This is a genomic window from Azospirillum sp. TSO5 (genome assembly GCF_003116065.1).
Classification (GTDB): Bacteria; Pseudomonadota; Alphaproteobacteria; order Azospirillales; family Azospirillaceae; genus Azospirillum.
The window spans coordinates 1-57671 of sequence record NZ_LGQY01000084.1 but is presented as its reverse complement, the minus strand read 5'-3'; the positions used below and the strand labels follow the sequence as shown (position 1 = coordinate 57671).

49 protein-coding genes (1 of these 49 running past the window's edge) are annotated in these 57671 nt (G+C 68.2%); 33 read left to right on the top strand and 16 right to left on the bottom strand.

Going from position 1 to position 57671, the window contains the following annotated elements; translation table 11 throughout:
- The 3 genes from TSO5_RS21265 to TSO5_RS21255 form a co-directional block, all read left to right on the top strand.
- A protein-coding gene (locus TSO5_RS21265) for an acyltransferase (RefSeq protein ID WP_109153429.1) crosses the window boundary here: on the top strand, positions 1-859 show its 3' portion. The gene continues 296 nt to the left of window position 1, outside the view; the window shows 859 of its 1155 coding nt (coding positions 297-1155); its start codon lies off the left edge, out of view; it ends in the stop codon at positions 857-859.
- 245 nt (positions 860-1104) lie between these two features.
- Positions 1105-1407, top strand: a complete 303-nt coding sequence (locus tag TSO5_RS21260; RefSeq protein ID WP_109153428.1) for a type II toxin-antitoxin system HigB family toxin — start codon at positions 1105-1107, stop codon at positions 1405-1407.
- An 11-nt stretch (positions 1408-1418) separates the two neighbouring features.
- Positions 1419-1805, top strand: a complete 387-nt coding sequence (locus TSO5_RS21255) for a helix-turn-helix domain-containing protein (RefSeq protein ID WP_109153427.1) — start codon at positions 1419-1421, stop codon at positions 1803-1805.
- Positions 1806-1826: 21 nt separating this feature from the next.
- Here the strand turns inward: TSO5_RS21255 and TSO5_RS21250 are convergent, their stop codons facing one another.
- Both TSO5_RS21250 and TSO5_RS21245 read right to left on the bottom strand, forming a co-directional pair.
- A complete protein-coding gene (locus tag TSO5_RS21250) occupies positions 1827-4949 on the bottom strand; it encodes an efflux RND transporter permease subunit (RefSeq protein WP_109153426.1) in 3123 nt (1040 codons plus the stop codon).
- Entirely contained in the window at positions 4946-6064 is a 1119-nt protein-coding gene (locus TSO5_RS21245; RefSeq protein ID WP_109153425.1) for an efflux RND transporter periplasmic adaptor subunit, read from the bottom strand. The genes TSO5_RS21250 and TSO5_RS21245 overlap by 4 nt, the downstream gene beginning before the upstream one ends.
- Positions 6065-6190: 126 nt before the next feature.
- Here TSO5_RS21245 and TSO5_RS21240 point away from each other — a divergent pair, with 126 nt between their 5' ends.
- The gene (locus TSO5_RS21240) at positions 6191-6787 is read left to right on the top strand and encodes a TetR/AcrR family transcriptional regulator (protein WP_247870863.1); all 597 of its coding nucleotides are present in this window, start codon (positions 6191-6193) and stop codon (positions 6785-6787) included.
- 6 nt (positions 6788-6793) lie between these two features.
- Here TSO5_RS21240 and TSO5_RS21235 read toward each other — a convergent pair whose 3' ends face one another.
- Positions 6794-8200, bottom strand: coding sequence for an HD domain-containing phosphohydrolase (locus TSO5_RS21235; protein WP_247870862.1), 1407 nt, complete (start codon positions 8198-8200; stop codon positions 6794-6796).
- 186 nt (positions 8201-8386) lie between these two features.
- Between TSO5_RS21235 and TSO5_RS21230 the strand changes: the two genes are divergently transcribed.
- Positions 8387-8860: a YchJ family metal-binding protein gene (locus TSO5_RS21230; RefSeq protein WP_109153423.1), complete on the top strand. Its 474-nt coding sequence runs from the start codon at positions 8387-8389 to the stop codon at positions 8858-8860.
- A gap of 167 nt (positions 8861-9027) precedes the next feature.
- On the opposite strand, the gene TSO5_RS21225 is transcribed toward TSO5_RS21230, so the two are convergent.
- Complete coding sequence (locus TSO5_RS21225; protein ID WP_109153422.1) at positions 9028-9657, bottom strand: YitT family protein; 630 nt, start codon at positions 9655-9657, stop codon at positions 9028-9030.
- 17 nt (positions 9658-9674) lie between these two features.
- A complete protein-coding gene (locus tag TSO5_RS21220; RefSeq protein ID WP_109153421.1) occupies positions 9675-10847 on the bottom strand; it encodes an amino acid aminotransferase in 1173 nt (390 codons plus the stop codon).
- A gap of 183 nt (positions 10848-11030) precedes the next feature.
- Here TSO5_RS21220 and kynU point away from each other — a divergent pair, with 183 nt between their 5' ends.
- From kynU to TSO5_RS21205, 3 genes are read left to right on the top strand one after another with little or no spacing between them, the layout of a single operon-like run.
- Positions 11031-12224 carry a kynureninase gene (kynU, locus tag TSO5_RS21215; RefSeq protein WP_109153420.1) on the top strand — a complete coding sequence of 398 codons (1194 nt, stop codon included), beginning with the start codon at positions 11031-11033 and terminating at the stop codon, positions 12222-12224.
- Entirely contained in the window at positions 12221-13072 is an 852-nt protein-coding gene (kynA, locus tag TSO5_RS21210) for a tryptophan 2,3-dioxygenase (RefSeq protein ID WP_109153419.1), read from the top strand. The genes kynU and kynA overlap by 4 nt, the downstream gene beginning before the upstream one ends.
- A 5-nt stretch (positions 13073-13077) precedes the next feature.
- A complete protein-coding gene (locus TSO5_RS21205; protein WP_348981061.1) occupies positions 13078-13902 on the top strand; it encodes an alpha/beta hydrolase in 825 nt (274 codons plus the stop codon).
- Positions 13903-13908: 6 nt separating this feature from the next.
- Here TSO5_RS21205 and TSO5_RS32990 read toward each other — a convergent pair whose 3' ends face one another.
- Genes TSO5_RS32990 through TSO5_RS21195 form a run of 3 tightly spaced genes read right to left on the bottom strand, consistent with a single transcriptional unit; the run spans position 13909 to position 15004 of the window.
- Positions 13909-14064, bottom strand: coding sequence for a hypothetical protein (locus tag TSO5_RS32990; protein ID WP_199230969.1), 156 nt, complete (start codon positions 14062-14064; stop codon positions 13909-13911).
- Positions 14065-14090: 26 nt separating this feature from the next.
- Positions 14091-14393, bottom strand: a complete 303-nt coding sequence (locus TSO5_RS21200) for a cytochrome C oxidase subunit IV family protein (protein ID WP_247870861.1) — start codon at positions 14391-14393, stop codon at positions 14091-14093.
- A gap of 11 nt (positions 14394-14404) precedes the next feature.
- Positions 14405-15004 carry a cytochrome c oxidase subunit 3 family protein gene (locus TSO5_RS21195; RefSeq protein WP_109153417.1) on the bottom strand — a complete coding sequence of 200 codons (600 nt, stop codon included), beginning with the start codon at positions 15002-15004 and terminating at the stop codon, positions 14405-14407.
- 247 nt (positions 15005-15251) lie between these two features.
- Here TSO5_RS21195 and TSO5_RS21190 point away from each other — a divergent pair, with 247 nt between their 5' ends.
- From TSO5_RS21190 to TSO5_RS21085, 21 genes are all read left to right on the top strand, one after another.
- The gene (locus TSO5_RS21190) at positions 15252-15704 is read left to right on the top strand and encodes a cytochrome c (protein ID WP_109153416.1); all 453 of its coding nucleotides are present in this window, start codon (positions 15252-15254) and stop codon (positions 15702-15704) included.
- A gap of 13 nt (positions 15705-15717) precedes the next feature.
- A complete protein-coding gene (locus TSO5_RS21185) occupies positions 15718-17067 on the top strand; it encodes a cbb3-type cytochrome c oxidase subunit I (RefSeq protein ID WP_109153415.1) in 1350 nt (449 codons plus the stop codon).
- 66 nt (positions 17068-17133) lie between these two features.
- A complete protein-coding gene (locus TSO5_RS21180; protein WP_199230968.1) occupies positions 17134-17970 on the top strand; it encodes a CbbQ/NirQ/NorQ/GpvN family protein in 837 nt (278 codons plus the stop codon).
- Positions 17971-18153: 183 nt separating this feature from the next.
- A complete protein-coding gene (locus TSO5_RS21175) occupies positions 18154-20070 on the top strand; it encodes a VWA domain-containing protein (protein WP_109153414.1) in 1917 nt (638 codons plus the stop codon).
- Between the two features lie 20 nt (positions 20071-20090).
- Positions 20091-20639, top strand: coding sequence for a molybdopterin adenylyltransferase (gene mog, locus TSO5_RS21170; RefSeq protein WP_109153413.1), 549 nt, complete (start codon positions 20091-20093; stop codon positions 20637-20639).
- A 146-nt stretch (positions 20640-20785) separates the two neighbouring features.
- Positions 20786-21853, top strand: a complete 1068-nt coding sequence (nirK, locus tag TSO5_RS21165) for a copper-containing nitrite reductase (protein WP_109153412.1) — start codon at positions 20786-20788, stop codon at positions 21851-21853.
- Between the two features lie 358 nt (positions 21854-22211).
- Complete coding sequence (locus TSO5_RS21160; RefSeq protein WP_109153411.1) at positions 22212-22598, top strand: response regulator; 387 nt, start codon at positions 22212-22214, stop codon at positions 22596-22598.
- 75 nt (positions 22599-22673) lie between these two features.
- Entirely contained in the window at positions 22674-23600 is a 927-nt protein-coding gene (locus TSO5_RS21155) for an NAD-dependent epimerase/dehydratase family protein (protein WP_109153410.1), read from the top strand.
- A 33-nt stretch (positions 23601-23633) separates the two neighbouring features.
- Complete coding sequence (locus TSO5_RS21150; RefSeq protein ID WP_109153409.1) at positions 23634-24518, top strand: endo alpha-1,4 polygalactosaminidase; 885 nt, start codon at positions 23634-23636, stop codon at positions 24516-24518.
- Positions 24519-24607: 89 nt separating this feature from the next.
- Positions 24608-26944, top strand: coding sequence for a hypothetical protein (locus TSO5_RS21145; protein WP_247870860.1), 2337 nt, complete (start codon positions 24608-24610; stop codon positions 26942-26944).
- A gap of 7 nt (positions 26945-26951) precedes the next feature.
- Positions 26952-29930: a tetratricopeptide repeat protein gene (locus tag TSO5_RS21140; protein ID WP_109153408.1), complete on the top strand. Its 2979-nt coding sequence runs from the start codon at positions 26952-26954 to the stop codon at positions 29928-29930.
- Positions 29931-30195: 265 nt separating this feature from the next.
- Positions 30196-31653, top strand: a complete 1458-nt coding sequence (locus TSO5_RS21130) for a tetratricopeptide repeat protein (RefSeq protein WP_247870859.1) — start codon at positions 30196-30198, stop codon at positions 31651-31653.
- A 62-nt stretch (positions 31654-31715) separates the two neighbouring features.
- Positions 31716-32399, top strand: a complete 684-nt coding sequence (locus tag TSO5_RS21125) for a hypothetical protein (RefSeq protein ID WP_199230967.1) — start codon at positions 31716-31718, stop codon at positions 32397-32399.
- 10 nt (positions 32400-32409) lie between these two features.
- Complete coding sequence (locus TSO5_RS21120; RefSeq protein WP_109153406.1) at positions 32410-33825, top strand: GAF domain-containing protein; 1416 nt, start codon at positions 32410-32412, stop codon at positions 33823-33825.
- Positions 33822-34949: a hypothetical protein gene (locus TSO5_RS21115; RefSeq protein ID WP_109153405.1), complete on the top strand. Its 1128-nt coding sequence runs from the start codon at positions 33822-33824 to the stop codon at positions 34947-34949. Before TSO5_RS21120 ends, TSO5_RS21115 begins: the two co-directional genes overlap by 4 nt.
- Positions 34946-36514, top strand: coding sequence for a GT4 family glycosyltransferase PelF (gene pelF, locus TSO5_RS21110; protein WP_109153404.1), 1569 nt, complete (start codon positions 34946-34948; stop codon positions 36512-36514). The genes TSO5_RS21115 and pelF overlap by 4 nt, the downstream gene beginning before the upstream one ends.
- 1 nt (position 36515) lies before the next feature.
- The gene (gene pelG / locus TSO5_RS21105) at positions 36516-37895 is read left to right on the top strand and encodes an exopolysaccharide Pel transporter PelG (RefSeq protein ID WP_109153403.1); all 1380 of its coding nucleotides are present in this window, start codon (positions 36516-36518) and stop codon (positions 37893-37895) included.
- Positions 37892-38353 carry a hypothetical protein gene (locus tag TSO5_RS21100; RefSeq protein ID WP_109153402.1) on the top strand — a complete coding sequence of 154 codons (462 nt, stop codon included), beginning with the start codon at positions 37892-37894 and terminating at the stop codon, positions 38351-38353. Before pelG ends, TSO5_RS21100 begins: the two co-directional genes overlap by 4 nt.
- Positions 38354-38497: 144 nt before the next feature.
- Positions 38498-38758, top strand: a complete 261-nt coding sequence (locus tag TSO5_RS21095; RefSeq protein ID WP_158282467.1) for a type II toxin-antitoxin system VapB family antitoxin — start codon at positions 38498-38500, stop codon at positions 38756-38758.
- A 224-nt stretch (positions 38759-38982) separates the two neighbouring features.
- A complete protein-coding gene (locus TSO5_RS21090) occupies positions 38983-40365 on the top strand; it encodes a YcjX family protein (RefSeq protein ID WP_109153400.1) in 1383 nt (460 codons plus the stop codon).
- Positions 40362-41378, top strand: a complete 1017-nt coding sequence (locus tag TSO5_RS21085) for a TIGR01620 family protein (RefSeq protein WP_109153399.1) — start codon at positions 40362-40364, stop codon at positions 41376-41378. Before TSO5_RS21090 ends, TSO5_RS21085 begins: the two co-directional genes overlap by 4 nt.
- A 7-nt stretch (positions 41379-41385) precedes the next feature.
- Here TSO5_RS21085 and TSO5_RS21080 read toward each other — a convergent pair whose 3' ends face one another.
- The 6 genes from TSO5_RS21080 to TSO5_RS21055 all read right to left on the bottom strand — a co-directional run bounded on the left by TSO5_RS21080 (position 41386) and on the right by TSO5_RS21055 (position 50739).
- Entirely contained in the window at positions 41386-42084 is a 699-nt protein-coding gene (locus tag TSO5_RS21080; RefSeq protein ID WP_085086452.1) for a pirin family protein, read from the bottom strand.
- A 120-nt stretch (positions 42085-42204) separates the two neighbouring features.
- Positions 42205-43653, bottom strand: coding sequence for an ATP-binding protein (locus TSO5_RS21075; RefSeq protein WP_109153398.1), 1449 nt, complete (start codon positions 43651-43653; stop codon positions 42205-42207).
- A gap of 93 nt (positions 43654-43746) precedes the next feature.
- Complete coding sequence (locus TSO5_RS21070; RefSeq protein ID WP_109153397.1) at positions 43747-44427, bottom strand: RNA pseudouridine synthase; 681 nt, start codon at positions 44425-44427, stop codon at positions 43747-43749.
- A gap of 36 nt (positions 44428-44463) precedes the next feature.
- The gene (locus TSO5_RS21065) at positions 44464-44634 is read right to left on the bottom strand and encodes a type II toxin-antitoxin system CcdA family antitoxin (protein ID WP_109153437.1); all 171 of its coding nucleotides are present in this window, start codon (positions 44632-44634) and stop codon (positions 44464-44466) included.
- Between the two features lie 129 nt (positions 44635-44763).
- Entirely contained in the window at positions 44764-46389 is a 1626-nt protein-coding gene (locus tag TSO5_RS21060; RefSeq protein ID WP_109153396.1) for a fumarate hydratase, read from the bottom strand.
- Between the two features lie 243 nt (positions 46390-46632).
- A complete protein-coding gene (locus tag TSO5_RS21055; RefSeq protein ID WP_109153395.1) occupies positions 46633-50739 on the bottom strand; it encodes a Pls/PosA family non-ribosomal peptide synthetase in 4107 nt (1368 codons plus the stop codon).
- Positions 50740-51447: 708 nt separating this feature from the next.
- Here TSO5_RS21055 and TSO5_RS21050 point away from each other — a divergent pair.
- Positions 51448-52227, top strand: coding sequence for an SDR family oxidoreductase (locus TSO5_RS21050; RefSeq protein ID WP_247870858.1), 780 nt, complete (start codon positions 51448-51450; stop codon positions 52225-52227).
- Between the two features lie 28 nt (positions 52228-52255).
- Positions 52256-53536: an MFS transporter gene (locus tag TSO5_RS21045; RefSeq protein WP_109153394.1), complete on the top strand. Its 1281-nt coding sequence runs from the start codon at positions 52256-52258 to the stop codon at positions 53534-53536.
- 4 nt (positions 53537-53540) lie between these two features.
- Here the strand turns inward: TSO5_RS21045 and TSO5_RS21040 are convergent, their stop codons facing one another.
- The gene (locus TSO5_RS21040) at positions 53541-54023 is read right to left on the bottom strand and encodes an Lrp/AsnC family transcriptional regulator (RefSeq protein WP_109153393.1); all 483 of its coding nucleotides are present in this window, start codon (positions 54021-54023) and stop codon (positions 53541-53543) included.
- Between the two features lie 133 nt (positions 54024-54156).
- On the opposite strand from TSO5_RS21040, the gene TSO5_RS21035 reads away from it, so the two are divergent.
- Complete coding sequence (locus TSO5_RS21035; protein WP_109153392.1) at positions 54157-56568, top strand: transketolase; 2412 nt, start codon at positions 54157-54159, stop codon at positions 56566-56568.
- 7 nt (positions 56569-56575) lie between these two features.
- Here the strand turns inward: TSO5_RS21035 and TSO5_RS21030 are convergent, their stop codons facing one another.
- Positions 56576-57325, bottom strand: coding sequence for a GntR family transcriptional regulator (locus TSO5_RS21030; RefSeq protein WP_109153391.1), 750 nt, complete (start codon positions 57323-57325; stop codon positions 56576-56578).
- A 68-nt stretch (positions 57326-57393) separates the two neighbouring features.
- Here TSO5_RS21030 and TSO5_RS33140 point away from each other — a divergent pair.
- Positions 57394-57671, top strand: a 278-nt coding sequence (locus tag TSO5_RS33140; protein ID WP_211099787.1) for a hypothetical protein, incomplete at its 3' end; no start/stop codon positions are given.

Here is a 57671-nt window from a genome sequence, read left to right as displayed (position 1 = left end):
GCTGCTGTTCGTGGCGACCGCGCTGGCCGTGCGGACGGTGGAGTACACCGCCACCGGCAGCTTCCCGGCGATCCCGCTGAAGGGCGCCGAATCGATCTGGGCGCTGGTCGCCAACCTGTTCATGCTCCAGGGCCTCTATGCCAGCGTGCTGAGCTGGAATTATCCGGCATGGTCGATCAGCCTGGAATTCATGGCCTATCTGGTCTTCCCCTTCGCGCTGCCCTGGGTTTGGCGGTCCAACGGCCGGACGCAGGCCTTGATGGCGGCCGGTGCGCTGGCGACGCTCTGCCTGCTGGCCTGGGCGACGCAGGACAATCTGAACCAGTGGGACGGGCCGCAGACGCTGCTGCGCTGCCTGCCGGAATTCCTGCTGGGCACGCTGCTCTACAGCGCCTTCCGCAGCGGGCTTGCCGCGTCGGTGCTGTCGAGTGACCTGACGATGGCCGGGGTCGTGCTGGCGATCCTGCTGCTTCTGCACAGCGGCGGGCCGGACCTGCTGGCGGTGCCGCTGTTCGCCCTGCTGATCCTGGCGGCGGTCGCCAACCGCGGCCGAGCCGCGGGTGCCTTGAATGTCCGGCCGCTGGTCTGGCTGGGCGACGTGTCCTATTCGCTCTACCTGATCCACGGCTTCGTCGAATATGCCACCACAAGGGTGCTCGGGCTGGGTCTCGGCATCTACGACCGCAAGGCGCTGCCCGGCGGCTGGTCGATGGCGCTGCTGGTGGCGATGGTCACCGCCTGCCTTCTGATGGCCGGCCCGGCCTATCGCCGGATCGAAGTGGGCGGCCGGCGCCTTCTGCGGGAGAGGCCGAATGTCGGCCGGCTGACGCTGGCGGTGGCGGGACGGCGGGCCGACTGAGACGGCATTCGGCCTAAAAAAATGCGCCCGGAGGCGGGGGCCTCCGGGCGCAAAGTTACAGTACGAAAGAGGATCATCAGCAATTGATGATGCAATCGGGAGATCGATTGTGGCGCCACCTTGTCATGGGTTGCGCGTCCGCCCCTTGACCGTGGTCAAGCTGAAACGTCGCGGTGAAATATTCCTCTCGGCCGCGTGATTGGACAGAGTTGTTCCCCAAATGGGAACGCTGTAAGCTTGAGAGTATGAACGTCATCAAGCGCGCCACTCTGACCGACTTCTGGGAACGGCTTCCGGAAACGGAACAGCCTCTCAAGGAGTGGTTCCGGACGGTGAAGGCATGCCAGTGGACCTGCATGGATGACGTGATGAAGAGCTATCCAAGGGCGAAGGTCCTGAACGGCGAGCGAGTCCGGTTCGAGATCTGCGGTGGCAGCTATCGCCTGATCGTCGCCTTCAAGTTCACCGCCAACATCGTGTTCGTGAAGTTCATTGGGACGCACGCCGAGTATGACCGCGTCGATGCCCTTACGGTCGACCGGTATTGAGGAGACCTGGAATGACCGACCTGAAGCCCATCCATTCGGATACCGATCATGCGGCGGCGGTTGAGGAGATCGAACGGCTTTGGGATGCCGAACCGGGAACCCCGGAGCATGACCGGCTTGAGGTTCTCGGCACGCTGGTCGATGTCTATGAGTCCTCCCGCTGGCCCATCGACACCCCCGATCCGGTCGAGGCGATCAAGGCCCGGATGGATGCGGCCGGCTACACGCAGTCGGATCTCGGACGTCTGCTCGGGTCGCGGCCACGGGCGAGCGAGGTGCTGAACCGACAGCGCCGCCTGACCGTCGAGATGGCATGGAAGCTCCACACCGCTTGGTCGATCCCGGCGGAAAGCCTCATCAAGCCCTACGCTCTCCGTACCGGAGAGATGCCGAAGTAACCCGGCACCTCTCCCGATCCGTCAATCCCCCAGCGCCGGCCTGGGCAGCGCTCCGCTCATCCCGTCGTCCTCCACCTCTTCCGTTTCCGGCCTGGGCACGCGGAACAACGCCGCGTAGAGCGCCGGCAGGAAGAAGATCGTCAGCACGGTGGCGCCCGCCAGACCGCCCATGATGGCGACCGCCATCGGACCCCAGAAGACGCTCTGCGTCAGCGGGATCATGGCGAGGATCGCCGCAGCGGCGGTCAGCGCGATGGGGCGGGCACGGCGGACGGTCGCCTCGACGATGCTGTCCCAGCGGGACCGGCCGCCGCGGATGTCCTGTTCGATCTGGTCGACCAGGATGACCGAGTTGCGCATGATGATGCCGGCCAGCGCGATGACGCCCAGCATGGCGACGAAGCCGAAGGGCAGGTTGAACAGCAGAAGCGAGGCGGTGACGCCGATCAGCCCCAACGGTGCGGTCAGCAGGACCATGAACACCCGCGAGAAGCTCTGCAGCTGCAGCATCAGCGTGGTGACCATGATCAGCAGCATCACCGGCATCATGGCGTTGATCGAGTCCTGGCCCTTGGCGCTTTCCTCGATGGCGCCGCCCATGGTGATGGCGTAGCCGTCGGGCAGGGTGGCGCGCAGCGCGTTCAACTGCGTGTTCAGCTGGGTGCTGACTACCGGGGCCTGCAGGCCGCCGGTCACGTCGCCCTTGACCGTCATCGTCGTCTCGCGCGCCCGGCGCCACAGGACCGGTTCCTCCAGTTCATAACGCACGCTGGCGACCTGGCTGAGGGGCACGGTGGTGCCGCGGCTGGTGCGGATGTTCAGCTCGCCCAGCCGCGACAAATCCATCCGCTCCTCCGGCGTGGTGCGCAGCAGGACGCCGATCAGCTCCGTACCCTCGCGGTACTGGGTGACCGACATGCCGTTCAACAGCAGTTGCAGGGCGTTGGACAAATCCTGCTTCGACACGCCGAGCGCACGCGCCTTGGCGGTGTCCACCTCCAGCCGGACGCGCTTGGACAGCTCGTCCCAATCCAGATGGACGTTGGCGGTGTTGGGGTGCCCGCGCATGGTGTCGCGCACCTGATAGGCGATCTTGCGGATGGTCGCCGGGTCCTCGCCGGTGACGCGGAACTGCACCGGATAGCCGACCGGCGGGCCGTTCTCCAGCCGGCTGATGCGGACGCGGGCGGCGGGGAAGTCGGATTCCAGCCTCGGCTCCAGCCGCTGCATGAACTGCTCGCGCTGCTCCAGCCCCTTGGTCATCACCATGAATTGGGCGAAGTTGGCGGTCTCCAACTGCTGGTCCAAGGGCAGGTAGAAGCGCGGCGAGCCGCCGCCAGTGTAGGCGACCCAGTAATCGACGTCCGGGTCCTTGGCCAGCACCGCCTCCATCCGCTTCACTTCGGCGGCGGTCGCCTCGAAGGAGGAGCCTTCGGCGAGACGGATGTCGATCAGCAACTCCGGCCGGCTGGCCGACGGGAAGAACTGCTGCTGGACATGGCCGAAGCCGACGAGTGCAGTGACGAAGGCCGCCACGGTCACGCCGATGGTGACCCAGCGCGCCCGCACGCAGGCTTCGATCATGCCGCGCAGGATGCGGTAGGCGCGGGTGTCGTAGATGTCCAGCTCGTGCCCATCCGGCACGACATGCTTGGGCTTGGGCAGCAGCAGCCAGCCGAGATAGGGGGTAAAGACCACCGCCACCACCCAGGACAGCAGCAGCGAGAGCGCCACCACCCAGAAGATCGAATTGGTGTATTCGCCGGCCGCCGACGCCGCGAATCCGACCGGCACAAAGCCGGCGGCGGTGACGATGGTGCCGCTCAGCATCGGGAAGGCGGTGGAGGTGTAGGCGAAGGCGCCCGCCTTCAACCGGTCCCAGCCCTGTTCCATCTTCACCACCATCATCTCCACCGCGATGATGGCGTCGTCCACCAGCAGGCCGAGCGCGATGATGAGCGCGCCCAGCGAGATGCGCTGCAGGTCGATATGGAGAAGCTGCATCGCCACCAGCGTCATCGCCAGCACCAGCGGAACCGCCAGCGCCACGACGATGCCGGTGCGCCAGCCCAGGCTGACGAGGCTGACCAGGATGACGATGCCCAACGCCTCGGCCAGCGATTCCATGAATTCGCCGACCGAATGTTCGACCACCTTCGGCTGGTCGGCGACCTGCGCCACCTCCAGCCCGACCGGCAGTTCGGCGCGGACCTTCTCCATCGCAGATTCCAGCTGCTCGCCAAGCTTCAGGACGTTGCCGCCCTTCGCCATCACCACGCCGATCCCGATGGCGTCGCGGCCGTCGTAACGCAGGGTGTAGCGCCGCGGTTCGACATAGCCGCGCTTGACCTCCGCCACGTCGCCGATGGTCAGCAACCGGCCGCCGCTCTCCACCGGAATCGCCCGCACCGCCGCCGCGGTGTCGAGGCCGAGGTCCAGCCGGACATAGACGCGCTGCGATCCGGTATCGACGTCGCCCGACGCGGCGATGGCGTTCTCGCGCTGGAGCGCCTGGATCACCGACTCCACAGGCAGGCCGAAGCTGGCAAGCCGCTGGCTGGAGATCTCGACATAGACGCGCTCCTCCTGCGGGGCGATCAGGTCGATCTTCTCGACGCCCGGCAGCTTCAGCAGGCGGGCGCGCGCCTGTTCGGCCACCTTCTTCAGCTGGGCCGGGGTGAAATCATCCCCCATGAAGGCGTAGATGGCGGAATAGACGTCGCCGAATTCGTCGTTGAAGAAGGGGCCGACCACGCCGTCGGGCAGGGTATAGCGGATGTCGCCGATCTTCTTGCGCACCTGGTACCACAGGTCCGGCACCATTTTCGGCGGGGTGTAGTCCTTCAGCTGGACGAAGACCACCGACTCGCCGGGCTTGGAATAGCTGCGGGAGACGTCGTAATAGGGCACCTCCTCCAGCTTCTTCTCGATGCGGTCGGTGACGAACTGCTCGACCTCGCGCGCGGTGGCGCCCGGCCATTGGGTGCGCACCACCATCACCTTGAAGGTGAAGGACGGATCCTCCGCCCGGCCCAAAGTCTTGTAGGCCAGCGCACCCGCCAGCACGCTGGCGAGCATCATGAACAGCACCAGCGTGCGGTGGGCCAGCGCCCAGGCCGACAGGTTGAGGCGGGAGTGGTTCATCGTGCCGGCTCCGTCCAGACGCGGACCTTCTGGCCGGCGTCGAGCTTGTGCACACCGGCGGTGACGACGCACTCGCCGTCCTTCAACCCGCCGCCGATCAGGGCAAGGTCGCCGGCGTAAGCCGCGACGGTGACCGGGCGCAGCTCCAGCCGGTCGTCCGGCGCCGACAGCACCCAAACCGCCGGCGCCTGCTCGCGCTGGGTCAGCGCGCTCAGCGGCAGTCGGGCGACCGGGGCGCCATGGCCCGCAGCGGCGGTGACCGTGGCGGTCATGCCGAGCTGGACCGTCGGCGGCGGATCGGTCAGCGCGATCTTCGCCTGGAAGGTGCGGGTCGCGGCATCGGCGCTGGGCGAGACCTCGCGCAAGGTGCCGGCGATGCTCTGGTCGGGGTGCGACCACAGCTCGACCGACAGCGTCTGGCGGGGCAGGGCGCCGACGCTCTGCTCGGGGATGTTCGCCACAGCTTCGAGCGCGCCCAGCCGGGCGACGCGCAGGGCGGTCTGGCCGGCGGCCACCACCTGTCCCGGTTCGATCAGCGTCGCGGTGACGATGCCGGCTTCGTCCGCCACCAGCGTGGCATATTGGGCGGAGTTGGTGAGGACGCGCAGCTGCGCCTCCTGCTCCCGCACCTTGGAGTCGGCCTTGTCCAGCGTGGTCTTGCGGCGGTCGTATTCCTGGCGCGTCGTCCATTCGCCCTGGCGCAGGCTGGCATAGCGCTGGAAATCGCTGCGGGCGTTGGCCGCGTCGGCCTGGGCCGAGGCCAACTGCGCCTGGGCGGCGCGAATCTGCAATTGCAGGTCGGTCGGGTCCAGCCGGGCCAGCGGCATGCCGGGTTCGATGCGGGTTCCGACCTCCACCAGCCGGGCGGTCACCTTGCCGCCGACGCGGAATCCGACATCGGCCTCCACCCGCGGGCGGATCACCGCCGGGTAGCGCACGCTGTCGACCAGCGGTTCCAGTGCCACGGTGGCGACGCGGACCGGCCGCACCTCTCCTTCCGCCGGAGTGGAGGCGGACTGCGTTTCATTGCAGCCGGCGAGCAGGCCCGCCACCGTCAGCAGCGCCGTTGTCGCCATCACGGCGGACGCAAGCCGCCTTTCGCGGAATCGGGCCATACCACGTCTCCCCACTGGACTGGACTGTATCGTACTGTTACCGTCCTACTCCGGCACCCATCCCACGTCAAGAGTGAACGGTACAGTTCAGTGCAGTCATCGGAGCAAAAAGCGTCTCATCCGCCCGTGTCCCATGATGCGAAGGCGGAACAGATCGTCGCCGCCGCGCGGGAGGTGTTTCTCGAGCTTGGCTATGCCGCCACGTCGATGGATCAGGTGGCGCAGCAGGCGCGGGTGTCCAAGACCACCCTTTACACCCGCTTTCCGTCGAAGGAGGAGCTTTACACCGCGGTGATCTCCGCCGAATGCGAACGGCGCGGCCTGCGCTTTTCGGCGGAGATGTTCGATGGGATGCCGTTGCGCGACGTCCTGATCCAGGTCGGCCGCCGCTTCACCGACCTGCTGTGGTCGGATGCGGCGATCCGTGTCCATCAGGCGGTGGTGGGGGAGGCGACGCGGATGCCGCTCGCTGCCCGGCTCTATTTCCAGGCGGGGCCGGAGCAGGGGATCGCCAACTTCGTCGCCCTGTTCACCCGGCTGGCCGAGCGCGGGGTGATCGCCACCGACGATCCCGCCTTCGTCGCCCGGCAGTTCCTGGCCGCCATGCAGGGCGGCGCCTATTGCCAGCTCGTGCTGGGTCTGTGTCCGGCACCGACGGAGGAGGAGCGCCACGCCTTCGTCGACAAGGCGGTGGACCTGTTCCTGCGCGGCCTCAGCGCTTAAGCCGGCTCAGGCCAGCTTGAAATAGCGCATCACCAGTCTGCTCAGCTCCTCCCGCACCCCGTCGTCGCCCATCTCGGTCAGCCGTTCGTGCAGGCCGGCGGCGATGGCGGTGAAGCGGGCGAGCACGTCCGGGTCGAAATGCTTGCCGGCCCCGTCGGCGAGGATGCCCATGGTGGTGGCGTAGGACATCGGCTCCTTGTAGGGGCGGCGGGAGGTCAGGGCATCGAACACGTCGGCGACGGCGAAGATGCGGGCGGAAATCGGAATCGCGTCCCCCTGCAGCCCGCGCGGATAGCCCGATCCGTCGAACTTCTCGTGATGGCCGCCGACCACGTCGGCCGCATCGGCCAGCCAGTCGGACGAGCCGACGATGTCCAGCCCATGGACGACATGGGTCTTCATCACCGCGAACTCCTCGGCATCCAACTTGCCGGGTTTCAGCAGGATGCTGTCGGGAATGGCGATCTTGCCGACATCGTGCAGGAAGGCGCCCTTCACCAACTGCCGGATCGCCGCCTCCTCCAGTCCCAGCGCCTCGGCCAGACGGATGGCCAGGACCGTCACCCGGTAATTGTGGGCGTTGGTGTCGCTGTCGCGCTTGGCGATGGCGCTGCCCAGCGCGGTCAGCATGCCGATGTTGGCGTCGAGCAGGCCGCGCGACAGCCGCAGGATGCCCCGGTTGTAGGCCCCGAAGATCGGCAGCAGGACGAGTGCCGTTCCCAGCACCGACAGCGACGACACGGCGACCACCGTTGCGGTGTCGCGCAGGATCTCGTGCGAGCGGCGGGCCGAAAGCTGGAAGACGCTTTCGAAATAGCCGAGCAGCCGGCCATCGGAATCGAGCAGCGGCTCCATCGTCTGGATGAAGATATGGCCGTCCAGCGTGAAGCGGTCGTAGATCGCGTCACCGTCGGCGGGGAAGCCGTGCCGGGTGGAAGACAGCCGCTGTTCCGCCCATTCCGCACCGGGTGCGACATATTCGGCCGTCTTCCGCTGATCGGGTGCATAAAGCTCCGCGACGATGAAATGGCCGTCGCCATGGTTCAGGTACAGCCCGTTGCGGCTGGCCATGAAGCGCTGGAGCGACGACTCCAAATCCGAATCGGCGGCGCCGGCCGCGAGCGAGGAGCGGGCTTCGGTCAGGAAAGCCGCCGATTCCTCCCGCGCCAGTTCAACCACACGGCCATCGGCAATCTCGACTTCGACCAGAAAGGCGATGCCGCCGACCGCCAGCGCCAGGAACAGGGCGGCGCCGGCCAGCCGCAGCAGGACGGCGCGGGGGGTGGGCAGCCGCATCGTCGCCACATCGGCATGGCGGCCGGACAGGGACCTGAAAAGCAGGCTGAGCCGCCGCCGCTCGCCCGTCGCGGTCATCGTACTGCCGATCACCTTGCTGCCGACTCCCGCGCTCATCGCCACACCCCGTTTGCGCCATACCCTTTTTGCAGGGCTCACCGTTCTGGACGATGTCCATGCCAAGCGTCAATATCGCCGCCCCGGATCAAAGGATCCGTTGGGAATTGTTGAGACGGCGTTAAGTTTCGGCAGGCACCGTGCCGCCGGCCGTTACCTGCTGCTTATGGAAGGAACCGTATCGTGATGTCCGCCTGCCCCTGCGGTTCGGGTCTTGCATTCGACCGCTGCTGCGGCCCGATCCTGGCCGGGCAGCCCGCCCCCTCGGCCGAAGCGCTGATGCGGTCGCGCTACACCGCCTTCGTCCGCCATGACATCGACCATATCGAGCGCAGCTGCGCCCCGGAAACCCACGCCGCCTTTAGCCGGGCCGATGCCGAACGGGTGGCGCAGGAATGCGAGTGGGGGCCTTTGACCGTCATGAAGACGGAGGAGACCGGCGACGACGGCATGGTCGAGTTCTTCCTGACCTTCCACCGCGACGGGGAGGAGTGGCCGCTGCACGAACGGTCGCGCTTCCGCCGGGTCGATGGCCGCTGGCTCTATGTCGACAGCGTCCTGAACCCGAAGGACCCGCCGCGCCGCGTGGTGAAGGTCGGCCGCAACGATCCCTGCCCCTGCGGCTCGGGGCGCAAGCACAAGGCCTGCTGCGGGCGTTGAGAGTTCTCAGTTACGTTAAGAACCTTTCTCGGCCGTCATTCCCGCGAAGGCGGGAATCCAGCTTTCCCAATGGCTTCATTCCGGAAAAGCCTGGATCCCCGCCTTCGCGGGGATGACGGCCGAGAAGATTGCGGAGGTTGACTCCAGGCGTCCGCAGCGGTCACGCCTCAGCTGATGCCGAGATAACGCCCCGGCTTGTGGTTGATCGCCAGCGTGATGTTGACGATGACGGCCCCCAGGATCGACAGCAGCAGCCGGTCCGGCGCCAGCACGAAGAAGGCGCCGCCCAGGATGGCGAGGTCGACGCCCAGCTGGAAATAGCCGGCGCGGATGCCGTAGGTCTCCTGCAGGTAGATCGCCAGGATGTTGACGCCGCCCAGGCCGGTGCGGTGGCGGAACAGCATCAAGAGGCCGGTGCCGCAAAGCCCGCTGCCCACCACCGTCGCATAGACGGGGTCCAGATGGGTGAAGCCCACCCACTGGTCGGTCAGGCGGGAGAACAAGGTCACCAGCGCCACGGCGATGAAGGTACGCGCGGTGAACTGCCAGCCCAGCCGCTTCCAGGCCAGCCAATAGAAGGGCAGGTTGATCGCGAAGAAGATGATGCCGAACTGAACCTTGGTGATGTAGCTCAGCAGCAGTGCCAAGCCGGCGGTGCTGCCGGTCAGCAGCATCGTCTTGGAATAGATCAGCATGCCCAGCGCGATGAACAGCGTGCCCATCAGCATGGCGAGCGCGTCTTCATACAGCTGGTGACGCTCCACCGCGGCGGGCGGGGCCTGGAGGGTCGCGGCCATCGTCGTCCGTCCTCACTTCAACGAAGAGCTACGAACTTCGCCACCACATCGTCCACCTCGGCCGTCTTCAGGCCGGCGATGTTGATGCGGCCGGAGGTCGGCATGTAGATGGCATGGTCGGCGCGCAGGCGCAGCACCTCCGCCTCGGTCAGCGGCAGCAGGGAGAACATGCCCTCCTGCTCCGCCACCGCCGTGAGGGCGGGGAAGGCGCCGGCCAGCCCGGCGGCCAGCTTGCGGCGGATGCCGGTGATGCGGGCGCGCATGCCGTCCAGCTCGGCGGTCCAGTCGGCGGTCAGGGCGGCGTCGCTCAGAATGGTGCGGACCACGGCGGCGCCATGGTCGGGCGGCATGGAGTAGCTGGTGCGGGCCAGCGCCATCAGGTTGGACTTGGCGAGATCGGCAGCGGCCGGCGCCGCGGCGACGGCGAAGATGGCGCCGGTACGCTCGCGGTAGAGGCCGAAGGACTTGGACGACGACACCGCGACCAGCGTTTCCGGCAGGGCGCCGATCAGGTAACGCAGCCCCTCCGCATCCTCGTCCAGCCCGCGGCCGAAGCCCTGATAGGCGAGATCGACCAGCGGCAGCACGCCGCGCGTCTCCAGCACCGCCGCGATCGTCTTCCACTGGTCGAGCGACAGCGGCGCGCCGGTCGGGTTGTGGCAGCTGCCGTGCAGCAGGGCGACGTCGCCGGGCTGCGCCGCCTCGAACGCCGCGACCATGCGGTCGAACAGCACGGTCTGGCTGGCGGTGTCGAAGAAGGGATGGCTCACCACCTCAAGGCCGGCGGCGGCGAAGATGCCGACATGGTTGGGCCAGGTCGGCTGGCCGACCAGCACGCGCTTCGACCCGCCGCGCAGGACGAGGTCGGCGGCCAGTCGCAGCGCACCCGATCCGCCGGGGGTCTGCACGCCGGCGGCGGTGACCTTCGTCCCGGCCGCGCCGCCCACCAGCGACCACAGCCGCTCCAGATACCCCGCGTCGCCTTCCAGCCCCAGATAGGACTTGCTGTCCTGCCCCTCCAGCAGCAGCCGTTCCGCCGCCTTGACCGCGCGGAACACCGGGGTGCGCCCCTCCTCGTCACGGTAGACCCCGACGCCGAGATCGACCTTGCCCGGCCGCGGATCCTGCTTGTACAGCCCGATCAGGGCGAGCAGGGCGTCGTCGGGCTGGCGGGAAAGCGCGTTGAACATGGCGGTGCGTCCGGTCCGTAGTGGCGGTGATGGCGGCCGGGCATTCCGGCCGGTGCGATCCTCCACTTTCGCGGCATCCGGGACAATGGAGAATTCATATCGTCTGATACGCTTAAGCATCGCGACAATTTGCAAAGCCAGCGATTGCCGGGCATCCTTCACCGGGAAGGAGCAGTCAGATCGATGACCGATTTTCACAAGACCCGCGCCCGCTTCCGCCTTCCCGACGGGGTGATCTATCTCGACGGCAACTCGCTGGGGCCGCTGCCGATCGGTGCCGAGGAGCGGGTGGCCCGCACCCTGGCCGATGAATGGGGCGGCCAGCTGATCCGCGGCTGGAACAGCGCCGGCTGGATGGTGCAGCCACGTAAACTCGGCGACCGCATCGCCCGGCTGATCGGCGCGCCGGAGGGCAGCGTCGTGGTCGGCGATACCCTGTCGATCAAGGTCTATCAGGCGCTCGCCGCCGCGCTGGCGATGCGGCCGGACGGCCGGGTGATCCTGTCCGATAGCGGCAATTTCCCCACCGACCTCTACATGGCCGAGGGGCTGATCGAAACGCTGGGCCGCGGTCATGTCCTGAAGGTGGTGGCGCCGGAGGAGGTCGAGGCCGCGATCGGCGAGGATGTCGCCGTGCTGATGCTGACCCAGGTCGATTACCGGACCGGCCGCCTGCACGACATGGCGGCGCTGACCGCCAAGGCCCATGCGGCCGGGGTGGTGACGGTGTGGGATCTCGCCCATTCCGCCGGTGCGCTGCCGGTCGATCTGGCCGGCGCCGGGGCCGATTTCGCCGTCGGCTGCACCTACAAGTATCTGAATGGCGGGCCGGGCGCTCCGGCCTTCATCTATGTCGCCCCGCAGCATGCGGAAACCGCGCGGCCAGCGCTGTCCGGCTGGATGGGGCACGAGGCGCCCTTTGCCTTCGACCCCTCCTACCGCCCCGGTGCCGGGGTGGAGCGGATGCGCGTCGGCACCCCGCCGGTGATCGCGCTGGCCGCGCTCGACGCCGCGCTGGATGTCTGGGACGATGTCGACATGGCCGACATCCGCCGCGCCTCCGTCGCGCTGGGCGACCTGTTCATCGAGCTGGTCGAGGCGCAATGCCCGATGCTGGAATTGGCCTCCCCGCGCGACGGCACCCGGCGCGGCAGCCAGGTGTCGTTCCGCCATCCCCAGGGCTACGCCATCATGCAGGCGCTGATCGACCGCGGCGTGATCGGCGACTTCCGCGCGCCCGACGTGCTGCGCTTCGGCTTCACCCCGCTCTACATCGGCGAGTCGGAGGTGCGCGGCGCCGTCGCGACTCTGAAGCAGGTTATGGACGGCGGGCTTTGGGACCGGCCCGAATACCACAAGAAGGCGATCGTAACATGAGTGGGCAGGACAAGAGGGGACCTTACGATCCGGCGTCCGAAGGCGCGCAGATGGCGTTCGACGGGCGGATGTCCTACGGCGACTATCTGCAGCTTGACCGCATCCTGGGGGCGCAGCTCCCGCGTTCCACCGCCCATGACGAGATGCTGTTCATCATCCAGCACCAGACGTCGGAGCTGTGGATGCGGCTGGCCGTCTACGAGATCCGCGCCGCCCGCGAGGCGATCCGCGAGGACCGGCTGTCGCCCGCCTTCAAGATGCTGGCCCGCGTCGCCCGCATCTTCGAACAGCTGAACTCGGCCTGGGACGTGCTGCGCACGATGACGCCCAGCGAATACACCCGTTTCCGCGACGATCTCGGCCAGTCCTCCGGCTTCCAGTCCTACCAGTACCGGGAGATCGAATTCCTGCTGGGCAACCGCAATCCGGCGATGCTGCGGCCCCACGCCCACCGTCCGGAAATCCATGCCCTGCTGGAACAGGAACTGTCCCGCCCCAGCCTGTATGACGAGGCGTTGCGCCTGCTCGCCCGCAACGGCATTCCCGTCCCGGCGGAGGTTCTGGAGCGCGACGTCTCGCAGACCCATCAGCCCAATGACGGCGTGACCGAGGCTTGGCGGGTGATCTACCAGTCGCCCGAAACCCATTGGCCGCTCTACGAACTTGCCGAGAAGCTGGTGGATTTCGAGGATTACTTCCGCCGCTGGCGCTTCAACCACGTCACGACGGTGGAGCGGGTGATCGGCTTCAAGCGCGGCACCGGCGGGACCGGCGGCGTGTCCTACCTGCGCAACATGCTGGCGGTGGAGCTTTTCCCGGAACTCTGGCGGGTGAGGACGGTGCTTTGACGGGTTTGCACAGGATCGTGGACTGGGACGACGCCTACAGCAACAGCGCCTACATTCCCGGCGGCGACACCTACCCCGCGCGATGGGCGGAGCGGGCCGCCGCCTTCCGGGCGGAGATTGCCGGCGTCGGCCGGGCGGAGCTGGACCTGCCCTATGGCGAGGGGGAGCGGGAACGCTACGACCTGTTCCGGCCGGAGGGGCCGGCCAAGGGAACCGTGGTCTTCGTCCATGGCGGCTACTGGATGGCCTTCGACAAGGGGCGCTGGTCGCATCTGGCCGCCGGGCCGCTCGCGCGCGGCTGGGCGGTCGCCATGCCCGGCTACACGCTCTGTCCGGAAAACCGCATCGCCGGCATCACCCGACAGGTGGCGCGGGCGGTGGAAACCATCGCAAGGGCACAGGCCGGGCCGCTACGCCTGACCGGCCATTCCGCCGGCGGTCATCTGGTCAGCCGGCTCGCCTGCGCCGACGCCCCGCTGTCGGAAGAGGTCCGGGATCGGGTCGGGCATGTCGTCTCGATCAGCGGCCTGCACGACCTGCGGCCGCTGCTGAACACCGGCATGAACAGCACGCTGCGGCTCGACGAGGCGGAGGCCGCGGCGGAAAGCCCGGCCCTGCTGCGTCCCCGGCCGGGCACCGGCATCACCTGCTGGGTGGGGGCCGCCGAACGGCCGGAGTTCGTCCGTCAGTCGGAACTGCTTGCCAACGTCTGGCTCGGGCTGGGGGTGGCGACCGCTCTGCGGCTGGCCGAGGGGCGACACCACTTCGACGTCATCGACGATCTGACGGACCCGGACTCCGAACTGGTGGCGACGCTTCTGGCGGCGTGAGCGGGATCACTGGGTGAAGAACATCGCGGCGAAGATGGCGGCGGTGGCGGCGATCACCGTCACCAGCCCGTTGCGTCCCAGCGCGCGCTGGCGGTAGAGCGCCACCGCCACCACGGTAACGGCGACGCTGGTCAGGATCAGGCCCAGCTTGGCTTCGGTCATTCCCGGCTTTCCTTATTCGATGGGACTCAGTGCGGGCCGATCCAGCCCAGCGCGCCGGCCGCGGTGACCAGCAGGATGACCCCGCACAGCAACACCAGCCAGCCGGTCATCGCCAGCCGCCAGCCAGGGCCGGCCTGGTCCAGTTCCAGGTAATGCAGAAGGATTTCCCGCCCCTTCGTCACCGCCAACGCCAGCAGCAGCGCCGCCCCGGCGATGCCGACACTGCCGCCCGCATCGCCATGGCGGGCGAACAGAAGGGTGACGAGGGTCAGGCCGATCAGCACCAGCCAGGACAGCGTCAGCCGGTCGATCTTCTTGAGAAACGTCATGACGGGTCTCCTCAGCGGATAAGATAGACGAGCGGATAGAGGATCACCCAGACCAGATCGACCATGTGCCAGAAGGCCGCGCCCGTCTCCAGATTCTCGACCAGCGTGTCGGGGCCGGACCGGCTGACCAGCAGCAGGATGACGATCCCCAGCACCACATGCAGGGCGTGGAAGCCGGTCAGCAGGAAATAGAGGGTGAAGAAGGTGTTGGTGTCGATGGTCAGGCCGGCGCCCAGCGTGGCCGAATATTCCATCGCCTTCACCGCCAGGAACACCGATCCCACCGCCGCCGCGATCATCATCGCCCGGCGGGCCTGCGCCACCGCGCCGCGCCGGCCGGCGGCGACGCCGCGGGCGGCCAGATAGCCGCTGGTGACCAGCACCATGGTGTTCAGCGCGCCCGCCGTGCCGTTCAGATGGGCCTGACCCGCGGCGAAGGTCGCCGGGTCCAGCACGCGGGCGACGGCGAAGCCGATGAAGGCTGCGCCGAACACCGCGAGTTCGCTGAAAATCAGAATCCACATCATCAGGTTGCCGGGCAGGGCGGCAAGGCCGCTCGCCCTTTCGTCCGGGCCCGCCATTTCCAGGTCCGTCATCTCGATGTCGGCCATTTCCAAATCCCGTGTCCAAACCTTGTCATCACGTATGCGAATGATATGTCCGCCATCCCCCATTCGGCTTGACCTCGGTCAAGGAATGCCCTCCTTCCACGGTCAATTATTCGTCCGACCCGTGGCGGTAAGACGCTGCGACGCCCGTCTTCCGGCCCCTGCTTCCAGACTGCGGCTTCGCGCAACCAACGCCTCCCGAACCGACCCCACTCGACCGACAGATCGAGACTTCCAGGGATCCCAAGCGATGACCGAACGCTTTACCAAGGCGGCCGCGCGCAACATCTTCTATGGCGGATCGCTATTTTTCTTTGCGACATTTGTCACGATGACCGCGCTTAGCCACAACTACATCGTCAACACCAGCACCGACAAGAAGGGGCTGACCGAAGCGGTCGTCCGCGGCAAGCATGTGTGGGAAAAGAATTCCTGCATCAACTGCCACACGCTGCTGGGCGAGGGCGCTTATTTCGCACCCGAGCTGGGCAACGTCTGGCTGCGTTACGGCGGCGACAAGGACCCCGAAGGTGCGGTGATGGCACTGAAGGCCTGGATGGCGGCCCAGCCCTCCGGGATCGAAGGCCGGCGCCAGATGCCGCAGTTCAACCTGTCTGAGAAGGAGGTCGAGGATCTCGCCGCCTTCCTGGAATGGACCAGCCGCATCAACACCCAGAACTGGCCGCCCAAGCTGTCGGGCTGAGGAGATTTTCGTCATGAAGTACGAATCACAAAAAGTCGCCCTCTATTACTTCGCGGCGGCCATGGGGCTGTTCGGTGTGCAGATCCTGGTGGGTCTCCTGGCCGGCACCGTCTATGTTCTGCCCAACACGTTGTCGGAGCTGCTGCCCTTCAACATCATCCGGATGATCCATACCAACGCGCTGATCGTCTGGCTGCTGATCGGCTTCTTCGGCGCCGCCTATTACCTGGTCCCGGAAGAGGCTGAAACCGAACTGCACAGCCCGAAACTGGCGTTGATCCAGCTTGGCCTGTTCGTCTTCGGCGCGCTGGCCGCCGTCGTCGGCTATGTCTTCCGCATCCATGAAGGGCGCGAGTTCCTGGAACAGCCCCTGTGGATCAAGGCCGCCATCGTCGTCGTCGCGCTGATGTTCCTCTACAACATCACGCTGACGGTGCTGAAGGGCCGCCGCACGGTCATCACCAACATCCTGCTGGTGGGCATGTGGGGCATCGCCATCTTCTTCCTGTTCTCCTTCTACAACCCGGGCAACCTGTCGCTGGACAAGATGTACTGGTGGTACGTCGTCCATCTGTGGGTCGAGGGCGTGTGGGAACTGGTGCTGGCCTCCATCCTCGCCTTCCTGATGATCAAGATGACCGGCGTCGACCGTGAAGTGGTCGAGAAGTGGCTGTACGCCATGGTCGGCCTGGCCCTGTTCAGCGGCATCCTCGGCACCGGCCACCACTATTACTGGATCGGCACGCCCGGCTACTGGCAGTGGATCGGTTCGCTGTTCTCCACGCTGGAAGTCGCCCCCTTCTTCACCATGGTCGTCTTCGCCTTCCTGATGGTTTGGAAGAGCGGCCGTCGTCACCCGAACAAGGCGGCGATGCTGTGGTCGCTGGGCTGCGCGGTCTTCGCCTTCTTCGGCGCCGGGCTGTGGGGCTTCCTGCACACGCTGGCCCCGATCAACTACTACACCCACGGCACCCAGGTGACCGCGGCGCACGGGCACCTCGCCTTCTACGGCGCCTATGCGATGATCAACCTCGCCATCATCACCTACGCCATGCCCTACCTGCGCGGCCGGGCGCCCTACAACCAGACGCTCAACATCTGGAGCTTCTGGCTGATGAGCGGCGGCATGGCCTTCATGACCTTCGCCCTGACCGCCGCCGGCATCGTGCAGACCCACCTGCAGCGCGTGATGGGCATGGGCTACATGGAGGTCCAGGAACAGATCGCCATGTTCTACTGGCTGCGTCTGGGCGGCGGCGTCGCCGTCGGGATCGGCGTGGTGGTCTACCTCTACGCCATCTTCGGCCCGGCCCGTGAAGAGCGTCCGGTTGCCGTCGCCGGCGGCCTCCAGGCGGCCGAGTAAGCCTCGAACCTCCGGCCCCCGTCCGTATCCGCGGCGGGGGCCGTCCGTTTTTCAGGAGTCTTTGCGATGATCCGCAGCGCCGCCCCTCTTGCCGTCGTGCCTGAAACCGCCGATGCCGCCAACAGCGCCGATCTGCCCTACTATCAGCCGACGGGCGACGAGTGCGCGCTGTTCGAGCATGCCTACAACCACCGCCTGCCGCTTTTGCTGAAGGGGCCGACCGGCTGCGGCAAGACCCGCTTCGTCGCCCATATGGCCGCCAAGCTCGGCCGCCCGCTCTACACCGTTTCCTGCCACGACGACCTGACCGCCGCCGACCTGACCGGCCGCTATCTGCTGAAGGGCGGCGACACCGTCTGGGCTGACGGGCCTCTCACCCGTGCCGTCCGCGAAGGCGCGATCTGCTATCTCGATGAGGTGGTGGAGGCGCGCAAGGACGTCACCGTCGTGCTGCACCCGCTGACCGACGACCGCCGCATCCTGCCGCTTGACCGCACCGGCGAAACGCTGGAAGCGCCTCCGGGCTTCATGCTGGTGGTGTCCTACAACCCCGGCTACCAGAATGTGCTGAAGGCGCTGAAGCCCAGCACCCGCCAGCGCTTCCTGGCCGTCGAGTTCGATTTCCCCGCGCCCGAGCGCGAGATCCCCATCGTCGCCACCGAAAGCGGCCTGCCCGAAAACCGCGTCGTCCCGCTGGTGCGGCTCGCCAATGCCCTGCGCGCCCTGAAGGGCCAGGATCTGGAAGAAGGCGTGTCGACCCGCCTGCTGATCTACTGCGCCACGCTGATCCGCTCCGGCATGAAGCCCGAACGTGCCATCCGCGCCGCCCTGATCGAACCGCTGACCGACGATCCGGACATCCGCGCCGCCCTGCTGCGCGTCGCCGAGGTCACGCTGGGGTAGGGTGGCCGGCAGCGCGGATTACGGAACCGGTTCTCCACCTTTGCGGCCGTCATCCCCGCGAAGGCGGGGATCCGGGCATCTCCCCAGCGCTCGTCCGATGGAAAAGCATGGATTCCCGCCTTCGCGGGAATGACGGCCGATAGGGGCTGTGGTTTTGGGCCAGTATTTGGGAGTGCGTGCGCGATGCTGGAGTTCTTCGAGCCGGAAGAGACCGTCGGCCGTTTGTGGCACCGCCTGATCGGCGGACGGTCGAGCTACCCGCATCATCCGGACGCCGCGGTGACGCTGGAAACCATGCGTCCGCGGCTGGCGGTGTTCTTCCGGGCGCTGGGCGGCGACCGCGGGGTGCGGCTCGCTGCCGGGACCGCGGCGGTGTCCGGGCACCGGCTGTCGCTGCTCGGCCGCATCGGGCTGGGGGAGGAGCGGGTGGAGCGGGCGGCGCTCGACGGCAATGTGCTCCAGCTGCCGACGACCATCGACCTGTTCCCCGATTCGGCGCTGAACGAGCGGCTCTATGAATGGCTGGCCGCCTTCTTCGCCCATGCCGAAGCCGAACCGGCTCCCGCCGACCCGCTGCAGGCCGACTTGCAGGCCCTGCGCAGCGCGGCGGCCACCACGGTGCGGGTGCTGATGCGCTGGCCCGGCCTGTCCGGCATGCACGAGGAACTGGCCCGCGCCGTCGCCGCCACCCGGCCGGCCCGCCGCCTGCCGCCGGTGGAGGCCGATGTCGAGCGCGCCGCCATGGCGCTGCTTGGCGCCGGTGCCGTCACCAGCGAGGGCGCGCGCATGCTTGCGCCGACCGTGCCGCTGTCTGATTTCACCGCCCCCTATGGCTATGCCCGAATGCTGCCGGTGCCGCTGTGGGGCCTCGTCGCACCGGGTGCCGAGCGCGATGCCGCCGCCGCGACCGACAGCCCCGGCGAGGGCGGGCAGGCGGCCGAGGGCGACCAGCGCCGCCGCGCCGCGACCCGCCGCCAGACCGATCAGATCCAGCGCAACGACCCGCTGATTCTCAACCGCTTCGAAAAGATGCTGAGCCTCGCCGAGGCGCTGAACATTCCGCGCGCGGTCGATGACGACGACGCGGAGAATGCCCGCAAGGCCGCCGACGATCTCGACGAGATCGCCGTGGGCGCGCATCAGCGCAAGGCTTCGACGACGCTGAAACTCGACCTCGACCTCGGCGCGCCGGTGGTGGACGACACGCCGCTGGTGGCGACCCTGAGCTATCCGGAATGGGACCATGGCCGGCAGGCCCATCTTCCCAACCATTGCCGGGTGATCGCCGAAACGGCACCGGCCGACGGCGAGTCCTGGCAGCCCGACGCCGCCGCCCAGCGCCGCATCCGGCAGGTCCGCCGCCAGTTCGAAGCGCTGCGCCCGCGCCGCATGCTGTTCACCGGGCAGGCCGACGGCGACGAGCTGGATCTGGCCGCCCTGGTGCGCAGCCGGGCCGATCTCCAGGCCGGCGGCTGCGGCAGCGACCGCGTGCATCAGCAGGTGCGCAGCGCAGCCCGCGATCTGGCGGTGGCGGTGCTGGTCGACGGCTCGCTGTCGACCGACGGCTGGATCGAGGGCCGCCGCGTCCTGGATGTGGAGAAGGAGGCGCTGCTGGCGCTGACCCACGGCCTGACCGCCTGCGGCGACGACCATGCGCTCTATTCCTTCACCTCGCGCCGACGCGACTGGGTGCGGGTGCAGACGCTGAAGGATTTCGAGGAGCCGCTGGGTGCCACCGTCACCCGCCGCATCGGCGCGCTGAAGCCCGGCTATTACACCCGCATGGGTGCGGCGATCCGCCACGTCACTGCCCAGCTCGCCGAACGGCCGAACCGCCACCGGCTGCTGGTGTTGCTGACCGACGGCAAGCCCAACGACGTGGACCATTACGAAGGCCGCTACGGCATCGAGGACACCCGGCAGGCGATCCGCGAGGCGCGGCGCGACGGGCTGGCGGTCTTCGCCATCACCGTCGATGCGCAGGCGCGCGACTACATCCCCTATCTGTTCGGGCGCGGCGCCTATGCCATATTCCCGCAGGTTTCCCACCTGACCAAGGCGCTGCCGGCGCTCTACCGGCAGGTCGCCTGCGCCGCCTGACCGAAAAAGGACCATCGACCATGAGCGAACCGGTGCAGATCGGACCCGTGAAGATCGGAATCGTCACCATTTCCGACCGCGCCAGCCGTGGCGTCTACGAGGACAAGGGCGGCCCGGCCATCCGGGAGGAGCTGACGCGCATCGTCGCCTCCCCCTGGGTGGCGGAGGCGCGCGTCATCCCGGACGAGTTGGACCTGATCGCCGCCACGCTGACTGAGCTGTGCGACGTCGCCGGCTGTGATCTGGTGGTGACCACAGGCGGCACCGGCCCGGCTCCGCGCGACGTGACGCCGGAGGCGACGGAGCGGGTCTGCGACAAGATGATGCCGGGCTTCGGCGAACTGATGCGGTCAGTCAGCCTGCGGGTCGTGCCGACCGCCATCCTGTCGCGCCAGACCGCCGGCATCCGCGGCCGCAGCCTGATCGTCAACCTGCCGGGCAAGCCGTCGGCCATCCATGATTGCCTGATGGCGGTGTTTCCCGCGATCCCCTATTGCCTGGACCTGATCGGCGCCGGGCGGATCGAAACCGACCCGAAAATCTGCGTCGCGTTTCGGCCGAAATCCTAATATGCGAAATCATCATAGTTTGTGTGGAAATAAAGGATAGCTGCGACAAAATAGCGTCCAGTTCTTCCACTTGACGGCGGTCAAGCAGAGGTCTCGGAGATGGGGTGAATATTCCCTCACAAGAAACACTCAACCGAGACGACGCCATGAAGACCAAGCTCTCTCTCGTCACTGTCAGTGCCGCCGCCCTGATGCTTCTGTCCGGTATCGGCGCCGCTTCGGCGGCTGAAACGCTCTATGCCGACCCGAAGGTCAAGCAGCCCACGGTCAGCGTCGTCCAGGATCCGGCCGCCGTCCCGGCGCCGGAGAAGGCCGGCAAGCGGGCGCCGAAGACCCACAAGGTGCAGCTGAACACGTCCGAAGTCGAATCCACCCTCGACGACGGCACCACCTATACCTACTGGACCTTCAACAACACGGTTCCGGGTCCGATGGTGCGGGTGCGGGTTGGCGATACGGTGGACGTCTCGATCTCCAACGCGCCGGAATCGACGATGAACCACTCCGTCGACTTCCACGCCGCGACCGGCTTCCTCGGCGGCGGCCAGATCACCCAGGTGGAACCCGGCCAGACCAAGTCCTTCAGCTTCAAGGCTCTGACTCCGGGCGTCTTCGTTTATCACTGCGCCACGCCGATGGTCGCCCACCACATCTCCAAGGGCATGTACGGCCTGATCGTGGTGGAGCCGGAAGCCGGTCTGCCGCCGGTCGATCACGAATTCTACGTGATGCAGCAGGAAATCTACGCCACCAAGGCGAAGAACCAGGCGAATGCCGAGGACGACTATGACGGCCTCGTCAACGAGCGTCCGAGCTATCTGGTGTTCAACGGCACCGTCGGCGCGCTGACCAAGGACAAGCCGCTGAAGGCCAAGGTCGGCGAGACGGTCCGCCTGTTCTTCGGCGTCGGCGGTCCGAACCTGACCTCCTCCTTCCACGTCATCGGCGAGATCTTCGACAAGGTCTATAACCTGGGTGGCCTGGAGAGCGAGCCGTCGAAGGGCATCCAGACCGTCACCGTCGCCCCCGGCGGCGCCACCATGGTGGAGTTCAAGGTCGAGTATCCCGGCAAGTACGCCCTGGTCGACCATGCGCTCAGCCGCGCTACCAAGGGCCTGATCGGCATCCTGGAAGTCGAAGGCAAGCCGGACGACACCATCATCAAGGACAAGAGCGGCGACAGCCGCAAGCAACTGGGCGAAATGAAGCACTAAGCACGTCGTCTGCCGTAAAAAAAGCCGCTCTCCCGCAGGGGAGGGCGGCTTTTTTCGTGCGTGCAGGATCAGCCACGATCCCTGGAGCAGCACAGTCACCCGCGGCTCGCCGAACAGGCCGGGTTGCCGGCCCTCGGCGAAGGCTTCGGCGATGGCTTCGGCGAAGCAGGCGAACGGACCAGCCCGCACGGGGCCAGCTTACGGGCGCCCCGCCTTCGGCCTGCTTGACCCGGCTGATCGAAAGAGTTACACAGCCAAAAATGCGTGAATACCGGTAAGGATGTGCAGCGTAGGGTCGCGTGTTGCGCCATGCCCGCCGCCGGCCATGCCGCTCACGCCGCAAAGGTCGGATGGCGAGATGGCGGACACGGTCGAAAAGACGCGGACGATCCTGGTGGTCGAGGACAATGTGCTGATGCGCAAGCTCTTCGTCCGCTGCCTGGAGGAAGGCGGCTTCACCGTCGTCGAGGCGTCCGACGCCTCCTCCGTGCTGGACCTGATGCGCGACATGGCGCCCGATCTGGTGGTGATGGACATCGTCATGCCCGGCCTGTCCGGGCTGGACCTGATCCGGCAGATCCGCGCCGATGGCGATCTCGCCGCCACGACGGTCATTGCCGTCACCAATCTCGCCACGCCCGCCGACAAGCGCCGGCTGGCCGATGCCGGCTTCGACGGCCATGTCTCCAAGCCGATCAAGCCCAAGGAATTCCAGGCCGCGGTCGCCGGCTTCCTCGCCGCCTGAGTTCAGAGATCTGATCCGGCGGCTCCGGCTTCGCGTATCACCCGAAACACACGCAAAAGCGGAGGAACCGCGGCGATGGCGCGTTATCTGGTTACCGGCGGCTGCGGCTTCATCGGCTCGCACCTGATCGAGCGGCTGCTGGCGGCCGGGCACGAGGCGCGGGTGCTCGACGATCTGTCGACCGGTAAGCGCGAGAACCTGCCGGACGGCGTGCCGGTCACCGTCGGCGATGTGGCCGACGCCGAGGCGGTTCGGTCGGCGATGGCCGGCGTGGATGGCTGCTTCCATCTGGCCGCCGTCGCCTCTGTCGACCGCTCGCGCGAGGCCTGGCTGGAGACCCACCATGCCAACCTGTCCGGCACCATCGCCGTCTTCGATGCCGCCCGCTGCGCCAACCCGGCCGGGCCGGTCCCGGTGATCTACGCCTCCTCCGCCGCCGTCTATGGCGACAACCCGAACATGCCGCTGACCGAGGATGCGGCGACCCGCCCGCTGTCGGCCTATGGCGCCGACAAGCTGGGCTGCGAGCTGCATGCGCGGGTGGCGGACGGGGTGCATGGCGTGCCGACCGCCGGTTTCCGCTTCTTCAACGTCTATGGCCCGCGCCAGGACCCGAAATCGCCCTATTCCGGCGTCATTTCCATCTTCGCCGGCAAGATCGCCCGCGGGGAGCCGATCACCATCAACGGTGACGGCGAGCAGGTGCGGGATTTCATCTTTGTAAAGGACTTGGTGCGATACCTGACCGCGGCGATGGACCGTCCGCAGTCCGGCGCGCCCGTCTACAACGTCTGCACCGGCCGCCCGACCTCGGTCAACCGGCTGGCGGAGGTGCTGGCGGAGCTGTCGGGCCGGCCGCTCGACCGGCGTCATGGTCCGGCACGGCCGGGCGACATCCGGGTGTCCATCGGCGATCCGTCCCGTCTGGTCGCCGCCTTCGGCATGAGCTGCGACACGCCGCTGGAGGATGGGCTGCGCCAGACTCTGGCGTGGCTTGGCTGAGCAAGAGAGCATTGAGCAAAGGATAGGGGTGGCGTGACCGGTGGTTCGATCGGGCGGCGGGCTGTCGCCGGGGGGCTGATGTCGGGTGCGGCGCTGCTGGCGCTGCCCAACAGGGGCCTGCGGGCCGCGGACTCCGGTCAAGCTTCCGCCTCCCCCTGGGCGGTCTATTACGCCGACGCGGCCCCGTTGTCCGCCTTTCAGCCCTATCGGCTTCTGGTGCTGGACAGCCGCGCCCACCCGCCGCTTTCGCCACTGGCCGACCGCGGCAAGACCCTGCTCGGCTATCTCAGCGTGGGCGAGGTCGAGACGCACCGCCCCTGGTTCGAGCGGGTGAAGGCCTGGGGCATCCTGGACCAGGAAAACCCCAACTGGCCCGGCAGCTTCTATGTCGACGTGCGCGACCGCCGCTGGGTCAAGCTGGTGGTGGAGGAACTGGTCCCCGCCATCCTGCACCAGGGCTTTCACGGAGTCTTCCTCGACACGCTCGACAATCCGCCGCATCTGGAGCGCACCGACGCGAAGCGCTGGCGCGGCATGACCGACGCGGCGGCGGCACTGGTGCGCGCCATCCGCCGCAACTGGCCTGACATCGGCCTGATGCAGAACCGCGCCTATGAAATCCTGCCGCAGACCGCCCCGCTGCTGAGCCATGTGCTGGGCGAGAGCGTCTATGCCGGTTGGGATTTCGCCGCCAAGCGCCCGCACCGCCAGAGTGCCGAGGATTACCGATTCCAGGTCGAGGCGCTGAAGGCCGCTGGGGCGCTGAATCCGCGGCTCTCCCTCCATACCCTGGATTACTGGGATCCGGCCGATGCCGCGGGCATCCGGGCCATCTACGATCTGCAGCGAGCCAACGGCTTCTCCCCCTACGTCTCGACGGTCGAACTCGACCGCCTGATCCCGGAGCCGCCGCGGTGAGGGGCTGCGAGTTCATAAAGACGATTATTGGCCGTCATCCCCGCGAAGGCGGGGATCCAGGCGATTCCTTAGCTGCGCCTGTGCATCGGATGGATTCCCGCCTTCGCGGGAATGACGGCCGAGGGAAGCAAACTCTGAACCGCCTTCACTGCGCAGCAGCCCTCGCCCTCGCCCTGCTTCTGCCCGGCACCGCCCTTCCCACCCTGGCCGCCGACTCGCCGCCGACAGCGACGACAGCCCAGCAGACGGTGCCGCGCACCATCCTGGCGCTGGTCGATTTGCGTGAGGAAAGCACGATCCGTCTCAGCCGCATCCACACGATGGTGGAGCTGCCGCTGAACCATCTCGGCCTGTCGGTGGTCTATTGGAACGTCGCCGACGGGCTGCCCGACCTGTCGCGCTATCCCGACCTGCGCGGTGTCGTCAGCTGGTTCGCGGGGGAGCCCTTCACCGATGTCGGCGCCTACATCGCCTGGGCCGGACGGGCGATGGACCGCGGCGTCCGCTTCGCCGTCCTGGGCCAGTCGGGGGTGCGGCTGGAGCGCGGCGGAAAGCCGGTGCCGCTGGCCGTCGCCAACCGCTTCTTCGCCCGTTTCGGACTGCGCGACGACGACGGCTATTCCGACCTGACCTACAAATCCCGGCCGGCGCTGGCCGACGGCATGATCGGCTTCGAACGGCCGCTGTCGGGGGTGCTGCCCGGCTATCCGCTGTTCCGCAAGACCGACGAGCGCTTCGCCTCCCATCTGGTGATGCGGCGCGGCGACGATCCGGCCAGCGACAGCCATCTGGTGGTCACCGGCCCGTCCGGCGGTCTGGTCACCGACGGCTACGGCCGCTATTTCGACGCCGAGTACAACCGCCGGCAATGGATCGTCGATCCCTTCGCCTTCTTCCGCGACAGTTTCGCCACCGACGACCTGCCGAAGCCCGACGTCACCACCTTGTCGGGCCGGCGCATCTATTTCAGCCACATCGACGGCGATGGCTGGCGCAACGTGACGGAGGTGGCGCCCTATGCCGCCCGCCGCGTGCTGTCCGCTGACATGGTGCGCACCGCCGCCATCGAGCCGTTTCCCGACCTGCCGGTCAGCGTCGCCCCGATCGTCGGCGACCTCGACCCGACCTGGAAGGGCACGCAGGAGTCGCTGGAGGCGGCGAAGAAGCTGTTCGCCCTGCCGCAGGTGGAGCCGTCCAGCCACACCTGGACCCACCCGTTCCAGTGGTCCTTCTTCAAGGATTACAGCCGGCAGAACGAGGCTCCCTTCCTCAACCGCGACAGCAGCTATCGCCCCGGCAAGGCCGACGACCATGCGGCGGAGGAGGCGGGGGAGGTGTCGGACATCGGCCGCTACGCCGTGCCGCGCGCCTATCTGCAGCAGCCCTTCGACCTCGACCAGGAGATCGGCGGTGCGCTGGATTACTTCACCCGGCTGGCCCCGGCCGGCAAGCGGGCGGTGCTGGTGCAATGGTCGGGCGACACCTCGCCGTTCGAGGCGGCGCTGGCGGCGGTGCGCAAGGCCGGCGGGGTCAACATCAACGGCGGCGATGCCCGCTTCGATGCCGATTTCCCCTCCATCACCGGCCTGCCGCCGGTCGGCCTGCCGGTGGGGGCAGAGCGTCAGATCTACGCCGCCGGCAGCAACGAGAACACCTATACCGAGCTGTGGACCGGCCGCTTCTACGGCTACCGCAATCTCATCAACACCATGCGGCACGCCGGCAGCCCGATCCGGCTGAAGCCCTTTAACGTGTATTACCACATGTACAGCGGCCAGAAGGCGGCCAGCCTGAACGCGCTGGTCTCCGTGCTGACCGCCGCCCGTGGGCAGGAGTTGGCGCCCATCGCCGCCTCCACCTACGCCCGCATCGCCGAAGGCTTCTACACCACCCGGTTCGAGCCGCTGCCAAGCGGGGCGGATGTCGGGCGGCGCTGGCGCGTGCTGGATCGCCGGGCGTTGAACACGCTGCGCTTCGACCATGCCAGCGCCAGCGCGATCGATTTCACCCGCTCCATTGGCGTGCTGGGCCAGCGCCACAACCAGGGCAGTCTCTATGTGGCGCTCGACCCGGTGGTGGTGGAACCGGTGGTGGCGCTGACGGAGACAGACCGCGCCGACCGCGACCCGCCGGCCGCAGTGCCCTATCTGGTCCACGGGCGCTGGGCCTTTTCCGCGCTTGCCGCAGAAGGGCAGGGTTTCCGCGTCGCCGCCACCGGCTACGGCGAGGGCGCCATGGTCTGGCATGTGCCGCGCTCCGGCCGCTGGACGGTCACGGCGGAGCGCGACGGAGCCCGGCTGTGGTCCGGCACCGCCGATGCGGATGCCGACGGCCGGCTGGCGCTGACGGTGCCGGTGTCCGCCATCGCGCCGCTGCTGCTGCGGATCCGCCCGACCGGTGGCGCTTCCGGCGGCACGGCGGGGTAGGGCGGCGATGCGCGCGAACATCCTCGTCGTTCTGCTGGTGCTGCTCGTGGGCATCGGCGCCAGCCTGCTGCTGATCCCGCACAGCGGCGAGCTTGCCCTGCAGAAGTTCCGCGACCGCGACTACGACAGCGCCCGCGCGGTCTACGAGCAGCGCTATGCCGCCGGCGACCGCAGCGGCACCACGGTGATGCCGCTGACCCGCCTGTCGCTGGCCCAGGGCGACGTCGAGCGCGCCATCGCCCTGACCGAGGAGTTCGTCGCTGCCGAGCCGTCCTCCGTCGAAGCGCGGGAATTGTTGAACCGGCTCTACCAGGATGCGCAGCGGCCCGGCGACTATCTGGAAAACCTGAAGGCCCTGGCGGAGCTGCGCCACAGCGCCGACCTCTACCGCGATCTCGCCTATGCCGCCGGCTTCCGCAACCGGATGGCGTTGAAGGTGGAGGCGCTGACCCGCTACTGCACCCTGCGTCCCGAGGATGTCGAGGCTCCGCAGGAACTGGCGGCACTGCTGGCCGCCCGCGGCGATCCTACCGGGGCGGTGGACTGGCTGTTGCGCGCCGACGACCGTGCCAAGGGCGAGATCCAGCCCGACAGCCGCGAATTGCTGATGAGCCTGCTGATCGACCTCGACCGCGAGGAGGAGGCGTTCGACCGTGCCCGGCGCTGGCTGGGCGAGAATCCCACCGTCGCCGACATGATCGGTCTGGCGAGCCAGCTTGCCGCGGCGTCCCGTCCCGACCTTGGCCTGCGGCTGATCGAACCGCAGGTGACGGGGCGCAATCCCGTGCTGGCGCTGGAGCTGACCTACATCGACCTGCTGATCGCCGCCGACCGCCGGGAGGAGGCGCGGACCCGCCTGTCGGCGCTTCCCGGCCCGGTCGAGGATGTCCAGTTCGGGCGGCTGCTGGCGCTGGAGGTGAATGCCGGCATGCTTCGCCCGGCGCTGGCGGCGACCAAGGGGCGCGACCTGCATCTGGTGCCCGACTGGGTCCTCGCGGGGCTGGCGGAAAGCGCGTTGCGCGAGGGTGACCGCAGCTTTCCCGACCGCCTCTATCGCGAGCTGGGCGACGAATTCCTGGACGATTATCCGCTGCTGGCCGCCAACATCGCGCTCGGCCGCGGCGATCCTGCCGCTGCCGCGGGGTGGGCGGAGCGCGGCCTTGCTGGCGGCACTTTGACTCCTGGCGACCAACTCGCTGCCATCCGCATCCTCGACCGCGCCGGCCGCCATGGCGCGGCGACCGCCGCCTTCGACCGGCTGCCGCTGTCCGGCGGCATTCCCGACGAGCAGTTGGAGGAGCTTGCCGCCCTGTTCATCGACCTCGACCGCGCGCCGGCCGGGCTTGCTTGGTTCGAGGCGAGGCGGCAGGCCATGCCGTCGCCAGCCGCTGGGCAGGGTTGGGCGCGGCTGGCGGCCAAAGCCGGCGATCCTGCCGCTGTCGCCGAGTGGTTGGCCGGGCAGCCCAAGCTTTCGGCCGTCTTGTTGCAGGACATCGCCGGCAGCGCCGCCGAGCGCGCGACCAATTCTCCGCCGGCGGCGGCGCTGGCCCTTGCCGCCTCGCAGCGCGCCTTCGCGCTCGACCCCTCGCCACGCAGCCGTCTGGCGCTGGCCAATGCCCTGACCGCCACCGGCAAACCGGCCGAGGCGCTGCCGCTGCTGGCCCCGCTGCTGGCGGATGGCGGCACGGAGGTGGAGGCCGCCTATATCGCCGCGCTGGCCGGCGCCGGCCGGTCGGAGGAACTGACCCGTTACCTGACCGCCAAGCTGGCGAAGGGCAACCTGTCCGATGCGGACCAGCAGGCCATCGTCACCATGCTGCTCGACCACAAGGCCTATCGCGCCGCCCTGCCGCTGCTGCGTGGCTGGGCGGCGAGCCAGGGCGGTGACTGGCTTGGCGTTTATGCCGATGCGGCGGTCAAGGCTAATGCGCTGCCCGACCTCGCCGCCCTGCTGCAGAGCCGGGCCGCCGCCGCCCCGCTGGCCGAGGCGGAGGATGCGCTTTACCGCGACACGCTGACGAAGTTGGGCCGCAAGGCCGACCTGCGCCGCTATCTGCTGGCGCGCGCCACCGACGACCGCCTGCCCGCCGACAAGCGGCGGGAGCCGGCATCGTCCCTGCTGGCGCTCGGCGACAAGGCGGGGGCGGAGCAGGCCCTGCAGCGGCTGGCGGCCGGACAGGGGCCGCAGAGTGAGGATTTCCGGCAGCTCGCCTATCTTTGGGGACCGCGCCCGCCCGCCGCCGGTCTGGACTGGATCGAGGCGCGGGCCAAGGCGGCGTCCAGCCCGGCCGAACAGGCGGCATGGTACGACCGTCTCGCCGAGTATGGTGGCGGGCGCCGCGTCATCGCAGGGCTTGGCGGCCAGGACGCCGCCCCGGCCCAACCGGCGCTGAAGGCTCCCTATATTGAGGCGCTGGCGGCGGCCGGCAAGGGCAAGGAGTTGGCCCAGGCCCTGCGCACCGCGGTGCCCGAGGAAGCCGCCCCCGACCGCCTGCGCCGCTACGCCCGTCTTGCCGAGCAGACCGGGCAGCGCGCCGCCGCCGCCCAGGCCTGGACCGCACTGCTGACGCGCAAACCCGACGATGCCGACGCGCTGCGCCAGCTCGGCATGCTGGCCTATGACGAGAACCGCCTCGCCGACGCCGAACGGCTGCTGCGGCGCTACGCCGCCTCCGGCCCCGACGATTACGAAGCCTACTATTTCCTGGGCGAGGCGCTGACCGCGCTGAAGCGTCCGGCCGCGGCGGTTCCGTTCTACCGCACCGCCCTGTCCCAACTGCGCCACCGCGCCGGCCGTGGCGACGCGGCGGTCCAGACGGAAGCGAATTTGCTGAACCGGCTGGGCAAGGTCGACGACGCCGTGGCGCTGTTCGAGTCCCTGCGCAAGCGCCGCCCGGCCGACCGCCAACTGAAGGCCGACTACGCATCGATGCTGATTGAAAACGGACGACTGCCGGAGGCCCGCCGTGTCCTGGCCCTTCCGTGATTTCTTTCGCGCCTCTGCGCAGGATATCCCTCTCCCGCCCCGGGAGAGGGAGGGGACCCGCGCCGAAGGCGCGGGGAGGGTGAGGGGCATTCCGAGAATCCCGAACCGCATGGCTCCTTGCATCACCCCTCACCCTTCCCAAGCTTTGCTTGGGCCCCTTCCCTCTCCCGGGGCGGGAGAGAGACTGTTATGGCTCGCCCTCGCCCTAACCCTCCTCGCCACCACCCCCGCCTACGCCCAAACGCCCTCCGCCCGCCTCGAAGCCGTGCGTGAGGACCGCGCCGCCCGTTTCGCCCTGCATTGGCCCGGCCCGGTCGCCACCGAAACCCAGCGCGACGGCCACGAACTGGTCCTGCGCTTCAACCGCCCGCTTGGCGAGGTCGCGCTTGACCGTGTGCCGGAGCGGCTGGAGTCCTGGGTCGACAACATCCTCTACGGCTACGACAGCGTCGTCCTGGTGCTCGCCAGCGGCGTCGAGGCGACGGTCGCGACCGATCGCACCGGCCTCAGCGTCGCCCTGACCCGTGCCCCCACCGCCGCGCCCAGCCGGGAGGCGCAGGCCGCCGACCGTGCCGCCGGCCGGCGTCTCGACTATTTCCGCGCGCTGGCGCTGATGGAGGGCGGCGACGTCCGACCGGCGCGGACCCTGCTGCGCGACCTGCTGGAACAGGACCCCAACGACGCCCAGTCCACCGCCCTGCTAGCCCAGGCGGAGGAACGGCTCGGCCGCTGGCGCGAAGCGATCCGGGCCTATGACACGGCGCTGGAACTGACGCCCGACGAACCTTCCCTGGTGCAGGGCAAGGCGCTGCTTCTGCACGAGAATGCGGATCGCAGCCGCCTCGACTTCGATTGGCAGAAGGTGCGCAACGCCGACATGCAGCGCATCGCCCGCTTCAGCGGCGTGCAGGAGCTCGGCCGCTCCACCGCCTTCACCTGGAGCCTCGAGCGCCGCGATGTCGATGTCGACGCCGCCCGCCGCGAAGATGGCCGGCTGGAGCCTTTCCACGGCGCCCGCTCCCGTTTGGAGGCGGCGCTGGTCCATGACTGGCCGGAGTGGGAACGCTCGACCCTGTCGCTTTACGCCGCGCCGCAGACGCTGGGCGCCGGCTACACCCATGGCTGGCGCGGCGAGGAAACGGAGACCCGCGCCGGCTTCGCCTGGAGCGAACCGAGCTTCGCCTTCCTGGAAGGGATCGTCGACGGCGGCCGCCGCGACCGCCTGTTCGTCCAGCATGACGACCGGCTGTCCGACCGCTGGTTCCTGTCGCTGGGTGCCGGCTACAACCGCTATGGCCTTGCCGGCGACGCCGATCTGGCGCGTAGCGCGACGGTGGAGGGATCGCTCCGCTACACGCTGAACGCGGCGGGTCCGCTGACCAGCGTCGCCTATGTGCTGGACGCCGAATATGTCGCCCACCGTGAGGAGCGGCAGGACGGGCAGGGCCAGCCTTATGTCCCGCTGCCGGCGGCGACGCGCGAGGTTCATGCGCTGCAGCTGAATGCCGAGGATTTTCTGACCGACTACGTCCGCTATGCGGTGCAGGTCGGCTACGCCTATGACCGGCGGGGCCGCAGCGGGCCGCAGGGCGCCATTTCGCTGGGATGGGAACCGGCGGACAATCTTGAGCTGAATTTCCGCGCCAGCCATGCCCGCTCCACCGCGCGCGGCACGGCCAGCGCGGTGAACAGCGCCGGCGTCACGCTGGTCTGGCGTTATTGACGGTGTGTCAACACTTTATGGTTAAAAAAGGTGGACTGGTGATGAGGCAAAAGGGTGTGGGAATGACGGGCAAGGGTGTGCGGGCCGGTGGGGCGCTGCTGGCGGTTGGGCTGCTGCTGGCGGGCTGCAGCTTCGGCCGGATCAACAGCCGCGACTTCGCCCAGCCGGGCGCCGTGCTGCCGGCCGGTTCGACTGTCGCCGTCCTGCCCTTTGAGAATCTGACCAACCATCCCAACGCCGGCCAGATCGCCGCCGACATCGTCTCCACCGAACTGTATGGCGTCGACGGCCTCCGCAGCATGGATGCGTCCCGCGTCCGCAGCCGCCTGTCCGCCGCCAAGCCCACCGGCGACGCAGCCGCCGCGACCGATGCGCCGGCCGACGCCGCCCCGCTGGACGCCCAGGCCACCGGCCGGACGCTGGGGGTGGATGCGGTGCTGTCCGGCAGCGTGTCGGAATATGGTTACCAGCATGGCCTGCGCGAGGAGCCGGTGGTCGGCCTGAACGCCCGGCTGGTCCGCAGCTCCGACGGCGCCGTGCTGTGGACCTCCAGCCAATCGGAGGCCGGCCGCGGCTATTTCAGCCGCGACAGCGTCAACAACGTCGCCCAGCGGGTGGTGACGCGCATGATCGACAGCCTGCGGCCGGTGGTCGCTGCACCCGCCGTGCCCACTTCGGCATACGCCCCGGCCCAGGCCGGCCGCGCCTCCGACAGCGACTTCTCCAACGACCTGCACCGCGAGTGAGCGTGCAGGCATGAGCGCAGAGTCCAGCCCCTCTCCGGCACCTCCCCGCCGCTGGTTCGGCCTGCGGCCGGTCGCGCTGCTGGAACTGCTGCTGTTCTTCGCCGTGGCCCTGGGGCTGGATGTCTGGTTCGGCACCGGGCTGCGCTTCGACGGGGTGCAGCCGCATCCCTTCTGGATCCCGGTCCTGCTGCTGGCGATCCAGTACGGCACCAGCGAGGGCGTGCTGGCGGCGCTGGTGGCGTCGGTGGCGCTGCGGCTCGGCAACATGCCGGATGCCGGCATCGACCAGGACCTCTACGACCATCTCTTCACCCTGACGCGCGAACCGATCCTGTGGCTGGTCGCCGCCGTGCTGTTCGGCGAGCTGCGCATGCGCCAGTTGCGCGAGCGCGACGAACTGCGCGCCGGCCTTGCCGCCGCCCGCCAGGAGGCGGAGGCCATCGCCCGGTCCTACCGCGCGCTGAAATCAGTGAAGGAGAGCCTGGAGACCCGCGTCGCCGGCCAGCTGCGCACCGTCTTCACCCTCTATCAGGCCGCCAAATCCATCGACCATCTGGACGAGGGGGAGGTGATGCTGGGCGTCGCCGACCTTGTCCGCACCGTCATGAAGCCGGAGAAGTTCTCGCTGTTCCTGCTGAACAACGACGTGCTGGAATCGGTGACGAACGAGGGCTGGGACGACGACAACGACAGCTATGCCCGCTGGTTCGACAGCGGCACCCCGCTGTTCCAGACTGTGATCGCCCGCCAGCGCCAGCTCTGCGTCAACCGGGTCGAGGACGAACGCATCCTGGCCGGCGAAGGTGTGCTGGCCGGACCGCTGGTCAGCAGCGACACCGGCGAGGTGGTCGGCATGGTGAAGGTCGAAAGCCTGGGCTTCACCGACCTCAGCGTCAACACGGTCGAGAATTTCCGCATCCTGTGCGAATGGATCGGCACCGCGCTGGCCAAGGCGCGCCAGTTCCGCACCGCCAACGAACAGCGCGTCTTCACCGACGACGCGCTCTATTCCTCCAGCTACATCGGCCGGCAGGCGGAATTCCTGGCCCTGCTCGGACGCCGCATGGGGTTCGAGACGACGGCCATCACCATCCGCCCCACCGGCCTGTCCCGCCTGTCGGTCGCCCAGCGCGCCGACCTTGCCGCCGCCATCGGCACGGCGGTGCGCGGCAGCCTGCGCGACACCGACCTCGCCTGCGACTTCGGCCAGCAGGGCGCGTCCTTCGGCGTGATCCTGGCCGGCACGCCGCTGGAGGGCGCGAAGCTGGTGGAGGCGAAGCTGGAACGGGCGGTGCGGCGGGAGTTGCCCGACGGGCTGTCCAACATCCCCATCGGCTTCGTCACCCGCCGGGTCGAGCCGCCGGAATCGGAGCCGTCCAAGCCGGAGCCGGCCGCCGGCAAAGCCGTGGCGGAGGGAACGGGATGACCGACCCCGCCTCCGAATTTCCCGATTCCGCCGGCACGCTGGCGGGCGACCGCCCGGTCGCCGGTACGGGCGAACTGGTTGCTGCGACGCTCGGCGCCGGTCTGCTCGATTCGGCTCCATTGGCGTTCGGCCTGTCCGGCATCCCCTTCGCCGCACCGTCGGCCGCGGCGCTGCATCTGCTGCTCTGCGGACTGGTCGGGCTGTGGGTGCGCAGCCGGGCGCGGCGGGGCCGCGACCTGCGGCTGGCCGGGCTGCTGCTGGTCACCCTGGTGCCGCTGGGTCCGCTGGGCGCCGCCTGCACGCTGGTGACCGCGGCGCTGCTGGCGCTGTTCAGCCGCTACGCCACCGGCTTTCAGGACTGGTATCTTTCCCTCTTCCCCGAAAGCGAGACCGGCCCGGCGCAGGAGCTGTATGAGCTGATCGTCTCAGGTCGCGAGAACGCCCATCTGGTCGCCGGAGAATCCTTCACCGACATGATGTGGATGGGCACGCCGCAGCAGAAGCAGGCGGTGATCGCCCTGGTCGCCCGCCATTTCCGCCCCGCCTTCACGCCCGCGCTGAAGGCCGGCCTCGCCGATGCCGACCCGTCCGTCCGTGTCCAGGCCGCCACCGCGACCGCGCGGGTGGAGCATGAGTTCAACGAGCGCTGGCTGTCGCTCGACCATGCCGCCCGCGCCCATCCGGACGCCGCCGGTGCCCTGGCCGCCCTGTCCCGCCACCTCGACGATTACGCCTTCTGCGGCCTGCTGGACTCCAACCGCGAGGCGGAGATCCGCGAGAAGGCGCTGGACGGCTACCGTCGCAGCCTGGAACTGGCGCCCGATGACGACGGCATCCGCCTCGATCTCGGCCGGCTGCTGCTGCGCTGCGGGCTGGCGGCGGAGGCGGCGGCGCGGCTGGAACCGCTGATCGACCGCACGTCCGACAGCCGCATCCTGTTCTGGTATGCCGAGAGCCTGTTCCGGCTCGGCCGCTTCGGCGACTTGCGCGCGCTTCCCATCCGCCGGCCCGACCTGCTGGGCGACGGGGCGACGCTGCCCGATGCGCTGCGCGACGTCTTCGCCCTGTGGCGCGACGACGAAACGGCCGCCCCGGAGACCGCAGCGAAGGAGCTGGCCGCATGAGCCGCTCCCCGTCCCAGCCGCTGCCGCCCGAAGCGCCCCGCGCCCCCAAGGCCGACGTCTGCCTGCTGATGGAGGGATCCTATCCCTATGTCGCCGGCGGCGTGTCGACCTGGACACACGACCTGATCCGCTCCCACTCCGACCTGACCTTCCATGTAGTGGCGCTGGTCGCCGACCGCGGCGCCCGCAAGCTCGCCTACGATTTGCCCCCCAACGTCACCGGCCTGACCCACGTCTATCTGCAGGACCCGCCCGCCGGATGGCGCTGGCAGCCCGGCACCGGGCGGCTGATGACGGCCCTGGAAAAGCCGCTCGCCCGCCTTCAGCATGGGGGAGGGCTGGCCGAGGTCGCCGAGGTTCTGCGGCTGCTGGCCCCGCGGCGCGGCCGGATCGGCAAGCGGGCGCTGCTGAATTCCGAGGACGCCTTCCAGATGGTGGTGCGCATGTGCAGGGCCGCCCTGCCGGACGCCTCCTTCCTTGAGTATTTCTGGGGCAGCCGCGCGCTGATGAGCGGGCTGTTCGCCACGCTGCTGGTGCCGATGCCGCAGGCCGCCGTCTACCATGCCATCTCCACCGGCTATGCCGGGCTGTTCGCCGCGCGGGCGCGGCTGGAGACCGGACGGCCGGCCCTGCTAACCGAACACGGCATCTACACCAACGAACGGCGCATCGAGATCCTGATGGCTGAATGGCTGTTCGAGGGGGCCGACACCTCGCTCGCGCTCGACCGCAAGAAACGCGACCTGCGCGATCTGTGGCTGGACACCTTCGCCAGCTACTCCAAGGCCTGTTACGACGCCTGCGACCGCATCATCACCTTGTACGGCGGAAACCAGGAGTTCCAGCGCCGCCAGGGCGCCGACCCGGCCAAGCTGATGATCGTGCCCAACGGCATCGACTATGCCGGCTATTCCCAGGTCCGGCGCGATCCCGCCCCGCGCCCGCCGACCATCGCCCTGATCGGCCGCGTCGTGCCGATCAAGGACGTGAAGACCTACATCCGCGCCGCCGGCATCCTGCGCGAGGACATCCCCGACCTGAAGGCGATGATCCTCGGCCCGCTGGAGGAGGACCCCGGCTATGTCGAGGAATGCCGGACCATCGTGAAGCATCTGGGTCTGGAGCAGACGGTGATCTTCGCCGGCCGGGTCAAGCTGACTGACTGGCTGGGCAGGATCGACGCCATCGCGCTGACCAGCGTCAGCGAGGCGCAGCCGCTGGTGATCCTGGAGGCCGGGGCGTCCGGCGTGCCGACGGTGGCGACCGATGTCGGGTCCTGTTCGGAATTGCTGATGGGCCGGCCGGACGAGGTGCCGCCGCTGGGGCCGGGCGGGGCGGTGACGCCGCTCGCCAGCCCGCTCGACACCGCGCGGGAGCTGCGCGCGCTTCTGCTCGACCGCCCGTGGCGGGAGCGCTGTGCGCAGGCCATCGCCCGGCGCGTCGCCCAGTCCTACGACAAGGTCGCCATCGACCGAGTCTATCGCGCCATCTATGACGAACACATCGCCATGCCGACCCGGCCGACCGTCGACGGCGCCGATTTCGACCTGAAGGGAGCGGCCTGACATGGCCGGCATCGGCTTCGCGCTCCGCCGGCTGGCCCGGCGCGACGATCTGCTGGGCGTGCTGCAGGGCTATGCCCATTCCGCCTTCATCACCTCCGGTCCCTGGATGTTCACCATCCTGGCGCTGGCCGGCATCACGCTGTTCGGCCGCGATCTGGTCGGGCCGGATCAGCTGACGCTGTTCCGCGTGGTGGTGATCTACAATTTCTGCTTCTCGGTGGTGTTCACCGGGCCGCTGGTGCTGGTCGCCACCCGCTATCTCGCCGACGCCATCTATGCCAAGGAGGTGGAGGCGGCGCCCGGCATGCTGCTGGCGACGCTTGGGCTGGCCTATGCCATCGCCGGCCTGACCGCCGGACCTTTCTACCCGCTGTTCAGCGGCCTGCCGCTGCCGATCATGCTGGGCGGGCTGGCGAATTTCTTCCTGGTCTGCGGTATCTGGGTGGTGTCGATCTTCCTGTCGGCGCTGAAGGACTATCTGGCGGTCACCGTCGCCTTTGGCGTCGGCATGACCACGGGCATGGCCGGAGCGGTTCTGCTTGGCGACCGCTTCGGCGCGGCGGGGATGATCTGGGGCTTTTCCGCCGGGCTGGCGGTGATCCAGTTCGGGCTGATCACGCGGGTGCTGGCCGAATATCCCTATCCGGTCGGCCGGTTGTTCGACTTCCTGTCCTATTTCCGCAAATACGCCGATCTGGCGCTGATCGGCTTCTTCGCCAACGCCGCCGTCTGGACCGACAAGTGGATCATGTGGTTCGCGCCGGAACGCGAGCTGGTCTCCGGCGCCATGGCGATCTACAGCGCCTATGACGGCGCCATGTTCATCGCCTATCTGACGACCCTGCCGGCGCTGACCCTGTTCACGGTGAACATCGAGACCCGCTTCTTCGAGCATTACCAGGCCTTCTACCGCGACATCCAGAAGCACGCGACCTTCGACCAGATCGCCCGCAACCACCGCGCCATCATCGCCGCCCTGCTCGACAGCAGCCGCAACCTCGTCATCCTGCAAGGGGCGGTCTGCGCCGTCTGCATCTTCCTGGCTCCGGCCATCGTCGGCGCCATCGGCCTGCAATACCAGCAGATCGGCATGTTCCGCTTCGGCGTGCTGGGCGCCTTCTTCCAGGTGATGTTCCTGTTCTGCACGGTGATCCTCGCCTATTTCGACCTGCGGGCGCGGAACCTGACGGTGCAGCTGGTCTATATGGCGGCCAATGCCGGCTTCACCCTGCTGTTCAGCCGGATGGGCTTCCCGTGGTATGGCTACGGCTATTTCCTCAGTTCTCTGCTGGCCTTCGCGGTGGCTTACCTGATGGTGGCGGACGCGGTGCGGCGGCTGCCCTATTTTGCCTTCGTCGCCAACAACCCGTCGGTGCGATGACCCGCCGCCTCATCCCTTCGCTTCTGATCCTCCTCCTGCTTCCGGCCGCCGCCGGCGCACAGGATGTTCTGCGCACCGACCGCACCGAGCCCGGCCATCTGCGCCCGCTCTTCCGCGCCTACGAACCGCCGCCGCCCGGCCACGAGCCGCGCCTGCGCCGTACCGAAAGCCGCGCGGTCTACAAGCTGCCCGACGGCCTGAAGGGGCTCGCCACGCTCGACCGCGCCCTGTCGCACCTGTGCCAGCGCGGCGCCTTCCTGCAGCAGATCGACGGCCTCTATTGGGCGGCGACGCCGGACTACCGCTATGGCGTCGCCTTTTCCGGCGGCGCCAACCTGATCGACCCCCAGAACCGCCGCCAGCCCGGCAAGGCCTATTTCTTCCGCAACCAGGACAGCCGCTGCAGCGTCTGGATCGGCGATCAGGCAAAGCTGATGCCGCACTACATCGGGGGATGACCGCTATTCGGGAGTTGGCATTTCTGCCGCATCCGGCGGCACGGCCTTGCCGCGTGGTTCGGTGGGGGCCACAATCGTCCCGTGGCGAGTACGCCATGGCTCATGTCCCGAAGTGCCGTGCTCGATCGAAAGCAGGAGACGCCGATGCCCATCCCGGTGAGTGCTGAAACGGAAGTCCTGGCCCGCCGGCTTGCTGCCATTCGGGGGCAGAGTATCGACGAGGTCGTCCGCACCGCCGTGCGCGATGCCTTGGCCCGTGCCGAGCGACCGGCAACCGTCGGCCTCACTCCGGACCAGCAGGCCAAAGTGAACCGCATATTGGCGCGGGTGAAGGCGCTGCCGCCGCTGGACGACGACGGAAACCCGGATGCGGCCTTGTATGACGAACACGGCCTGCCGCGCTGAGCCATGGTTTTTCAGCCTACCGTTACCCGCTCCCCCGCATCCATGATACGAATGACCGCCGGTCCCCATCTGCGGAGGTCCCCGCCGATGCCGCCCCGATGGAACAGTGAACACACCCCCGAAAACTGTTTCACGCTGTTCCAAACGTCGCATCCGGCCCCCTCGCATCCTGCGGACTCAACCCCATATAGGGCCGGTCATCGGCCAGAGGTGAACGTCCGCCCGTGCGTATTCCCGACCTGAACAGCCTGTACGACGCCGGCAGCCGGCTTCTTCTGGAATCGACGGTGCGCGTGGGCGTCACCGGACTGCGGCGGGCGGGCAAGACGGTGTTCGTCACCGCCCTGGTCGACAACCTGCTGAAGGCCGGGCGGCTGCCCTTCCTCGACGTCATGTCGTCGGGCCGCTTCCAGGCGGCGCGGCTGCGGCCCCAGCCCGATCCCGACGTGCCGCGCTTCGATTTCGAAGGCCATCTCGCCGCCCTGACCGGCCCCGATCCCCATTGGCCGGAGCCGACGCGCGGCATCGGCCAGATGCGCGTCTCCCTGCGCTACCGCCCGGAGTCGGCGCTGAAGCGCACGGTGCAGCCGGTGGCGACGCTGAATCTCGATCTGGTCGATTACCCCGGCGAATGGCTGCTCGACCTGCCGCTGCTGCGCCAGAGCTTCGCGGAATGGAGCTCCCAGACACTGGAGCTTGCCGCCCGCCCGCCGCGTGACGAGCTGTCGGCCTCGTGGCGCGGCTGGCTCGCCACCATCGACCCGGCCGCTTCGGCGGAGGAGGAGACGGCGCGGCGCGGGGCGGCGCTCTACACCGACTATCTCCATGCCTGCCGCCGCGCCGACACGCTGCTCAGCCTGATCCAGCCCGGCCGCTTCGTCGAACCGGGCGACATGAAGGACGCGCCGCTGCTGACCTTCTGCCCGCTGCATGGGAATCAGCGGGGCAGGGGAAGCCTGTGGGCGCTGATGGAGGAGCGGTACGAGGCCTACAAGACCAACGTCGTCCGCCGCTTCTTCGCCGAGCATTTCTCCCGGCTCGACCGCCAGATCGTGCTGATCGACGTGCTGGGCGCGTTGAACGCCGGCCCGGCCGGGATGGCCGACATGAAGCGGGCGCTGGAGCTGAGCCTGGAGCCGTTCCGCCATGGCTCGTCCGGCTGGCTCGACTGGCTGTTCGGCAGCAAGATCGACCGCGTGCTGTTCGCCGCGACCAAGGCTGACCATATCGCCGCCCACCAGCATGCCCAGCTGCGCGCGCTGCTCGACCGGCTGGTCGGCGACGCCCGCAATGCCATCCGTTTCGAAGGCGCCCAGGTCGAGACCATGGCTATTGCCGCGCTGAAATGCACCGAAAGCGTGGTGACCGAGCATGAGGGCCGGCAACTGCGCTGCGTGCGCGGCATCCCCGTCGGCCGCGACCGCCCGACCGTGCTGTTCCCCGGCGAGATTCCGGAGGATGCCGAGGCGTTTCCGCCGGGCCGTGACCGTCCGTACAATTTCCTGCCCTTCCGCCCGCCCGACGACCTCGGCCGCGACCCGCGCGGTCTGCCCCACATCCGCGTCGATCAGGCCCTGCAATTCCTGCTAGGGGATTACCTGACGTGACGGAGCGCGAGACCCGCAAGGCTTCACCGGGCTGGGTTCCGCCGATGGAGCTGGACCTCGACCGCGCCGCGCCGGTGCCGGCGGAGGAGGAGACCGCCCTGCTGACCGGCTCTGGCGACCCGGCCGATCTGCTGCCGGCCCCCGCCACGCCGGTGCGGACCACACGGAAACTCGGGCGCTGGCTGTTCGGGGCGCTGGCGGCGCTGGTTCTGGTCGCGCTGGGCTTCGACACCGCCGACCTGCTTGCCCGTGCCTTCGCCACCAGCATCGCGCTTGGCGTTCTGGTCGCCCTGCTGGCCGCCACCGCCGGTATCGCGGCAGTCGCGATGCTGGTGACCGAACTGCTGTCCTTGCGCCGGCTGCGCCGGATCGAGGAGTTGCGGGCGGAGGCCGGCCGGCTGGAGATCGACGCCCCCGGCGGCCGGGCCGACCGCTTCGCCGGGTCGCTGGTGGCGCTCTACGCCGACCAGCGCGAACTGGCCCCGGCGCTGGCCCGCGTGCGCGACCATGTCACCGATGCCCATGACGAGCATGAGGTGGTGCGGCTGCTCGACCGCGAGGTGCTGAGCCCGCTCGACCGCGCTGCCTATCAGCGGGTTCTGCGCGCCTCGCGCGACACCGCCATCGCCACGGCGCTGAGTCCGGCGGCGCTGCTGGATTTCGCGGTGGTGCTGTGGCGCAACCTGAAGCTGGTGAGGGAGATCGCCTCCCTTTACGGCGCCCGGCCCGGCTATGTCGGCTCGCTCCGGCTCCTGCGCCGGATGCTCGCCAACATCGCCGTCGCCGGGGTGACGGAAAGCGCCCACCATGTGGCGGTGGAGGCGCTGGGCGGGTCGCTCGCCGCCGCCATTTCCACCCGGATGGGGCAGGGGGTCATCAACGGCCTGCTGACCGCGCGGGTCGGGCTGACCGCCATGCACCTGTGCCGCCCCATCGCCTTCGGCCCCGACAACCGCCCCAGCCTGAACCGCATTAGGAAGGAGCTGTTGTCGTTGCCCAAGCAGGTGCTGTGACGTGACCCTAGGCGAGGTCGAAGACCAGCACTTCCGCCTCGTCCGCCCGGTCAAGCGTCACCGCCTCCTCGTCCGTCAGCGCGGCACCGTCGCCGGCTTTCAGCAGCGTGCCGTTTAGGTGGACCCGGCCGCGGGCGACCTGGACCCAGGCATGGCGGCCGGGACGCAGCGGCAGCGTGGCGCTTTCCTCGCCGTCCAGAAGCGCGGCGTACAGGTCGACATCCTGGTGGATGGTGACGCTGCCATCGCGCCCGTCACGCGACCCGACCAGCTTCAGCGTGCCGCGCTTCTGCTCGGCCGGGAAATCCGCCTGCTGGTAGCCGGGCGCCAGGCTGTTGGCTTCCGGCAGGATCCAGATCTGGAGGAAATGCACCGGCTCGGTGTCCGACGCATTGTACTCGCTGTGACGGATGCCGCGGCCGGCGCTCATCACCTGGACCTCGCCCGGACGGATCACCGACCCGGTGCCGATGGAGTCCTTGTGCTCCAGCGCGCCGTTCAGCACGTAGGAGACGATCTCCATGTTGGCGTGCCCATGGGTGGGGAAGCCGGCGCCGGGGATCACCCGGTCCTCGTTGATGACGCGCAGGGCGCGGAAGCCCATATGGCCGGGGTCGAAGTAATGGCCGAACGAGAAGCTGTGGTTGCTGTTCAGCCAACCCATGTTGGCGACCCCACGCTCGTCGCGATGGCGAATGGTGATCATGATGGAACCCTCCGTGTCCGTTGGGGTGTGTGTCGTTGTCTGGAGGGGAATTTGGCACCCAACGCCCTGCGGAACAATCCGGTGCGTTAACACCAGATAGTTCCCATCAGAGCGACAATCTCACCCCGCCAGCGGCACCCCCACCGCGAACACGGTTCCGCGTCCTTCCGCCGAACGCACCGTCACCGGATGGCCCAGCAGCCTTGCCAGCCGCTCGACGATCGCAAGGCCCAGCCCGATGCCCTCGCTGCGGTCGCGGTCGGGGCGGTCGAGCTGCACGAACTCCTCGAAGATGCGCTGGCGGTCGGGTTCGGCGATGCCGCGGCCGGTGTCGTAGACCTCGATCCACAGCGTATCGCCGCGGGTGCGGCAGCCGACCAGCACGCCGCCGGTCTCGGTATAGCGGATGGCGTTGGCGATTAGGTTGCGGAGGATGCGCTCCAGCAGGGCCGGGTCGCTCCGCACCACGGCATCGGTCGGAACGGCGCGCAGCCGCAGCCCCTTCGCCTCCGCCTGCCCCGCGAATTCGGCCTCCAACTGGTCGAGCAGGGGGGAGAGCGGCAGGTCGGCGGGCTTCGGCGTGACCACCCCCGATTCCAGCTTGGAGATGTCGAGGATGGCATTCAGCAGATCGCGCATCGACCGTTGCGCCGCCTTCAGGTCGGTCAGCAGGGCCGCCGCCTTGCCGCTTTGTGGCTGGCGCTCCAGAATGCCGGTGAACATGCCGATGGCCTGAAGGGGCTGCTGCAGGTCGTGGCTGGCGTGGGCGAGGAAGCGGGACTTGGCGCGGTGGGCCTGTTCGGCGGCGGTCTTGGCGGCGTGAAGTTCGGCCGTCCGTTCGCGCACCTGCTGTTCCAGCGTGGCGTTGGCGCGCTCGATGGTCTCCGCCATGCGCAGGATCTCGGTGAACTGGCGGCGCACCTGCCGGGTCATCGGCCGGAAGATCGCCAGCGCCTCCACCGCCAGGATCAGCAGGGTGATCAGCAGTGCCGCCAATCCCAGCCGATGCAGGGTGTGGAAGCCCGCCTCTCCCTCCTCCTGATAGAGCGCCACCACCTCTTCCAGACGGTCCAGCAGCGGGCCGAGCGCCTGGGCGGTGATGCGGTCCGCTTCCGCCGGGTCCGGCGGCTGACCGGCGGATGCGGCGGCGATGACACGGCGCAGGGCGGCGATATGCTCGGTCACCACCGGGTCCAGCGGGTCGGATCCGCCGTAGAACAAATCCTGCGGCGTTGGTCCCAGCGGCGGCCCTTCCTCCGGCCCGGCACGGCCGCTCAGCCACCGGTGGGCAGCTTCGAACATGTCCGTGGCACCATCCAGCCGCCGGGCGAGGTCTACGCGCGTTGCGGGATCGGTTGCGGTTTTCAACTGCTCCACCAGCAGGGCCGTCCGCTGCGACAGCATGCGCTGCCGACCTGAAACGTTGACAACCTCCAGCATGCGTTCGTGCTGGCCGATGACCCGCTCGGTCATGACGAAGCCGGCCAGCGTGCCCAACGCGATCAGCGTCAGCGCCAGGGCATAGCGCAAGGTCATCCAGCGGGCGGTCGTCCTGCCGATCGGTATCATGCGCTCGTCCCTCCGGCCGTGATCGCCCCATCGCCGACAGCGATCATGGGGCAGTCTGCGGCGTTGCAGCAAGGACGGAGGGTAGCGGTGAAGCTATGAAGCCTCGGTAAAGCCGCAAGCGGCCAGCGCCGCCTGCATGTGCGGCGGGACCGGCGCCACCGCGCCGACCGGATCGCGCTTCGGGTAGAGCGGCAGCGAGATGGCGCGGGAATGCAGGTGCAGCGGCTTACCCTCCGGCCCGCCATATTGCGGATCGCCGACCAGCGGGCAGCCGATGGAGGCGCAATGGACGCGGATCTGGTGGGTGCGGCCGGTGTGCGGCGTCAGTTCCAGCCACGTCAGCCCGTCGGCCTGCCCACGCACGACATAGTCGGTCACCGCCGCCTGCCCGTCGGGCGAGCCGACGATGCGCCAGCCGCCGGTCTTGTTGGAGACCTTGGCGAGCGGCAGATCGATCCGCCCGGACTCCTGCGGCGGAGTGCCGGCGACCACGGCCCAATAGGTTTTGTCGACCTTGCCGTTCTGGAACAGGATGCCGATCTTGCGCAGCGCCTTGGCATGGCGGCCGAGGATCAGGCAGCCCGACGTGTCGCGGTCCAGCCGGTGGGCCAGTGACGGTGGTTTGGGAAAGCCGAAGCGCAGCGCGTCGAAATGCCGCTCCAGGTTCGGTCCGCCGGCGGGACCGGCATGGACCGGCAGCCCGGCGGGCTTGTCGAGGATCAGCATCAGCCCGTCACGGTACAGGATGCGGTCTTGGATTTGGGCGGGTGTCACGGGCTACTCATCCACAGGCACAGGAAATCAAGAGGTCTAGAGGATGTCGTTGATATATTCATCCGCAAAGGAGCCGTACTTCTCGTCAAACTCGTTCAAGGCTTTGATCGCTGCATCCAGTTGACGTTCACGCTCCGCCGCAGCAATCCGATCAGCCAACGGCTTTTCATGAAGCTTCGGCACGCGCCGGTCGTAGACGCCGTCCATTGCAAAGCTCTCCCCGATCCCGATGCACTGAAGATAGGCGCCCTCGGTGCCGTCCCGCAAGCGGGCAGGAAAAAGGGCGCGGGGCCTCTCGCAAGGCACCGCGCCCCTTTCACATCCGGTTCGCCCGGATCAGGCGAGCTTCAACTCCTTGAAGAAGTCGTTGCCCTTGTCGTCGACGATGATGAAGGCGGGGAAGTCCTCCACCTCGATGCGCCAGATGGCTTCCATGCCGAGTTCGGGATACTCGACGCATTCCACCTTCTTGATGCAGTCCTGGGCCAGACGGGCGGCGGCGCCGCCGATCGAGCCGAGATAGAAGCCGCCATGCTGCTTGCAGGCCGCGGTCACTTCGGGGCTGCGGTTGCCCTTGGCCAGCATGACCATGGAGCCGCCCGCCGCCTGGAACTGGTCGACGAAGCTGTCCATGCGGCCCGCCGTCGTCGGCCCGAAGGAGCCCGAGGCGTAGCCTTCCGGCGTCTTGGCCGGGCCGGCATAATAGATCGGGTGGTTCTTGAAATAATCCGGCAGCGGCTCGCCGGCGTCCAGGCGGGCGCGCAGCTTGGCGTGGGCCAGATCGCGGGCGACGATCAGCGGGCCGGTCAGCGACAGGCGGGTGCGGATCGGGTACTGCGACAGCGTGGCGCGGATCTGCTCCATCGGCTGGTTCAGGTCGATCTTCACGACCTCGTCCGACAGGTGCTCGCCGCCGATCTCCGGCAGATACTGGGCCGGATCGGTTTCCAGCTGCTCCAGGAAGATGCCGTCCTTGGTGATCTTGCCCACCGCCTGACGGTCGGCCGAGCAGGACACGCCAATGCCGATCGGCATGGAGGCGCCGTGGCGCGGCAGGCGGATGACGCGGACGTCATGGCAGAAATACTTGCCGCCGAACTGGGCGCCGATGCCCATGTTCTGGGTCAGCTTGTGGACCTCGGCCTCCATCGCCAGATCGCGGAAGGCATGCGCGTCTTCGCCGCCCTCGGTCGGCAGGTTGTCGAGGTAGCGGGCCGAGGCCAGCTTCACCGTCTTCAGGTTCTGCTCCGCCGACAGGCCGCCGATGACGATGGCGAGGTGGTAGGGCGGGCAGGCCGAGGTGCCGAGATAGCGGATCTTGTCTTCCAGGAACTTCAGCAGCCGGTCGGGCGCCAGCACCGACGGCGTGGCCTGATGCAGGAAGGTCTTGTTGGCCGACCCGCCGCCCTTGGCCATGAACAGGAACTTGTAATAGTCCTCGCCCTCGGAATAGATGTCGACCTGGGCCGGCAGGTTGTTCCTGGTGTTCTTCTCCTCATACATGGAGATCGGCGCCAGCTGGCTGTAGCGCAGGTTGCGCTTCAGGTAGGCGTCGCGGGCCCCTTCCGACAGGGCGGTCTCGTCGCCGCCCTTGGTCCAGACGCGGCGGCCCTTCTTGCCCATGATGATGGCGGTGCCGGTGTCCTGGCACATCGGCAGGGTGCCGGCGGCGGCGATGTTGGCGTTCTTCAGCAGGTCGAGCGCCACGAAGCGGTCGTTGGCCGACGCCTCCGGATCGTCCAGGATCTTGGCGAGCTGGGCCAGATGGCCCGGACGCAGCAGATGGTTGATGTCGGAGAAGGCAGCCTCGGCCAGCAGGCGCAGACCTTCCGGCTCGACCTTCAGGATCTGCTCGCCGTCGAATTCGACGACCGAGACATGGTCCGAGGTCAGCTTACGGTAGGGCGTGTCGTCCTTGGCGAGCGGAAACAGACCGCGGGCTGAGGCGATGTCGTCGGGCATTGGGGCGTTCCTTCATCACGATCCAACGGCGTCCGCTCGCCTCCGCGGTACGCGCCCGGCCGGGCGCGCGAAGGGGGCAGGCCGCGCTCGGCCCCCCTTATACACCGCTGCGGGGCTGAGACAACCATCGGAGAGAGTAACTGCGCGCGACGGTTTGTCGTTGGCCGAAGATGGGCAAAAGAAAAGGCCGGCACACCGCAATGGTATGACCAGCCTCGTCTTTTCGCCGCTGATGCCGGCTGCTTACGCCGCGGCCTTCACCTGTCCGTCGACCGTCGCATGGACATGAACCGCCGGCTCGGCCGGGGCGCCGACCCAGTCGCCGTGGGCTGGGATTTCCTCGCCCTTCATCACCAGGGTCAGCGGGCCGAGGCGGGCGAAGTCGCCGACATGGGTGTCGTAAAGCACCGTGGCGCCGGCCCCGATGGTGACGCCGGTCCCGACCGAAACCCGGCCAACCTTCATCACGCGATCCTCGTACAGGTGGGTCTGCAGGGCCGACAGCGCGTTGATGGCGCAGTAGTCGCCGACGGACACGCAGTCGAACTCGGTGATGTCGGTGGTGTCCATGTAGACGCCCTTGCCGAACTTCGTGCCGAAGATGCGCAGAACCCAGGGCAGCATCGGCGTGCCGCGCAGGTGGTCGAGCAGCACCTTGCCGGCCAGACCCCAGTACAGCACGGCCACCGCCTCCGTCCGCATGGCCCACCAGGACCACATCGGCTTCATGGTGGGGGCGTAGCGGCCCATCAGCGCCCATTTCACCAGCGCCACGATCAGCACCATCGCCATCGGAATGGCGACGCTGACCGCCAGGAACTGCCAGGCGAAGGCGCCCCAGCGCTGGTCAAGAATGGCCTTGGCGAAGAACTCCACCGCGAAGGTGCCGAAGGTGATGAACAGCATCGACGGCATCGACAGGCTGAAGGCCTCGAACACGGCGCGACCGAGACGGCGGGTGCGCGACGGCTCAAACGTCCAGTTGGCCGACACGTTGTCGAACTTCTGGCGCACCGGCAGCTTGATCGGCGGGCTGCCGAACCACGTGTCGCCGGCCTGCATCTCGGCATTCGCCGGCGGCTTGGACTTGATGCCGATCAGCGTGCCGGTGGGGATGCAGGCTCCCGGCGGGACCACGGCGTCGTTGCCCACGAACACGCGGGCCTCGGTCTTCACCGGCTGCAGATGCATCCAGCCGCGGCGGATATCCTCGTCGCCCAGCACCACCTCGTCGGCGATGAAGCACTTTTCGCCGATCTCCACCAGATCGTAGCGGCCGGCGAGGTTGGTCGAGATCTCCGCGTCGCGGCCGATCTTGGCGCCCATCAGGCGGTACCAGGCCCGCATGTAGACGGTGGCGTAGAGCGAGCTGAGGGTTTCCAGCATCACCTCGGTCGCCAGCGCCACGACCCATTTGCGGACATAGAACCAGCTATGGACCGAGTAGGAACCGGCTTCCACCTTCGGCAGCACGATCCAGCGCATGGCGGCGATCAGCAGGACGGTGAAGGCCACCAGGAACATGGCGGTCGGCCAGGCGATGGCGGGGACATAGTAGAGGTAGTTGACCTTGAACACCCCGCCCATCCAGGCGTCGAGCTTGTCGAACAGGTAGAAGGCCGGGAAGATCGGGATCAGCGCCACCGGCGGCAGGCCGACCAGGGCAACCAGATAGATCAGCCCCTGGGTGGCGCGCTTGATGATGCCGGCGCGGGGTTCCTGGGGCAGGGCGGCGCTGTCGACGGTGCCGACCTTGCGGGCGGGCGAACCGTCCCAGGATTCATAGGCGCCGGTGCGGGTGCCGGCGGCCAGCGCGGTCAGGTCGGCCAGCTCGGTGCCCTTGCCGATCACGGCATCATGGCCGATGACGCAGGACGTGCCGATATAGGCGTCCTCGCCGATCTCGATGGTGCCGATCACCAGCTCGTTGCCGATCACCTCGGCATTGGCCAGCTTCACCTTGCCGCCGGTGGAGGCGCCGCGGCCGATGCTGACCAGATCGATGGCGCCGGATTCGAACTCGCCGATCATCGCGTCGGCGCCGACCTTTGCGCCGAGGGCGCGCAGGAACAGCCGCATCAACGGCGATCCCTGGAACCACTTCAGGTGGACCAGCGCGACGAAGCGCTGGGCCAGCCACCAGCGGTAATAATAGACGCCCCACAGCGGATAGCGGCCCGGCTTGGTCCGGCCGATGATCAGCCACTTCGCCGCGATGGCGATGGCGACGGTGGCGATGTTGATGACGACATAGACGCCGAACAGCGTGGTGATCTCGCCCAGCAGCCCGGCATCCTCGCCGGACAGCAGCATGTAGCTGACGAACACGCCCAGCCACTGCACCGTCATCAGCGCCAGGATGACCGGCAGCGCCACGGCCTGGGCCAGACCGCACAGCAGGCGGCGGCCGAGCGGCGGCGGATCGAAGGACAAGTCGGCCGGTGCCGCGCCATGTCCCGCCGGCGCCTTGGCATCCAGCCGTTCGGCCATGGCGCGCAGGGTGCGGGCACCATAGACGTCCTGCAGGGTCAGGCTGGCCAGCCCGGCGGTTTCGCGCACCGCCGAGACGAAGCGCGCGGCCAGCAGCGAATGGCCGCCCAGATCGAGGAAGAAGTCGGCCTCCAGAGGGATCGACTGACCGGGGAAGACGCGGCGGGCGGCCTCCAGCAATACGGCCTCGGTCGGGCTCCGCGGCTCCTCCTGCTCACCCGAGCCCGCATCCTCGGTCAGCGCCATGGCTTGCAGGGTCTTGCGGTCGGCCTTGCCGGAGGTCAGGCGCGGCAGTTCCGCCACCTGTTCATAATGCGCGGGCACCATGTAGGCCGGCAACTGCGCCCGCAGAGCGTCGCGGAGTACGATCCTGTCGAGGGCCGCACCCGGCTGTGCGACGAGGAAGGCGACCAGACGGTCCAGCCCATTGTCATTGCGCAGCACGACCGTCGCCTGGGCGATGCCGGGCAGGTCGGTCAGTTTGGCCTCGATCTCGCCCAGTTCCAGCCGGAAGCCGCGGATCTTCACCTGATCGTCGATGCGGCCATGGAAACGCAGGTTGCCGTCGGCATCGACGCTGACCGCGTCGCCGGACCGGTAGAGCAACGGGTCGTGGGCGCCGGTGCGGTACGGGTTGACGATGAACTTCTCCGCCGTCAGCTCCGGCCGGCCGAGATAGCCCTGGGCCACGCCCGGACCGCCGATCAGCAGCTCGCCCTGGATGCCTGCGGCGACCGGCTGCAGCGCCTCGTCCACCACATAGCAGGTGTAGTTGGGGATCGGGCGGCCGATGGTGACGGGGGTGTCGGGCAGCACCTCGGCCACGGTGGCGACGACGGTCGCCTCGGTCGGGCCATAGCTGTTGAACAGGCGCCGGCCCGGCCGGCACCAGCGCGAGGCGACCGCGGGCGGGCAGGCCTCGCCGCCCAGGATGACGATGCGCAGCGACGGCACGTCCTTCGGCAGCATCGCCAGCAGGGTGGGGACGGTGTCCAGAACGGTGACGCCGGCCTCGTTCAGCACGTCGGCCAGCCGGTCCACCTCGTCCAGCACCTGCCGGCTGGCGACCCACAGGGTGGCGCCGGCCAGATAGGGGACGAAGATCTCTTCCAGCGACAGGTCGAAGGCCACCGACGCGCCCTGGAAGGCCACGTCGTCGGCGGTGATGCCGTAGACGCTGTTGGCGGCGCGCAGATAGTGGCAGATGTTGCGGTGGCTGATGACGATGCCCTTGGGCTTGCCGGTCGAGCCCGAGGTGTAGATGGAGTAAGCCGGGCTGTCCGGCGTCACCCCGTCGGCGCGCAGGTCGAACGCCCGCTCGTCATCGCTCAGCACGTCGCCGATGCGCAGGACCTGGACGTCCGCCCCGGCCTCGGCCAGCGTCGCCGCCTTCGTCCCTGTCACCAGATCGATCAGGATCGCCGGGGCGGCGCAGTCGGTCAGGCTGACCGCCACGCGCTCGGCGGGAGCGTCGGCGTCGAAGGGCAGATAGGCCGCGCCTGCCTTCAGGATGCCCAGCAGCGCGACATGCAGGTCGAGCGACCGTGCCATCCACAGCCCGACGAAGCAGCCGGGGCCGATCCCGCGCGCCCGCAGGCCGCGGGCGACCCGGTTGGCGCGCGCGTCCAACTCGGCATAGGTGACGCGCCGGCCTTCATAGACGATGGCCGTGCGGTCCGGGTGCGCCGCGGCGGTCGCCTGCGGAATGTCGGACAGCAACTCGTCGCGGAGAAGGGAGGGATCGATCGGGCCGCTCAAGGTCGGCACCAGAGGAGTGGCGTTCCACGGAGCGGAGATCGTCGATTGACCGGCCGGGGAAACATCGGTCGGGCCGTTGGCCCGCGCAGTCAGCAGAGTCACGCTGTGTCAGCCTTCCAAAAGGAATCAGCGCGGTGGCGCCAAACGGATCCGTTCTTCATACGGTCCCGGCGGTCGGCTGAATGCGGCGATGGGCCGCTCGCTAGTTGTGGTGCTTTATGGTTAACGAAAGCTTGCCATCCGGCTCGGAGGCACCTGTGCCGATGGGAGATGCCAAGTCTTGGGCTGCCCAAGCGCTGCGAAAGCAACATTCGCCCGACCGAAAGAAAGAGAAAGACCCGACGGCACCCGATACATGCGGATACATGAAGCGGCATGTTCGCGCCTTCATGATCCGTTGTGCGGCGGCGGTCAAGCTTATCCTCAAGGTGCCGGATCGAAGGGGAGGGCCGTGTGTCGGGCCCACCACATGGCTCCGGATCCGTGACTTTCGCCATGGCGGGCGCCGTGTGCCGTTCCGGTTGCCGGTGTTCGGTAGCGTTGCAACCAGGGCCAGAATAGACCTCCCGGATTGGTGGGGATTGCCGGACCGGTGCCTGCAATTCGCAGCCCCCGCCCGTCCCCGCGCAGATGTGGTGTCGCCCGTCGTCGCGCGCCATTCGGGCCACGCATGGCTGAGGTTCAGGGATTCACGGCTCAGTCGGTACTTTAATGATGGACATCATAAAAACTCATATTGATGATGACCGTCATTAATAGAGCCCGGCACCCGCCGGAGCGCAGAATCCGGATGACGGACAGGAGAGGGTCATGAGCAGTGCAATGAACACGACAGGGGCGGACATGAGCGGGCGGGTCGCCCTGGTCACCGGCGGCACGTCCGGCATCGGCCGTACGACGGCACTGGCCTTCGCCGGAGCGGGGGCGACGGTGATCGTTACCGGCCGGCGCGAGGCGGAGGGGTTGGAAACCGTGGACCTGATCGGCCGCGCTGGCGGCATCGGCCAGTTCGTGGCCGCCGATGTGGCCGATACAGCGGAGGTCGCCGCCCTGTTCGAGCGGATCGAGCGCGACCATGGCCACCTCGACGCCGCCTTCAACAATGCCGGCATCCATCAGGTGGCGCCGCTGACCGAGATGGAGGAATCAGCCTTCGACCGCGTGCTGACCGTCAACGTGAAGGGCGTCTGGCTCTGCCTGAAGCATGAATTGGCGATCATGCGCAACCAGGGCCGTGGCGCCGTCGTCAACACCGGGTCGGTGCTGGGGCAGATCGGCATGGCCGGGAATGCCGCCTATTCCGCCAGCAAGGCGGCGGTGGAGGGGCTGACACGCACCGCGGCCATCGAGGTCGCGGCCTTCGGCGTGCGCGTCAACGCCGTTTGCCCGGCGATCATCCAGACGCCGATGACCCAGGCGTCCTTCGGCGGTGCCGACCGGGTGGAGGCGGTGATGGGCCCCCGCCATCCCATCGGCCGCGTCGGTCGCCCGGAAGAGGTGGCGGCAGCCGTGCTCTGGCTCTGCTCCGACGCCGCCGGCTTCGTCACCGGCCAGTCGATCAACATCGATGGCGGCGTGACCGCGCAATAACCAGGCTGGTTACCGGAGTTACGAGCCGATGCTGTCCACACCCCTTGCCGCCATCTTGGCCCTTCGTGACATCCATTATGGATGGGTCGTCGTCGCCGTCACCTTCCTGTCCATGCTGGTGTCCGCCGGGGCGGTGGGGGCTCCCGGCGTCCTTTTGCTGCCGCTCCAGCGGGAATTCGGCTGGGACACCGCCGACATCTCCTTGGCCATGGCGATCCGCCTGCTGCTGTTCGGGCTGATGGGGCCGTTCGCCGCCGCGATGATCAACCGCTTCGGCGTCCGCCGCATGGTGCTGTCCTCCCTGACGCTGGTCGGCTGCGGGCTGCTCGCCTCGCTGGCGATGCGGGAAGTCTGGCAACTGATCCTGCTGTGGGGCGTCGTCGTCGGCTTCGGCACCGGCCTGACCGCCATGGTGCTGGGCGCCACCATCGCCACCCGCTGGTTCGTCGCCCGCCGCGGGTTGGTGATCGGTCTGCTGACTGCCAGCTCCGCCACCGGGCAGCTGGTCTTCATGCCGATGCTGTCGATGCTGACCGAGGCCTATGGCTGGCGCAGCGCCATTGCCCTGCTGTGCGGCCTGATCGCGGTGGCCGCCCTGGCGATGCTGGCCCTGATGCGCGACCGTCCGGCCGACCTCGGCCTATCCGCCTTCGGCGAGGTCGGGGGCGCGCCGCCAGCCGCCCCGGCCGGCGCCATCCTGCCGGCGGCGCTGGGGGCGCTGCGCGAGGCCGCGGTGACGCGGACCTTCTGGGTGCTGTTCGCCACCTTCTTCATCTGCGGCGCCAGCACCAACGGCCTGATCCAGACCCACCTGATTCCGCTCTGCGTCGATTTCAGCGTGCCGGAGGTCCAGGCGGCCGGTCTGCTGGCGGTGATGGGGATCTTCGACTTCATCGGCACGGTCGGATCCGGCTGGCTGTCCGACCGCTACGACAACCGCTGGCTTCTGGTCTGGTATTATGGTCTGCGCGGGTTGTCGCTGCTCTATCTGCCCTATTCGGACTTCACCCTCTACGGCCTGTCGCTCTTCGCCGTCTTCTACGGTCTGGACTGGATCGCCACCGTTCCGCCGACCGTGCGCCTGACGGCGGAGCGCTTCGGCCGGGAGCGAGCCAACCTCGTTTTCGGCTGGGTTTTCGCCGGTCACCAGCTGGGCGCCGCCGTCGCGGCCTTTGGCGCCGGTCTGTCGCGCACGGCTCTTCAAAGCTATCTGCCGGCCTTTGCCACCGCCGGCGCTCTTTGCCTGCTCGCGGCTTTGCTGGTGCCGATGATCGGCAGCCGCGCCAAGCCGGCAACGGCCAAAGCATGATGCCCTACTCCCCCAGATGCTCCAGCGGCAGGGCGGTGCGGTAGCGCACCTGCTTCAAGGCGAAGCTGGAGCGGATGTTGGCGACGCCGGGAATGCGGGTCAGATGTTCCTTCAGGAACCGCTCGTAGCTGGCAAGGTCCGGCACCACCACCCGCAGCAGGTAATCGGCGTCGCCGGTCATCAGATAGCATTCCAGCACCTCCGGCCGCGCCATCACCGCCGCCTCGAACCCGTCGAGCCGCGCCTCCACCTGCCGCTCCAGGCTGACATTGACGAAGATGTTGACCGGCAGGTCGACGGAGGCCGGGTCGACCAGCGCGACGTAGCGGGCGATCACCCCGGCCTCCTCCAGCGCCTTGACCCGGCGCAGGCAAGGGGAGGGCGACAGCCCGACCCGTTCGGCCAACTCGTTGTTGGGGAGCCGGCCGTCCTGCTGAAGGGCGGATAGGATCTTGCGGTCGATGCGGTCGAGGGGCTGTTTTGGCATGGAATGCCGTTTCCACTGTTATGCTGGCATCCAATGCTAAAGCGCAACCGCGGCCGGCGCCACTTCGCAAGCATCTGCCGGGTCACAAATGATAGGCTGCTCCAATCATAAACCTGCGTTCGGGAGCATCCCCATGACCGCGATCCAGCCGTCCTCCGCCGATCTCGCCTGCCTGGCCGAGCTGGAGCGCAAGGTACTCTGGCTCGCGTCCTGGACCATCCACAACGCCAACCATGTCCGCCCCAACCTGGACGGGCTGAAGATCGGCGGCCATCAGGCCTCCAGCGCCTCGATGTCCACCATCCTGACGGCGCTGTACTTCTCGGCCCTGCGGCCGGAGGACCGGGTGGCGGTGAAGCCCCATGCCAGCCCGATCTTCCACGCCATCCAGTATCTGCTGGGCAACCAGACGCGGGAGAAGCTGGAGAATTTCCGCGGCTACAAGGGTGCCCAGTCCTACCCGTCCCGCACCAAGGACGTGGACGATGTCGATTTCTCCACCGGTTCGGTCGGGCTGGGGGTGGCGCAGACCCTCTTCGCCTCTCTGGTCCAGGATTACCTGAAGGCCAAGGGCTGGGCCGCCGACCTGCCGGAAGGCCGCATGGTCTCGCTGGTCGGCGATGCCGAGATGGACGAGGGCAACATCTTCGAAGCCCTGCAGGAGGGCTGGAAGCATGGTGTGCGCAACACGTGGTGGATCGTCGACTACAACCGCCAGAGCCTGGACGCGGTGATCCGCGAAGGGCTGTGGGAGCGGCTGGAGAACATCTTCCGCGCCTTTGGCTGGGACGTGGTGATCCTGAAATACGGCACCCTGATGCAGGAGGCCTTCAAGGAGCCGGGCGGCGAACGCCTGCGCCAGTGGATCGACACCTGCCCCAACCAGCTCTATTCGGCCCTGACCTATCAGGGGGGAGCCGCGTGGCGCCGCCGCCTGATGGAAGAACTGGGCGACCAGGGCGACGTCACCCGCCTGATCGAGCGCCGCAGCGACGAGGAACTGGCCCGGCTGATGGGCAATCTCGGCGGCCATGACCTGCCCTCGCTGCTGGAGGCCTTCGCCCGGGCGAGGACCCACGACCGGCCGGTCTGCTTCATCGCCTACACCGTCAAGGGTTTCGGCCTGCCGCTGGCCGGCCACAAGGACAACCACTCCGGCTTGCTGACACGCGAGCAGATGGACGGCTTCCGCGCCGACAACAAGGTCCGCCCCGGCCATGAGTGGGACCGTTTCGAAGGCCTTTCCCTGCCGGAAGCCGCCCTGGAGGAGTTCCTGCGCCGCGTTCCCTTCGCGCAGAAGGGCCGCCGCCGTTTCGAGGCGCCGGCGGTGACCGTGCCCGCCGCGCTGGCGGTGCCGACGCAGAAGAGCCTGTCGACCCAAGCCGCCTTCGGCCTGATCCTGAACGAGATCGGACGGGAGCGCTCGCCGCTGGCCGAACGCATCGTCACCACCGCGCCCGACGTCACCGTCTCGACCAACCTCGGTGCCTGGGTGAACCGCCGTGGCCTGTTCGCCAAGCGCGAGATGGCCGACCTGTTCAAGAAGGAGCGCATCCCCTCCACCTACAGCTGGGAATTCTCGCCGAAGGGCCAGCATCTGGAACTGGGCATCGCCGAGTCCAACCTGTTCATCCTGCTGTCGGCGCTCGGCCTGTCGCACAGCCTGTTCGGGGAACGTCTGCTGCCGATCGGCACCGTCTACGATCCCTTCATCATGCGCGGCGCAGACCAACTCAACTATGCCTGCTATCAGGATGCCCGCTTCATGCTGGTGGCGACGCCGTCCGGCATCACGCTGGCGCCGGAGGGCGGGGCGCACCAGTCCATCGCCACGCCTCTGGTCGGCATGGCCCAGGATGGTCTTGCCTATTTCGAACCTGCCTTTGCCGACGAACTGGCGGTGGTGATGCGCTGGGCCTTCGATTACATGCAGCGGGACGGGGAGGGCAGCCCCAGCGAGCGCAACTGGCTGCGCGACGAGACCGGCGGTTCGGTCTATCTGCGCCTGTCCTCCCGCGCGCTGGAGCAGCCGACCCGGACGATGGACGAGGATCTCGCCCATGACATCGTCGACGGCGCTTATTGGCTGCGCCGGCCGGGACCGAACGCCCAGGTGGTGATCGCCTACACCGGCGCTGTGGCACCCGAGGCCATCGCCGCCGTCGGTATGCTGGGGGAGGACCGGCGCGACGTCGGGCTGCTGGCGGTGACGTCCGCCGACCGGCTGAATGCCGGCTGGAGCGCCGCCCAGCGGGCGCGCGAACGTGGCCTCACCCATGCCCGCGGCCATATCGAGAGACTGTTGGAGGGGGTGCCGCCCCATTGCGCCCTGGTCACGGTGGTGGACGGCCATCCGACGACGCTGGGCTGGCTCGGGTCCGTCGCCGGCCACCGCACGCGGGCGCTGGGGGTGGAGCATTTCGGCCAGACCGGCACCATCGCCGACCTCTACCGCCATTACGGCATCGACGCCCATGGCATCGTCGCGGCGGCCGAGGCGGCATCCCCCGGCCGGCCAGTCCGTCATCTGCGGGCGATCGGATGAACCTTTGTCACCGGGGGCGCTCAGCCCGCTTTTCGAGCGCCTCGCGGTGGCGGTCGCGGGTGTAGGCGACCAGATCGCCGAGCGCCGCCGTCGCGGCCTCGGCATTTCGCCCTTCCAGCGCGAGCAGAAGGCGGGCGTGAAAGCCGACGATGGCCTCACGCTCCCGCACCCGATAGATGATCATGTTGCTGACCGGCTGCAGTGCCTCGACCACCGCATGCATCAGGTAGGACAGCAGGGCATTGCCGGCGGTCTCCACCAGGGCGCGGTGGAACCGAACATCCGACGCGCAGAACTCCTCGTCCGACAAGGCGGCGTCGCGCTGCCGTGCCAACTCTTTCCGCATCGCCTCCAGGGGCGCGGCCAGAGCAGAATCGTCCTGCGTCGCCGCCAACCGACAGCAGACACCCTCCAGTTCCAGCCGTGCCGTTGCCATATCGTCCAGGCCGATATCGCCAACCGCGACCATCAGCGTGGTAGCGTTCGCCAGGGACCGCGCCGCATCTTCCGGTGCCGGACTGGCGACGAAATTGCCGCCGGTCGGCCCGCGGCGGGATCGGATCAGATGCTGGGCGGCCAGACGCTTCAAGGCCTCGCGCACCGTTGGGCGGGACACCTTGAAACGCTGGGCCAGTTCCTCTTCGGTCGGCAGCCGCTCATCCACCTTCAATCGGCCGTCCATGATGGCGGCGCGCAGGCTGTCGGCGATCTGCTTTGCCGCGCTGACGGTGATGACGCTTTCAAACTCGACGGGCATGGCCGCTCGCTGTGGGATTCGAACAATCCTATGGTCAAAAGGTCATGCCTTTCAACGATTGAGGCGGAATGATGCTCGGCGGACCGCGGTCAAAAAATCGACATGAAGGGCGAAAAAAGCTCTTGCGCGGTTCGGGAGGGCTCGCCTATAAAGCGCCTCCCGACGCGAACGACGCCGGCGCTGCCGAACCGGCAGCGACCGACACGCGACGGGAAGCCCGACAAACCGGTGCTTATCACCTGAACCCAAGCGGTTCGGTGGAGCTTGCGGTTTCTGCATCGGGCGGGTTCTTTGACAAGTTTATACCGTGTTGTGAGAAGGGATGCGCAGGCGGCGGCAGTTGGTA

Coding starts and splice junctions, on each gene's coding strand:
- TSO5_RS21260 (WP_109153428.1), top strand. CDS start 1,105: ATGAACGTCATCAAGCGCGCCACTCTGACCGACTTCTGGGAACGGCTT.
- TSO5_RS21255 (WP_109153427.1), top strand. CDS start 1,419: ATGACCGACCTGAAGCCCATCCATTCGGATACCGATCATGCGGCGGCG.
- TSO5_RS21250 (WP_109153426.1), bottom strand. CDS start 4,949: ATGAACCACTCCCGCCTCAACCTGTCGGCCTGGGCGCTGGCCCACCGC.
- TSO5_RS21245 (WP_109153425.1), bottom strand. CDS start 6,064: ATGGCCCGATTCCGCGAAAGGCGGCTTGCGTCCGCCGTGATGGCGACA.
- TSO5_RS21235 (WP_247870862.1), bottom strand. CDS start 8,200: ATGAGCGCGGGAGTCGGCAGCAAGGTGATCGGCAGTACGATGACCGCG.
- TSO5_RS21230 (WP_109153423.1), top strand. CDS start 8,387: ATGTCCGCCTGCCCCTGCGGTTCGGGTCTTGCATTCGACCGCTGCTGC.
- TSO5_RS21225 (WP_109153422.1), bottom strand. CDS start 9,657: ATGGCCGCGACCCTCCAGGCCCCGCCCGCCGCGGTGGAGCGTCACCAG.
- TSO5_RS21220 (WP_109153421.1), bottom strand. CDS start 10,847: ATGTTCAACGCGCTTTCCCGCCAGCCCGACGACGCCCTGCTCGCCCTG.
- kynU (WP_109153420.1), top strand. CDS start 11,031: ATGACCGATTTTCACAAGACCCGCGCCCGCTTCCGCCTTCCCGACGGG.
- kynA (WP_109153419.1), top strand. CDS start 12,221: ATGAGTGGGCAGGACAAGAGGGGACCTTACGATCCGGCGTCCGAAGGC.
- TSO5_RS32990 (WP_199230969.1), bottom strand. CDS start 14,064: ATGACCGAAGCCAAGCTGGGCCTGATCCTGACCAGCGTCGCCGTTACC.
- TSO5_RS21200 (WP_247870861.1), bottom strand. CDS start 14,393: ATGACGTTTCTCAAGAAGATCGACCGGCTGACGCTGTCCTGGCTGGTG.
- TSO5_RS21195 (WP_109153417.1), bottom strand. CDS start 15,004: ATGGCCGACATCGAGATGACGGACCTGGAAATGGCGGGCCCGGACGAA.
- TSO5_RS21190 (WP_109153416.1), top strand. CDS start 15,252: ATGACCGAACGCTTTACCAAGGCGGCCGCGCGCAACATCTTCTATGGC.
- TSO5_RS21185 (WP_109153415.1), top strand. CDS start 15,718: ATGAAGTACGAATCACAAAAAGTCGCCCTCTATTACTTCGCGGCGGCC.
- TSO5_RS21180 (WP_199230968.1), top strand. CDS start 17,134: ATGATCCGCAGCGCCGCCCCTCTTGCCGTCGTGCCTGAAACCGCCGAT.
- TSO5_RS21175 (WP_109153414.1), top strand. CDS start 18,154: ATGCTGGAGTTCTTCGAGCCGGAAGAGACCGTCGGCCGTTTGTGGCAC.
- mog (WP_109153413.1), top strand. CDS start 20,091: ATGAGCGAACCGGTGCAGATCGGACCCGTGAAGATCGGAATCGTCACC.
- nirK (WP_109153412.1), top strand. CDS start 20,786: ATGAAGACCAAGCTCTCTCTCGTCACTGTCAGTGCCGCCGCCCTGATG.
- TSO5_RS21160 (WP_109153411.1), top strand. CDS start 22,212: ATGGCGGACACGGTCGAAAAGACGCGGACGATCCTGGTGGTCGAGGAC.
- TSO5_RS21155 (WP_109153410.1), top strand. CDS start 22,674: ATGGCGCGTTATCTGGTTACCGGCGGCTGCGGCTTCATCGGCTCGCAC.
- TSO5_RS21145 (WP_247870860.1), top strand. CDS start 24,608: ATGGATTCCCGCCTTCGCGGGAATGACGGCCGAGGGAAGCAAACTCTG.
- TSO5_RS21140 (WP_109153408.1), top strand. CDS start 26,952: ATGCGCGCGAACATCCTCGTCGTTCTGCTGGTGCTGCTCGTGGGCATC.
- TSO5_RS21125 (WP_199230967.1), top strand. CDS start 31,716: ATGACGGGCAAGGGTGTGCGGGCCGGTGGGGCGCTGCTGGCGGTTGGG.
- TSO5_RS21120 (WP_109153406.1), top strand. CDS start 32,410: ATGAGCGCAGAGTCCAGCCCCTCTCCGGCACCTCCCCGCCGCTGGTTC.
- TSO5_RS21115 (WP_109153405.1), top strand. CDS start 33,822: ATGACCGACCCCGCCTCCGAATTTCCCGATTCCGCCGGCACGCTGGCG.
- pelF (WP_109153404.1), top strand. CDS start 34,946: ATGAGCCGCTCCCCGTCCCAGCCGCTGCCGCCCGAAGCGCCCCGCGCC.
- pelG (WP_109153403.1), top strand. CDS start 36,516: ATGGCCGGCATCGGCTTCGCGCTCCGCCGGCTGGCCCGGCGCGACGAT.
- TSO5_RS21100 (WP_109153402.1), top strand. CDS start 37,892: ATGACCCGCCGCCTCATCCCTTCGCTTCTGATCCTCCTCCTGCTTCCG.
- TSO5_RS21095 (WP_158282467.1), top strand. CDS start 38,498: ATGCCCATCCCGGTGAGTGCTGAAACGGAAGTCCTGGCCCGCCGGCTT.
- TSO5_RS21080 (WP_085086452.1), bottom strand. CDS start 42,084: ATGATCACCATTCGCCATCGCGACGAGCGTGGGGTCGCCAACATGGGT.
- TSO5_RS21075 (WP_109153398.1), bottom strand. CDS start 43,653: ATGATACCGATCGGCAGGACGACCGCCCGCTGGATGACCTTGCGCTAT.
- TSO5_RS21065 (WP_109153437.1), bottom strand. CDS start 44,634: ATGGACGGCGTCTACGACCGGCGCGTGCCGAAGCTTCATGAAAAGCCG.
- TSO5_RS21060 (WP_109153396.1), bottom strand. CDS start 46,389: ATGCCCGACGACATCGCCTCAGCCCGCGGTCTGTTTCCGCTCGCCAAG.
- TSO5_RS21050 (WP_247870858.1), top strand. CDS start 51,448: ATGAGCAGTGCAATGAACACGACAGGGGCGGACATGAGCGGGCGGGTC.
- TSO5_RS21045 (WP_109153394.1), top strand. CDS start 52,256: ATGCTGTCCACACCCCTTGCCGCCATCTTGGCCCTTCGTGACATCCAT.
- TSO5_RS21040 (WP_109153393.1), bottom strand. CDS start 54,023: ATGCCAAAACAGCCCCTCGACCGCATCGACCGCAAGATCCTATCCGCC.
- TSO5_RS21035 (WP_109153392.1), top strand. CDS start 54,157: ATGACCGCGATCCAGCCGTCCTCCGCCGATCTCGCCTGCCTGGCCGAG.
- TSO5_RS21030 (WP_109153391.1), bottom strand. CDS start 57,325: ATGCCCGTCGAGTTTGAAAGCGTCATCACCGTCAGCGCGGCAAAGCAG.